Genomic DNA, 55,457 nt, shown 5'->3' with positions numbered 1-55,457 from the left:
GGCGGCCAGCCGCTCGCGCAGCGCTGCCGGGGCCAACACCTCGACATCGGCGCCGAGACGCAGCAGCTCACCGTGGGCATGGGTGAGCGACTCGATCGGCAGCACCGCGGTCACCCAACCCCGCGTGTCCGGTGGCCCGGCGCTGCTGTCCATCGCGGTGACCACCGGATCGCTGCCGACCTCGCGCAGCCGTTGCCGCCCGGCGGGGGAGAGCCGGACGTGGGCCTCGTCGCGGTGCAACCGGGCCCGGAACTGCACCACGTGCGCCCGCCACCAGGCCGGCAGGTCGAAGTCGGCGGGTCGGTCGAACTCCTGCGCGAGTGGGGTCAGCGCGAGGATCTGGTTGACCCGGTAGGTCGCCGGCGCGCCCCGGCCGGGCTGGTCGGCCACCACATACCAACGGCCGCCCTTGAGCACCAGGCCGTACGGCTCCAGGACCCGGGTCACCTCCCCGTTCCAGCCGCGGTAGCGCACCTCGACGCGGTGCTGCCGCCAGACCGCCTCGGCCGTGCGGGCCAGCTCGGGGGAGGCGTCGCCGTCGGCGTACCACCCGGGAGTGTCCAGGTGGAAGCGTTGTTGCAGTTGGGTCGCCCGGTCGCGCAGCGGCGCGGGGAGCGCGGCGTGCAGCTTGAGTTGCAGCGCCGCCACCACGTCGCCGTAGCCCAGCTCGTCGGCGGGGCCGGGCAGCCCGGCGAGGAACAGCCGGTCGGCCTCCTCGGCGGTCAGCCCGGTCAGCCGGGTCCGCCAGCCGTCGACGAGCTGGTAGCCGCCGGCGTGCCCGGCCTCGCCATAGAGCGGGATGCCGGCGGCGTGCAGCGACTCGACGTCCCGGTAGATGGTGCGAGGGGAGACGGCCAACCGCTCGGCGAGCTGCGCGGCGGTCAACCGCCCGTGCGACTGGAGCAGCAGCAGGACGGAGAGAAGTCGAGAGGCCCGCACTTCACTGACACTAGTTGTCAGGGGACCCGTCCTACCGTCCCGGCATGGCATTTCGCGACAAGGAACTACGAACGCCCGGACCAGTGCTGATTGACGGCCGGCACCTCAAGCGCTACCACATAGACCAGCCGGAGCGACCGATCGAACCCGAGGTGGAAAAGGCCGCGTACGACCTGCTGCCCGACCTGCTGGCCGACGTCGTCGACGACGGCACCCCGGCCTCCGGGTGGGTGGTGCTGCACCGGGGCGCGGACACCGGTGCCTACCTGCTGGCGTACACCTGGGTGTGGGACAACGCGGTGGAGGTCCGTGTCGCAGCGGCCGGGCAACCGGCGCTGGACTGTCCCGACGACGACCCGGCACACTTCGTCCACCTACGCCGCCCGGCAGTGGGCTGCGTCTGGGAGTTGGCGGTTCTGGAGTACGAGCGGGCCGCCTGGGTCCGGCACATGCTGCTGCCGGAGAGCCCGAATCTGATCGATTATCTGCGTGACACGCGAGCGGAAGGGCCGGTGGGCCGCTGATGGGCGACTTCGACTTCTTTGTGGGCACCTGGAACGTCGTCAACCGGCGGCTGCGCAAGCGGCTGGTCGGCTCCGACGAGTGGGAGGAGTTCCCCGGCGTGTCGGTGGCGCACGGCTTCTTCGCCGGCGGCGGTCACTTCGACGAGATCACCTTCCCGACCAAGGGCTCCGCCGGCGCCACGATCCGGATCTTCGACCCGGCCCGGCAGGAGTGGTCGATCTACTGGATGAGCAGTGACACCGGGGTGCTGGGGCAGCCGCCGATGGTGGGCCGCTTCGTCGACGGGGTCGGCCGCTTCTACGCCGACGACCAGCACGAGGGGCGCCCGGTGCGGTGCCGGTTCATCTGGTCGGACATCAGCGCGACCACCGCCCGCTGGGAGCAGGCGTTCTCGGTTGACGGCGAGCAGACCTGGGAGACCAACTGGATCATGACGTTCACGCGGGCGTCCTAGGGGCTCTCGCGACAACTTTCCGCCGTTCGGGTGCGGTGTTAGGGTCCGATCACCGCCCCGGATGGAGGAACGCGATGGCCTCCGACCACGTCGACGTGCTGATCATCGGCGCCGGCCTGTCCGGCATCGGCGCCGCCTGCCACCTGCGTCGTGACTGCCCCGACAAGACGTACGCGGTGCTGGAGGCGCGCGACGCCATCGGCGGCACCTGGGACCTGTTCCGCTACCCGGGCATCCGTTCCGACTCGGACATGTTCACCCTCGGCTACTCCTTCAAGCCGTGGACCGCGCCGAAGGCCATCGCCGACGGCGCGACCATCCGGGAGTACGTGCGGGAGACCGCCCGGGAGTACGACGTGCCGCGGCACATCCGCTTCCGCCACCGGGTGGTGCACGCCGAGTGGGACAGCGACACCGCCCGCTGGACGGTGCACGCCCAGCGCACCGACACCGCCGAGACCGTGGTGCTGACCTGCTCGTTCCTTTTCGCCTGCGCCGGCTACTACCGCTACGACGAGGGTTACACCCCACCCCTGCCCGGTGTCGACGCGTACGCCGGTCGGCTGGTGCACCCGCAGCACTGGCCCGCCGACCTCGACCACACCGGCAAGCGGGTGGTGGTGATCGGCAGCGGCGCCACAGCGGTCACGCTGGTGCCGGCGATGGCGCAGCGGGCCGCGCACGTGACCATGCTCCAGCGCTCACCGACGTACATTCTGCCGCTGCCCGCCCGCGACCGGCTGGCCGACGCGTTGCGGCGCCGGCTGCCGGCGAAGGCCGCGTATCCGGTGGTGCGCTGGAAGAACGTGCTGCTGTCCACAGTCAACTTCCAGCTCAGCCGGCGTGCGCCCGGCCTGGTGAAGCGGGTGCTGCGCCGGGCCGCGCGGGGCAGGCTCCCGGTGGGGTACGACGTCGACAGGCACTTCTCGCCCCGCTACGACCCCTGGGACCAGCGGCTCTGCGTGGCACCCGACGGCGACCTGTTCACGGCCGTGCGCGACGGCACCGCATCGGTGGTCACCGACACCATCGACACCTTCACCGCGACCGGTGTCCGGTTGGCCTCCGGCGCGGAGGTGCCCGCCGACATCGTGGTCACCGCGACCGGGCTCAACCTGCTCGCCCTCGGTGGCCTGACGCTGCGGGTGGACGGCGTCGATGTCGACCTGCCGAGCACCGTCGCCTACAAGGGCATGATGCTCTCCGCTGTGCCGAACTTCGCGCTGACCCTCGGCTACACCAACGCGTCATGGACGCTCAAGGCCGACCTGGTCGCCGGCTACGTCTGCCGACTGCTGCGGCACCTGGACCGCACCGGTCAGCAGGTCGTCACCCCCCTCCCTCCGCCCGACGCCGTGCGGGTGCCGCTGATCGACCTGCGCTCCGGTTACGTGCTGCGCGCCGTCGACACGCTGCCCAAGCAGGGCGCGACAGCGCCGTGGCGGCTGCACCAGAACTACGCCCGCGACGTGCTGCTGATGCGGCACGGCCGGCTCACCGACGAGGGTGTGCGGTTCTCGCGCGCCGGCAGGCTGACCGCGCCCGAGCGCACCCGACGTCCCGTCGCGTCCGGGCGTCGGTAACCGCCAGCAGAGGAGCAGGATCGTGCAGAGGTTCGACTTCGCCGGCGCGACCGCCGTGGTAACCGGGGCGGCCAGTGGCATCGGTGCCGCGCTGGCCCACGAGCTGGCCCGCCGAGGCAGCGATCTGGTCCTGCTGGACCGCGACGCCGAGCGGCTGGACGCGGTCACCGCCGCGATCCGCGCCGAGCACCCGGACCGTCAGCTCGCCACGTACCTGGTGGACCTCGCCGACCAGACCGCGACCGCCCAGGTGGCCGCGGAGATCGGCCAGCGGCACCCCCGGGTACGCCTGCTGATCAACAACGCAGGCGTGGGCCTCGGTGGTCGGTTCGACCAGGTGACGTTCGACGAGTTCAGCTGGGTGATCGACGTCAACTTCCGGGCCGTCGCGCAGCTGACCCACGCGCTGCTGCCCACCCTCCGGGCCGAGCCGGGCGCGCACCTGGTCAACATCTCCAGCCTGTTCGGGCTGATCGCGCCGGCCGGGCAGACCGCGTACGCGGCGAGCAAGTTCGCCGTACGCGGCTTCACCGAGGCGCTGCGCCACGAACTGGTCGACGACGGCATCGGGGTGACCTCGGTGCACCCCGGCGGCATCCGCACCCGGATCACCGAGAACGCCCGGATCGGCAGTGGCGTCTCCCACGACGAGTACGCGGCCGGCCGGGCGCAGTTCGAGAAGCTGCTGACCATCGCGCCGGAGCGGGCCGCCGAGGTGATCCTGCGCGGCGTGGAGCGGCGTCGGGGCCGGGTGTTGATCGGCTGGTCGGCGAAGCTGCCCGACCTGCTGGCCCGGGTCATGCCTGCCTCGTACAACCGGGTCCTGGTCACCGGCCTGAACCGGGGAGTGGCGCGTTCAGCGCCGTCGGTCCCCGGCGTGCCCGCGCAACGCCCCGCCGACACCGTCGTCGACCCGGCCCGCGAGGTGGCGTGACCGCGGTTCAGGTCGGGTCGACCACCGCCGCGCTCGGGCCCACGTCCCGGCCGCGGAACAGGATGGTCAACACCACGAGGGCGACCAGCAACGCCGCCACCGCGTACACCGGGGCCGGGCCGAGCGGCGCGAGCAGTGCCAGCAGCGCGACGGCCGGGAAGGCCACGACCACCGCGCCGTGCTGCTGCCGGCGTACGTGCAGCACCCAGACCGTGAGCAGGAAGACGGCGACCGGGACGGCCACCGCGTACCCGGCGACCCTTTCCGAAATGTGCGCGAGGTGCCGCTCGTGGTCCACCGACACGCTCAGACCCGCGCCGACCCCGGCGATCGCCGCGAAGACCAGGTAGTGGCCATAACCCCAGACCAGGGAGTACGGCAGCCGATCCGGTGCCTCGTTGCGCCGATCGAAGTAGAGCCACCACAGCGCGAACACGATGACCGCGCCCGCCGCCGCGAGCAACCAGAGGTCGTGTTCCCCGGCGTCGAGCCCGTCCTGGATCGCCAACGAGACGGCCGCCACCGCCTCACCGAGCACGATCAGGGTGAACAGCCCGTACCGCTCGGTGATGTGCGTCGGGTGCCAGGGGGTCATGCCGGGACGTTCGGCCACCGCCGGCACCAGCAGGTCGGCCAGGCCCAGCAGCACGAACGACGCGAGCCCCCACTCGACCGGCAGCAACAGGCGCAGCAGCCACCCGAGCTGCACGACCGTCACGCCGATCACGTAGCGGCGCGCCGCCGCACGGTGCGCGGGATCGCCGACCGCCGCTCGGCTCCAGTGCACGACGGCGGCCAGCCGCATCACCACGTACCCGTAGGTGATGACGGTGAAATCGTTGTCGGCGAAGGCGCGTGGCACCCCGGCCGCCAGGATCAACGCCCCGAGGATCTGCACCAGTGTGGTGATCCGGTAGACGTCGTCGTCGGTGTCGTAGGCCGAGGCGAACCAGGTGAAGTTCATCCACGACCACCAGATCGCGAAGAACACCATCACGTAGCCGGTGACCGCGTGGGCGAGGTGGCCCTCGGTCAGGAGATGGTGCAGGCTGGTCGCGGCCTGCGCCACGGCCACCACGAAGCAGAGGTCGAAGAACAACTCCAGCGGGGTGGCCGCGCGGTGCGGCTCGTCGCGACGACGTGGCCGCATCGGCCGGTAGAACGGCCGCACCGACCGAGGTTGAGTCAACGCAGTTCCTCAGGTCGCCTCAGCCGAGCCGACGGCCGTGGGTCAGCCCCTCCAGCACCAGAGTCAGCCCCGCGCCGACCAGCCAGACGTCCTTGGCCAGTCCCGCGCCCTGCTGGGTCGGGCGGATGCTGCCGGGTTCGCGCATCCCCGGCGTCTTCAGGTACAGCTGCACCAGGCCCGCGCCGAACGCGGTCAGGCCGAGCCCGACCAGGGGCGCCGGAACGAACGGCGTGATCAGCGCGGCCCCCAGGGCGATTTCCGAGTACGACAGCAGCTTGGCGAAGCGCGCCGGCTCCAGCTGACCGAGCTGGGGCATGGCGGCGACCGCCATCCCGTGCATGCCCTCCGCGGCGGCGCCCTCCAGGTTGCGCTTGCCCAGACCCGAGTTGAGGAAGTACGCGCCGATGCTGAGCCGTAGTGGCAGGTGCGCGAATTTCATGGTCACTCCCGTCGGCCGTGGTCGAATGCGGCCCGCGTACCCCGGACCGCCCGCGATAACCCGCCGGGCCGGCTGGGCTGGCCGTGGTGGTCGCGGTAGGTTCGCCGGGGGCCCAGCGCCGAGCCCGTGGCACACCCGCCCACCCCGGCACCCGGCCCTGCCGCAGACCACCAGCAGGAGGCGAAGTGAGCCAGGAAGTCCGGGGAGTCATCTCCCGCAGCAAGGGCGCGCCGGTCGAGGTCACCACCATCGTGGTGCCCGATCCCGGGCCCGGTGAGGCGATCGTCCGGATTCAGTCGTGCGGTGTCTGTCACACCGACCTGCACTACCGCGAGGGCGGCATCAACGACGACTACCCGTTCCTGCTCGGGCACGAGGCGGCGGGCATCGTGGAGCAGGTCGGCGAGGGCGTCACCGACGTCGCCCCGGGCGATTTCGTGGTGCTCAACTGGCGGGCGGTCTGCGGCGTGTGTCGCGCCTGCCGCCGTGGTCGGCCCTGGTACTGCTTCAACACTCACAACGCCACCCAGCGGATGACCCTCACCGACGGCACCGAGCTCGCCCCGGCACTGGGCATCGGGGCGTTCGCCGAGAAGACCCTGGTGCACGCCGGGCAGTGCACCAAGGTCGACCCGGCGGCCCGTCCCGCCGCCGTGGGTCTGCTCGGTTGCGGGGTGATGGCCGGGCTGGGTGCGGCCATGAACACCGGCAACGTCACCCGTGGCGACTCGGTCGCGGTGATCGGCTGCGGCGGCGTCGGGGACGCCGCGGTCGCCGGTGCGGCCCTCGCCGGCGCCACCACGATCGTCGCGGTGGACACCGACAGCCGCAAGCTCGACTGGGCCCGCAAGTTCGGCGCCACGCACACCGTGAACGCCTCCGAGACCGACCCGGTCGAGGCGATCCGCGCCGCCACCGGTGGCTTCGGCGCCGACGTGGTGATCGACGCGGTGGGCCGACCGGAGACGTGGAAGCAGGCGTTCTACGCCCGCGACCTGGCCGGCACGGTGGTGTTGGTCGGCGTACCGACCCCGCAGATGCAGGTCGAGCTGCCGTTGCTGGACGTGTTCGGGCGCGGTGGGGCCCTCAAGTCCAGTTGGTACGGCGACTGCCTGCCCAGCCGGGACTTCCCGATGCTCACCGAGCTGTACCTGCAGGGCCGACTCGACCTCGACGCGTTCGTCACCGAGGAGATCGCGCTCGACCAGGTGGAGAACGCCTTCGACCGGATGCACCACGGCGACGTGCTCCGCTCGGTGGTGGTGTTCCCGTGACCGCCCGCGTCGACCACACGGTCACCTCGGGCACGTTCTCCCTGGACGGGCAGACGTTCGACGTGGACAACAACGTCTGGGTGATCGGTGACGACCGCGAGTGCGTCGTCCTGGACGCACCGCACGACGTGGCGGCCATCCTCGCCCTGGTGGGCGACAGGCAGGTCCGGGCGATCCTGGCCACCCACGCCCACGACGATCACGTCCGGGTGGCGCCCGAGCTGGCCGAGGCCACCGGCGCGCCGGTGCTGCTGCACGCCGCCGACCGGGTCCTCTGGGACATGGTCCACCCGCACCTGCCCCCCAACGGCGAGCTGCACGACGGGCAGAGCATCGAGGTGGGCGGCACCACGCTGCGGGTGCTGCACACCCCCGGGCACAGCCCCGGCGCGTGCAGCTTCCACGCGCCGGATTTGGGCGCGGTGTTCACCGGCGACACGCTCTTCGCCGGTGGTCCGGGCGCGACGGGCCGCTCGTACAGCGACTTCGACACCATTGTCCGGTCGATCCGCACCCGCCTACTGACCCTTCCGGCGGAAACGGTCGTGCACACCGGTCACGGCGACGACACCACGATCGGCGCGGAGGCGCCGCACCTGCAGGAGTGGCTGGACCGCGGCCACTGACCCCTGCGTACGTCTTTGTTGGGCTGGCGGGTCGGCCTGCTGGTGTGTTGCGGCGTGGTCGACGGGCTCAGCGTTCGTCGGCCGCGCCCAGCACCGGTTTGACGTCCAGAATCGGGGTGCCGTCGAGGGCCTCCAGATCGGCCACCTCGACGCGTAACCCGTCCACCGCCAGGACGTCGCTCACTGCCTCGACCATCCTCGTTCCCCCCTGGACGGTCCCAACCCAGCCCGGCCGCGGCGTTAGGATCCCGCTCATGGCCGCCGACCCGCCCGCCTCGCCCGCCCCCGCCGCCTCGCCCGCCTCGCCGGTCCCCGTCGTCCGGCAGCTACGCCTGGTGGTGGAGGCCGCCGATTACGAGGCCGCCGTCGCGTTCTTCCGCGACGCGCTGGGCCTACCGGAGGAGGCGGCGTTCAGCGGTGAGGGCGATGCCCGGGTGGTGATCCTGGACGCCGGCCGCGCCACCCTGGAGATCGCCAACCCCGCGCAGAAACGCCTGATCGACGAGGTCGAGGTGGGTCGGCAGGTCGCGCCGCGCATCCGGGTGGCCTTCGAGGTGGACGACACGGAGGCGACGACCGCCCGTCTGGTGGCCGCCGGGGCGAGCGAGGTCGCGCCGCCGACGCGTACGGCGTGGCAGTCGCTCAACTCCCGCCTCGACGCCCCCGCCGGCCTACACATCACCGTCTTTGAGGAACTCCTCACGCCGGACAAAGGTGTCGGGACGGGGGATGCGGAGTCCGGACAAAACGGCGACAGCTGAGTCGGACCCCCTGGAACATCCGTTGTTCCCAGCCGTCCCGTGTCGGCGCTCTGCTTCCGGACATTGCCCTCCGGCTCTGAAAGCACCCTCCGTCACGGCCGTCCGGCCTGATGCGGGCAGAGCCGCCATGTCCGATTCTGTGCGGTGACCGGGGCCGCGCTCGACCGATCTTCGGGCGTTTCCGGAATGCCCGACACGTGAACCCGGTTGTGTCCCCCGTACCGCCGGAGCCCAAACCCTTTCCGCGGTCATCTCCCGAGGAGTGTTCACCCCGGAGCGCTTCGCACGATCGAAAGGGCAACCATCGTGAAGGTCGACTTCACTCGATGGCTCCCCGCCATCGCTAAGGACTCGTACCGCAAGACCGCGCTGAGCGTGGCGGGTGTGGCCGCCCTCGGCGGTCTGGCGCTCGCGCCGACCGCAGCCGCCGCCCCGGTCACCACCGGACCGCACCAGGGCGCCGTCGCCGCCATCGACCTCGCCACCGGCAAGGCCGCCACCTCGGCACACCAGGATGACCAGCCCGTCGAGTCGGGCCTGACCACCGGCTCCGCCACCGGCAAGCCGCCGGCCGGCAAGCCGAGCCGGGCCCAGCTGATCCCACACGGCATCGAGGGCGCGCAGTCGCGTGTACCGCTCGACGACGCGCAGCTGGCCAACGCCCGGGCCATCGTCGACGCCGCCAAGAAGACAGGCGTCGGTGACCGGGGCGCGGTGATCGGCGTCGCCACCTCGTTGCAGGAGTCGAAGCTGTACAACCTCGGCCACCTCGGCGCGTACAACGACCACGACTCGCAGGGGCTGTTCCAGCAGCGTCCGTCGTCCGGTTGGGGCACGCCCGACCAGATCACCGACCCGGAGTACGCCGCCACGGCGTTCTTCAGCGCACTCAAGAACGTCGGCGGCTGGCAGGACCTGCCGCTGACCGCCGCCGCGCAGACCGTGCAGGTCTCCGCCTTCCCGTACGCGTACGCGCAGTGGGAGGAGCAGGCGGCGGACATCGTCCAGCAGCTCTGGTGACACCCGCACACGAGGCCGGCCGGCTCCCTTCGACGGGAGCCGGCCGGTTCTTCGTGTTCGCGTACCTCAGCAGGCCGGGTAGAGGCGGCGGGTGCCGACACCGGCCGCGTACGCGTCCCGGTCGCTGAACCGGCAGCCGTAGTCGGGTCGGGCCACCACCGCCGGGTCGGTCACGGTGTCGCCGGCCGGGCGCTTGCCCGTGCGTACCCAGGACACCAGGTCGTCCCAGGCGGCGCCGGCCTCCGCCGGGGTGAACTCGCAGTGCTGCGTGGCCCGGATCGCCCGCTGGACCACCAGCTTGCTGCGACCGTGACGCGCCACGTCGGTGGCGTACGCCTGCTCCATGCTGAACGGTACGAACATGTCACCGAGACCGTGCAGGCTGAGCACCGGTGCGGTCGGGCGGCCGGCGATCCGCGGCACCTCGGTCAGCGTCGGCAGGAGCCGCTGCCACACGTTCTCCGGGGCGACCCGCTGGACGGTGGCGTTGACGTTCACCGGGCTGTTCGGGGTGTAGCGGGCGAGCAGGTTGGTGGAGAGCTGACCGGGCCGTTGGGCGGGGGAGTTGCCGCTCCCGGTGGGCACGCTGATCGAAAAGAGGAAGTCCTTCCAGACCGCGAACGCGGCGTCGGCTCCCGGGCGCGGCCCGCCGGAACGGTTCACCGTGATGGCCCGCAGCTGCTTGCCCCGGTCCGTGGTGGTGTCCGGCCCGGTGGGGGTCAACCCGGCCAGGCCGAGCGTCACCTGGATGCGGGGCACCGCGTTGGTCAGGTAATCAGCCGGCGTGGGATAGGCCGGCACCCCGGCGAGCGCCTGCGCGACCAGGTTGTAGTCCAGGTAGAAGTCGAGCAGCGTCTGATCGCCGAGCACCCCGCACATCGGCAACGCGCCGTCGTAGAAGCCGGGGTACTGCTCCAGCGAACGACCGATGACGTACCCACCCATCGACACCCCGGCGACGTAGGTGTGCTGCGGCCGGCGGACCGTCCGCCCGAAGTGGTCGGCGAGGTCCTTCGTGCCCAGCACCCCGGAGCGGATGTCGAAGCCGTTGCGGTCGTACGAGGACGACGCCCAGGCGTACCCCTGCTCCAGGAGGCGCTGGCGCAGCCCGAAGGCCGGCGGTTCCGGTGAGAGCACCGTGCCCTGGCCGCGGTAGCCGTGCGCCCACACCACCAGGTCGCCGTTCCACCGGGCGGGGACCTCGATGATGTACCCGGCGTGGCGGTGCACGCCCTGACGTACCGTCGTCGGCTTGTCGCCCACGACCAGCGGCGCCAACGGCGGGTTCTCGATGGTGTAGCCGGGCAGCGGCTCGCCGCCCTGCGCGTCACGACCGGTGGCGCCGGCCGGCGCGGCGCCGGCCAGGCCGACCGCGAGGGTCAGCGTCGCGGTTGCCGCGAGCAGCCGGCGGACGGTACGAACAGGTGTGGACAGCATCGATGCTCCCCATCGGACGGATGTCGCCCGGGGGCGACCAGCGGGACGGTTGCCTACCGGCCGGTAGCGTCCTGAACCTAGAACCGCCGTCGACCAGTGTCAATGGGTACGCTGATCGGCTGATCAGCACGGCTGTCCAGTTGTACCCGGTCGTTCCGCCAATGGGCCTATCGGGTTGACTGGTCGCCGTGGACGAGTCGATCTGGGAGGCGGCCCGTGCGTCGCGCAGCTGGCTGGACGCGGCGAACGGCACCGGGCAGACCGAACTGACCTGCCGCATCCTCAAGCTGACCGAGGAGGCGGGGGAGGCGTCGGCCGCCTGGATCGGTCTGCTCGGGCAGAATCCTCGCAAGGGCGTCACCCACACCCGAGAGGACGTCGCGGCGGAGTTGGCCGACGTCGCCTTCACCGCGCTGGTGGCCATCGAAAGCCTGGGGCTGGACGCGCGAACGGCCCTGGACGCCTGCGCCGCAAAGGTGCGCTCCCGCCTGACGGACCAGGAACGTCCCTAGCGTCCAGTCACGGCCGTCCACCCCTCCCGAGAAGTCGCCATGTCGACCGGGATGTGAACTCTGCCGGCAATGGGTGTGATGCGCGGGTCGCTTCATCCGTGATCGACTCGGTTTTCTTGGTCTTCTCGGTGTCGGGGTGTCGGGGTGTCCGGGCGTCCGGGATGCCCCGACTTCCCTGAACCCGAGTGGATCACCCCGAGTGAGGTTTGGTTCGGCGCCGTGGACCGGGCATGCGTGGGCGGTTTGTCCGATCCTGGGTGTTTGTGGGTGGTGACCGGGCCTACCGGTGGGCTGGAATCATGGCCGGGCCGGGGTCGTTACATACCCTGACGATCGCAGTACCACCGACCCGCCGCCCGGTCCTTGGGCTGGTCGCGCAGGTTGGAATGCCAGCCTCCGCCCGGTCGTTACAGTCCCCACGAACGACCGCAGGCACCGCCCCGGATGAGGGTGCCGTCAGGTGGGCCAAACCCGGAATGACCCCGGCTCCCGGGTCGTTGCAGTCCTGACGAACGACCGACGGGCACCGCCACGATGAGGGTGCCGATGGACGGGCCAACCCCGGAATGACCCCCGGCCCCCGGTCGTTACACATGGACCCGGCGCCACGAGCCCCCGCTCACCAGGTCGCCGACCCCGACGCCCGAGAGGCGTCACCCCCCAAACTTTCCCCCTTGTACGTGCAGCGCCGGACGAGGTGCTCACACCCCGCCGCCGTTCCCCCTTGGCGGTTGGGGTGTCCTACCCCCGAAGGAGCTACCCCCATGAACACGATCTTCCGTAAGAGCATGCTGTCTGTTGCTGGTCTCGCGTTCGCCGGTGGTGTCTTCGCCGGTCCGGTCGCCCACGTGGCCAACCCGGTCGACGCCAAGCCCGTCGCGGTTGCGGTGCAGGCTGACAAGCCCGACGCCAGCAAGCTGATCCCGCACGGCACCCAGGGCGACCAGTCCCGTATCACCCTGAACGACGAGCAGACCGCCAACGTCAAGGCGATCATCGCCGCGACGAAGAAGGCCGGTCTCCCGGAGCGGGCTGCGGTGATCTCGATCGCGACGAGCCTGCAGGAGTCGAAGCTGGAGAACCTGGGTCACCTCGGTGACATGAACGACCACGACTCGCTGGGCCTGTTCCAGCAGCGCCCGAGCTCGGGTTGGGGTACGCCGGAGCAGATCACCGACCCCGAGTACTCGACCACCGCGTTCCTGAAGGGTCTGAAGCAGGTTGACGGGTGGCAGGACATGCCGCTGACCGAGGCCGCGCAGACGGTGCAGGTGTCGGCGTACCCGGATGCCTACGCCCAGTGGGAGCAGCAGGCCGCCGACCTGGTCGGCCAGTACTGGAACAGCTGACCCGCACTGACCGGCACCACCGCACGGCAAGACCACAGCACGACACCGACCGCTGGCCGGCACCCGCAACTTGGGGTGCCGGCCAGCGGCCTTCTTGCCGTCGCCGGTCGCCGGTCGCCGTCGCCGGTCGCTGATCGCTGGCCCCTGGTGGCTGGTGGCTGATCGCCGGTCGCTGATCGCTGGCCCCTGGTGGCTGGTGGCTGATCGCCGGTCGCTGATCGCTGGCCCCTGGTGGCTGATTGCCGGCCGCTGATTGCCGGCCGCTGATTGCCGGCCGCTGATTGCCGGCCGCTGATCGCCGGCCGCTGATCGCCGGCCGCTGATCGCCGGCCGCTGGTGGCTGGCCGCTGGTGGCTGGTCGCTGGCTGAGGATGCCGCGCTGCGAAGGGTCCTTCGAAGGCGAATGACGTCGTTTGGTTGGCGGATGTCCGTAGATCTTGGACAGTTTCCGTTCGCAGCGAACGGAAACTGTCCAAGATTCACGTTGGCGACGCAGCGGAGTGACGTGATCGGCGTCGAGTGATCCGATCGGCTGGTGGGTACGTACCCCTGGACGGGGACCGGCGGAGGGATAGATGCATGGCCGCAGTGGGGTACGGCGCGGATCGCGAACCGGAGTCAGAGCCGGAACCCTCCGATGAGGCCGCAACACGACGGTGGTCCAGCGGCGCTCGCCTGTTGGTGGCAGCTGCTGCAGTCATGTTGCTCCTGGGTGCGGCCGCGGTGGCCGTGATCGTTGCCGATCCCGGCCGCCTCGGCATGACCTACTCCGGCCAACCCGTCGGCACCCGCCCCGACGGCACCCAACCCGACGGCACCCGCCCCGAGGGCACCCAACCCGACGGCACTCGCCCCGACGGCACTCGCCCCGATGACGCTCGGCACGGTGGTGGCGGCCGTCCGGGGGGCGTGGCCGACCCGGACGCGGCTGAGGATCGCCGCGGTGGTGCGGGTGCTGCTGCCGAGCAACTGTTGACAGCGCCACTCGCGGGTCGCCAGATGGGCACCTTCGTGCTCGCGGATGGCTTGTCCTCGTTCGAGCTGCGGGTGGCCGAGTTGGGCGACGACCTGTACCGGATCAGCACACCGGCCGGCTCGGGTGTGGCGGGCCGACCGGCGGTGCAGGGGGAGACCGTGCGGCTTGACCTCGTGGAGTCCGGGACGCGCGGGCCTCGGGCCGTACGGGTGTTGCTCAACGAGCGGGTCGCCTGGCGTCTCCACCTCGTTGGCGGGGTGAGCAGTCAGGTGTTGGACCTGACCCGGGCCCGGCTGCTGGGCGTGGAGCTCGCCGGCGGCTCCAGCCGCTCCGAGGTTCTCCTGCCACCGATCACCGCTGCCGTCCTGGGCACGCCCACCGGCTCGCGTTCGGACAACCCGGTAAGCAGCCTGACCGTACGACTCACCGGCGGAACCAGCCAGCTCGACGTCCGGGTCTCCGGGGAGACTCCGGTACGGGTTCGGGCGGGAGCCGGTGCCGGCTCGGTGGTGGTACGCGACGACCGCTGGGATGGGGTGGCCGCGGGCACGGTGCTGGGTACGCCCGGGTGGGACCGGTCGGCGGAGCGCCTGTACCTGGACCTGGTCGCCGGCGCCAACAGCGTGATCGTGTCCTCCAGCAACCGGTGAGCCCACGCCAGCCCAGCCCGCCAGCCCACGCCACACCACGCCAGGCCAGCCCACGCCAGCCCACCCCACGCCAGGCCAGCCCACGCCGGGCCAACCCACACCAGGCCAACCCCATAACCCGGGCTGGTGAACCCCGCCCGCCCTGGCTGGAAGCGCCGCGGTTGCGAAAGGGCGTGCGCGTACAGTCGGGCGGTGGAGCGTACTGAATCAATGCTGGCGCAGACCCGACCGCCTGGCGTGGCCGACGTCGATCCCGGCAGTGTGTTGTTGCCCGGCCACGACGTGCCGTTGGGTCGGTACACCACGGTGCGGCGGCTGCTTCCGCAGCGGGCCCGCCGGATGGTTGGCGCGTGGTGTTTCGTGGATCATTTCGGCCCGGACGATGTGGCGCAGCGGCCCGGTATGGAGGTGCCGCCGCACCCGCACACCGGGCTGCAGACGGTGACCTGGCTGCTCGACGGTGAGATCCTGCACCGGGACAGCCTCGGCAACGTGCAGCCGATCGTGCCCGGCCAGCTGAACGTGATGACCTCCGGGAACGGCATCGCCCACTCGGAGCGGTCGCCGGCCACCCACCCGCCGGTGATGCACGGCGTGCAGCTCTGGGTGGCGCTGCCGGACCCGGCGCGGGCCGGAGCGGCCGACTTCGCGCACCACGCCGACCTGCCGCGCTGGCGGGACGGCGATCTGGACGTCACCCTGCTGGTCGGTGAGTTCGGCGGGGAGCGGTCACCGGCGGTGGTGCACACCCCGCTGGTGGGGGTGCAGTTGGAGCTGCGCGGCGAGGCGCCGGCGACGATGTCGTTGCGGCCCGATTTCGAGTACGCCGTGCTGGCGATGTCCGGGTCCGCGGAGGCGGCCGGGGTCGGGTTCGAGCCGGGGGCGCTGCTGTACCTGGGCTCGGGCCGCCGGGAGTTGACCGTGCGTGGTGGGGCCGGGGCGCGGTTGCTGCTCCTGGGCGGTACGCCGTTCGAGGAGCCGTTGGTGATGTGGTGGAACTTCGTCGGCCGCTCACACGAGGAGATCGCCGCCGCCCGGGAGGACTGGATGGCCGGCGACGGGCGCTTCGGTGTGGTCGCCGACGATGCGGCGCCGCCGCTGCCGGCGCCCGCCCTGCCCACGACCCGCCTCAAGGCCCGCGACCGCACCGGCGGCCTGCACGGCTGACGGGCACGCGCGGCCGGTGTGACCCCCGGTGGCGCGGGTAGTCGCCGGCATGGCGACCAGTTTGATCACTCCCGTGGAGGACCGTAAACGTCTGGCGCGCCGGCTCGCCGGCACCGGACGGGGCTTCGCCGAGCAGTACGGGTTCCGGGTGACCAACAACCCGGCGAGCCTGTTCCAGGTGCTGTACCTGTCGGTGCTGCTGGCCCGTCGTGGTGACTTCCGGCGGGCGTTGGACGGGGCGCGGGCGTTGCGTGACGAGGGGTGGGACAGCGCGGCCCGGCTGGCTCGTTCGCTGCACGAGGACCGGGTACGGGTGCTGCGCGCCAGCGGCCAGCGTGGTGACGTGGGCGCGGTTGCCGATGTGCTGGGTGACCTGGCCCGGGTGGTGGTCGAGCGGTACCGGGGTGACCTGCGCCGGTTGCGGGCGGTGGCGCACCACGACCCGGTCCGGGAGCGGACGCTGCTGGCCGAGCTTCCGGGTGTGGACGATCAGGTCGTCGACCTGTTCCTCCGGGAGGCGCAGGCGTTGTGGCGGGAGGTCGCCCCGGTCGCCGACCGGCGGGCGTTGGCTGCCGCGCGTCGGCTCGGGCTGGGCAGGTCGGCGGACGACCTGGCCGGCCTGGCCAGTGGCGAGTCGGAGCAGCTGGCCTGGCTGGTGGGGGCGTTGGCCCGGATCGACCTGGAGCACCGGTACGCGGAGGTGACCGGTCGGCCGTGACGTGCCCTGGCCCACACTTCCCCAAATTCTGACCAAACGGGGGATGTTCTGCCGTATGGTTGGACCCGGCAGTGCTGGCCGCTCGGTTCGAGCAGACCTCCACCGCCTGGTGACCGCGACCGGTTCGGATGCGGTTCACCGCCTGGGCAGGCTTGCGTGGCGCCCTGGGTCGCGGTTCGTGACCAGGGGCGCCCGCCTGTCCCGGCCCTTCGACCGGCCCCGCCCCGTGTCACGCTCCGGGGTCCGCGCGGCCGAAAGGGCAGCCGGCGTCTTCACCGCGCCAGACCCGCCAGCAGGTTCACGGTCACGGCGATGATGAACGCGCCGAACAGGTACGACACCATCGAGTGCCGCAGCACCGTACGACGCATCTCGTTGCTGGTCAGGTTCGTGTCGGAGACCTGGAACGTCGTCCCGATGGTGAACGCGACGTACGCGAAGTCGGAGTAGCATGGCGGTTCGGGCTGGTTGAAGTGCACCCCGCCGTCCGGGCCGGTGTAGTAGATGCGGGCGTACCGGGCGGCGAACACGGTGTGCACCACGAACCAGGAGAGCACCACGCTGAGCACGCCCAGGCTGCTGTGCAGCTCCCGGGCCGGCCCGGGGGGCGCGCTCTGGGCGCTGGCCACCACCAATCCCACGGCCAGCAGGCTGGCCAGGCAGGCGACGAGCAGCAGGGCGTCCCGGATCGCCCGGTTCGGGTCCTCGTGCACGGCCAGCTGGGCGGTCCGCTCGGCGTCCATCGGCCAGATCTTGTGCCAGACCAGCACGAGCCAGCTCAGCGCGCCCACGTCCCAGCCGGCCAGCGCGGCGAGCGGCAGGGGCAGCAGCAACGCGAAGGCGCAGCCGGAGATGACGCCGACCACCGCCACCACGGCGAGCTGCTTCGCGGCAGCCGGGAAACGCACGTCCGCTGGCCGGTCGGGGCCGGTCCGGGTCATGCGGGCCGCTCCCGGGTCAGGGCGGTGGGCGCCACCGCCGGGTCAGATGCCGCGCAGGTGCTGCGAGACCCGGTTGTGCTTCTTGTCCCGGGCCTGCTCGGCCCGCTGGGCGGGACCCACCTCGGGCGCCGCCTCGATCCCGGCCGACCGGGCCACCTCGGTCCCGTTGGCGTAGTCGACCGGCGGCAGGGCGCGCAGCGCCTTCAGCACGTCCGGCGGGGCGCCTTCCCGTTCGGCCTCGCGGACCACGTCGTCCTTCTCGGCCGGGTAGTCCAGGCTCGACAGGTACTGCAGGACGTCGGCGTAGCTCGCCATGGCGTGGGCTCCCTCGGGCATCGATGTGGTGACGACCGGCGGCGGTTACCCGCCCGCCGGCCGGTCACGCCCACCCACCGGAGGAATCCCGGCGCCGTTTCTCCTCCGCCGCCGCGGGTACCCGCAGACGCCGACGCGAGCCCGAGGGAGTACGCGATGAACTACGACACCTTTATCGACCAGGTTTCCCAGCGCACCGCCACGTCGTCCGAGCGGGCGGTCGAGCTGACCCGGGCGGTGCTGGAGACGTTCGCCGAGCGGTTGACCGGCGGCGAGGTCCTGGACCTGGCCGCCCAGTTGCCCCAGCCGCTGCAACTCGTGCTCAAACCGAGCCCGAGCACGGAGCAGGCGGACCGGTTCGGCGCGGCGGAGTTCGTCGCCCGGGTCGCGTTGCGCGCCGGTGTGCCGGAGCCCGCCGCCGAGGATGCCAGTCGGGCGGTCTTCACCACCCTGCGCGAGGCGATCACCGGCGGTGAGTTCGATGACGTGGTGACCCAGCTGCCGCGTGACTACCGGGGTCTGGTCGAGCAGGCGATGGCCCCGGGCGCGACGCTGCGCCGCGGCTGACAGCGCTCGTTCCGGGCACGCACAGCGGTTTACCAGGGCAACCATCGATGTCCCGCTTGGCGTGGCGATTCCGCCTGGCCTAACCTTGTCGTGCGAGGGGAGTACTTCCCACGAACCATTCCGGTCAGTACGGCGCGCCCGGCGTGCCTCGGGTGGTTGCCCATCAGGTGGTGGGTGAAGGAGACCTCGAACATGACGGTGTTCGAGGAGACCCCACATGAGTCAAGTGTCGTATCTGTCCGCCGCCAGTGAGCTGTCGTCGGTGGGCACGCCCACGCTGTGGGTGGTCACCATCATCGGTGTCATCCTGCTGTTGGTGCTGGACTTCCTGGTCACGCGTCGCCCGCACGAGGTGTCCATGCGGGAGGCCATCGGCTGGTCGGCGTTCTACATAGCGCTGCCGCTGGCGTTCGGCGCCTGGATCTGGTCCCGCTTCGGCTCCCAACAGGGCGTCGAGTACCTGACCGGTTACCTGGTGGAAAAGTCGCTCTCGGTCGACAACCTCTTCGTCTTCATGCTGCTGTTGGCGGCCTTCGCGGTGCCTGCGGTGCTCGCCCAGCGGGTGCTGCTCTACGGCATCGCCGGCGCGCTGGTGCTGCGGGCCGTCTTCATCGCCCTCGGCGCGGCGGCGTTGCAGACCCTCGACTTCGCCTTCCTGCTCTTCGCGATCATCCTCATCGCCACCGCGGTGAAGCTGCTGCGCGACGCCATGTCCGGGCATGAGCAGGAAGTCGACATCAACAAGATGCGCTCGGTGAAGCTGCTGCGCAAGGTCATGCCGGTGGTCGACGACTACCACGGCACCAAGATGACGGTCCGGCAGGGCGCGAAGCGGGCACTCACGCCGTTCGCCCTGGTGGTGGTCGCGGTGCTGGCCACCGACATCGTCTTCGCGGTCGACTCGGTGCCGGCGGTCTACGGCATCACCGAGGACCCGTACCTGGTGTTCGCCACCAACGCGTTCGCCCTGCTCGGCCTGCGGGCGCTCTACTTCGTCCTGCACGCGGCGCTGAGCCGGCTGGTGCACCTCAGCTACGGCCTGGCCATCATCCTGGCGTTCATCGGTCTCAAGCTGGGTCTGCACTGGGCGCACGGCATCTGGGACAGCGTGCCGCAGATCCCCACCCTGGCCTCGCTCGGCGTGATCATCGGTGTGCTGGTGGTCGTCACGTTGACCAGCCTGCGCGCCACCCGGGGAGGCGACCTGCCCGAGGACCGCAAGGTCGTCGCGGACCGGCACTGACCGCGCCGCGCCGGCTGACGACGGGGTACGCGGGAAAGCTCCCGCCCCGCCCGGCGCGGGTGGTACGACTGTGCAATGGGAATCGTGTCACCGGGCTTTCAGGGTCGGCCCCGAACGCAGGAGCCGGCCCTGCCACCCGGTCAGTATCTGACCGAGGACTTTCCGGTGCTCTCGGCCGGCCCGACGCCCCGGGTGTCACTGGACACCTGGGAGTTCGTCATCTCCGCCGAGAACGGCAGTGAACACCGGTGGTCGTGGCAGGAGATGATGGCCCTGCCGCAGGAGACGCCGATGGTGGACATCCACTGCGTCACCCGCTGGTCCAAGCTCGGCACCAACTGGCAGGGCGTCTCACTGGACACGTTGCTCGCCGACGTCGACACGGGGGCGCACTTCGCGCTGGCGCACTCCTACGGCGGGTACACCACCAACCTGCCGCTCGACGACCTGCGCGGCGGCCAGGCCTGGGTGGTGCACACCTTCGACGGGGCGCCGCTGCCCGCCGAGCACGGCGGGCCGGCGCGGCTGCTCGTGCCGCACCTGTACTTCTGGAAGTCCGCCAAGTGGGTGCGCGGCCTTCGGCTCAAGACGATGGACGAGCCGGGGTTCTGGGAGACCGCCGGGTACCACGACTACGGCGACCCGTGGCGCGAACAGCGGTACCAGGGTGACTGAGCGCGCCGTGGCGACGAGCACCCAGCGTCGGACGCCGAACCGTTGGCAGGTTGGCCGGCTGGTGGAGCGCCGGGTGGAGACACCGACCGCGCAGACCCTGGTGCTGGAGGTGCCGGACTGGCCGGGGCACCTGCCCGGGCAGCACGTCGACCTGCGGCTCACCGCCCCGGACGGCTACCAGGCGGCCCGGTCGTACTCCCTCGCCGGGCCGGCCGTGGACGGGCCGGGAGGCCCGCGCATCGAGGTGACCGTGCAGCGGGTGCACGACGGCGAGGTGTCCCCGTACCTCATTGATGTCTTTGGTGCCGGCGACCCGGTGGAGGTCCGCGGACCTCTCGGTGGCTGGTTCATCTGGCGGCCCGAGGAGACCGCGCCCGTGCAGCTCGTCGCCGGTGGCTCCGGCGTCGTGCCGCTGATGGCGATGATCCGGGCGCGGCGGGCGGTGGGCAGCAAGGCGCCGTTCCGGCTGATCTACTCGGTGCGCACCCCGGGCGACGTGATCTACGCCGACGAGCTGCGCCGCCGGGTCCGCGACGATTTCGGGTTGGACGTCGCGTACGTCTACACCCGTGAGGCGCCCGAGGGCTGGCGCGGTGAGCCGCACCGGATCGGCCTGGCCGACGTCAACACGCACGGCTGGCCACCGGACCTGGAACCGCTCACCTACGTCTGTGGCCCGACCGCGTTCGTGGAGACCGTGGCCGACCTGCTGGTGGGCCTGGGCCACCCGTCACGTCGGGTCAAGACCGAACGCTTCGGCCCCACCGGCTGACCATCCGCTCGCCCACGCAGTGTCGAGGAGATCCGATGACCGAGATGTCGTACCTGGACGGCAACATGCTCGACGGCCCGATGCGTGAGCTGTTCACCGTCGACCTGAGCAGCGCGATGGGCCGCTGTGAGAACTGCGGGACGACCGGCTCGATGGCCAGCCTGCACGTCTACTCGCACGCCCCGGGTCTCGTCGCCCGCTGCCCCTCCTGCGAGGAGGTGATGGTGCGGCTGGTGCGCGGACCGGACCGGGCCTGGCTGGACATGCGTGGCACCACCTACCTCCAGGTGCCGATGCCGATGGAACAGCCGTTCCCCGGCCCGCTCTGACGGGTCGCGCGGAACGTCGCGAAACTCGGGTGCGGTCGACCTGGCACATCCCTAGGCTCCGGCTCGGACGGCTGGCACGGCGTCCGGTCCGATGGGAGATGAGCGCAGCGATGACCGCACACCTGTTCGCGATCAGCTTCGACGCGAGCGAGCCTCTGCGGCTCGCGCAGTTCTGGTCCGGGCTCCTGGGGCGGGAGATCGTCGACGATCCACACGACGGCGTCCTGCTCCTACCCACCAACGACAACGAGTTCCACCTCCGCTTCGCCCCGAACCAGCAGCCGAAGGTCGTCCAGAATCGGATGCACTTCGACCTGACCAGCAGTTCGTTGGAGGACCAGCGGCAGACGGTGGCCAGGGCACTGGAACTCGGCGCGCGGCACGCCGACATCGGGCAGGGCCCGGAGATCGATCATGTGGTGCTCGCCGACCCCGAGGGCAACGAGTTCGACGTCATCGCTCCGGGCAACAATTTCCTCGCGGGCTGTGGCTTCGTCGGTGCGTTGGCCTGCGACGGGTCGCAGAAGGTCGGGTATTTCTGGAGCCAGGCGCTGGGGTGGCCGCTGGTCTGGGACCAGGACGAGGAGACCGCGATCCAGTCGCCGCACGGCGGCACGAAGATCAGCTGGGGTGGCCCGCCGTTGATGCCGAACGGCGGCAGGGATCGGGTGCGTTTCGACCTCGCCCCGGCTGTCGACGTCGATTGGCAGGTCGAGGTCGACCGTCTGCTCTCACTCGGGGCGACGCGAGTCGACACCGACCAGGACGGGGCGGGCCGACTGGTGCTGGCCGACCCCGATGGTCAGGAGTTCAGCCTGCTGACGTCCCGCTAGTCCACCGTCAGTCGAAGATGGACACCCGGGTGCGGTGGTGCCGAGGGTCTTCGATCTCGTCGATCACCGCGACGGCGAGATCGGCGTACGACAGCGTCGTTGATCCGGACGCGGTCACGGTGTCGCCGCCGACTCGGTACCGGCCCCGTCGTGGGGCTGCCGGGTCCAGCATCGCCGGCGGGTGAGCATGAGCCAGTCGACAGCGGTGTTCGAGTACGAACTCACCCCGCTGGGGCGAACTCTGTTGACCCTCATCGAGGCGGCGCGCGCCTGGAGCAAAAGTCACCTCCCGGCGCTGCTCGCGACCCGGGGGGGCACGCGGCGGCCGGTTGGACAACGGCGGCACCGGTCGGTCAGAGTGATCCGCCGTGAGATACCTGCGTACCGGTGGTCCCGCCGCGATCCGGCGGCCCCGGCCCACCGACTCCGACGAGTTCATCGCCGCCGTGCGGCGCAGTCGGGACCTGCACCACCCCGGGTTGGCCGCGCCGGCCAACCCGGAGGAGTACGAGCTCTATCTGCGTCGGATCCGTCGCCGCGACAGCGCCGGTTACCTGATCTGCGACCGGGCCAGCGGCGAGATCGCCGGCTACGTGAACATCAGCGGGATCGTGCTCGGTGCGCTGCGCGGCGGCTACCTCGGGTACGCGGCGTTCCTGCCGTACAGCGGGACCGGGCACGCCTCGGCGGGCGTCGCCCTGGTGATCGACCACGCGTTCACCTCGGTCGGGTTGCACCGGCTGGAGGCGAACATCCAGCCGGGCAACGAGCCGTCCCGGCGGGTGGCCCGCAAGCTCGGCTTCCGGTTGGAGGGATTCTCCCCGGACTACCTGTTCATCGACGGGGCTTGGCGCGACCACGAGCGGTGGGCGATCACCGCGCCGACCCCCGCCTGAACTTTCACCCGGACCGGGTGATGACGCTCCGTACCCTTCTTCCTACGGTGAGTGTCATGGCTGCCGTGCGCGCGACCCCTGCCAACCCCATTCCCGGCCTGTCCGTCGCGGATACCGACAGCGCCGACCAGCGGGCCATCCCGCCCGAGCTGGGTCCGAACTCCCTGGCGGTGCTCAGCGGGCCCACGTTCCTGTACTCCAACGCGTGCGGGGAGGTGCCGACGGGCAGTATCGGTGGGCTCGTCCACCTGGACACCCGCCTGATCAGTGGTTGGAGCCTGACCGTCAACGGCGGCGAGCTGTTGCTGCTGCGCGCCGAGACCATCGACCACTACTCGGCGCAGTACGTGCTCACCAACCCGGAGTTGCCCGGGCTGCCGCCGAACACGCTGGGCCTGCGGCGGCTGCGCTACGTCGGCGACGGGTTTCACGAACGCGTCGAACTGGTCTCCTTCCGGCTGGAGCCGGTCCGGGTGAAGCTGCGGCTGGCCGTCGCCGCCGACTTCGCCGACCTGTTCGAGGTCAAGTCGAGGGTCCGGGACCGCTCCGCCGAGATCACCCGTCACCACGCCGCCGACGGGTCCGAGCTGTGCTTCTCCTACCAGCGCGGTGACTTCTCCGCGCAGACCCGGGTGTGCAGCGCGACGCCAGCCGACCGGATCGAGGGCGACGACCTGATCTGGGAGCTGGAGCTGGGCCCCCGCGAGGAGTGGAAGGTCGACCTGCACGTGCCCCTGCCGCCCGGCATGGGGGTGGTGGAGCCGGTCCGGGGCGACATCGCCGACGTCATCCACGGGCGGGCCGACGACCCGCTGCGCCGGTGGCTGGAGGACCGGGCGGTGCTGCGCAGCGACAACGCGGCGTTGGAGCGCACCATGCGGCAGTCCCGCAACGACCTGGCGGCACTGCGGCTCGACCTGGAGGTCAAGGGCCAGCGGATTCTGCTGCCCGGTGCCGGGTTGCCGTGGTTCCTCGCCGTCTTCGGCCGGGACACTCTGATCACCGCGTACCAGACGCTGGTCGCCGGGCCCGCGCTGGCGAAGGGCACGCTGCTCGCCCTGGCCCGGCTGCAGGGTGAGACGTGCGACGACTTCACCGACGAGGAACCCGGCAAGATCCTGCACGAGGTGCGCAGCGGCGAGCTGACCCGCAGTGGCGAGAAACCGTTCGGGCCGTACTACGGCAGCGCCGACGCCACCCAGCTCTGGTTGATCCTGCTCTCCGAGTACTGGCGCTGGACCGGCGACGACGAAACCGTCCGGCACCTGCGGGACAACGCGCTGGCCGCGTTGCGCTGGATCGACGATTACGGCGACCGGGACGGCGACGGCTACGTCGAGTACGGCACCCGCTCGCCCGAAGGGCTGGGCAACCAGTGCTGGCGGGACTCCCCGGACGGCGTGTGCTTCGCCGACGGCAGGATCCCCGTGCTCCCGCTGGCCACCTGTGACCTGCAGGGCTACACCTACGACGCCAAACTGCGACTCGCCGAGTTGTTCGACGGGCCGTTGGACAACCCCACGTTGGCGCGGCGGCTGCGCGACGAGGCCAACACCCTGTACGAGCGGTTCAACCACGACTTCTGGATCGAGGAACGGGGCGGCTACTACGCGGTTGGCCTGGACGGCGACAAGAATCGGGTCGACTCCAAGACCTCGAACATGGGTCACCTGCTGTGGAGCGGAATCGTCCCGCCGGAGCGGGCCGACGCGGTGGTGCGGCAACTCATGTCGCCGGACATGTTCTCCGGTTGGGGCATCCGCACGCTGTCCCGGGAGGAGCGGCTCTACAACGCCCTCGGCTACCACCTGGGCACGGTCTGGCCGCACGACAACTCGATTGCCGCGCTCGGCCTGGCCCGGTACGGCTACCGGGCCGAGTCGAACCGGATCAGCCTGGCGATGATCGAGGCGGCCGACCAGTTCGGTTACCGGCTGCCGGAGGCGCTCAGCGGTTTCGACCGGGAACGACTGCTCTTCGCCGTGCCGTTCCCGACCGCGTGCAGCCCGCAGGCGTGGGCGGCCGGCACCCCGCTGGCCCTGATCCGCGCCATGCTCGGCGTCAACCCGGTCAACGGCCGGCTGGTCCTCGACCCGGACGTCCCCGAGGAGTTGGGCCGGATCACCGCCGAGCGGGTCCGGGCGTTCGGCCAACATTGGGAGTTGGAGGCGGTGGGCCGCAGCGGCCACGTCCGGCTCCAGCCGAGCTGAGCGTGGGTGGCGCGTCGGACGTTTGTCCCGGCCTTCGACGGGAAACGGCGCGCAATGACGAAACCTCGTGTGGTGATCGTGGGGGCCGGGTTCGCCGGTTACCACGCGGCGAAGACGTTGAGCCGGATCGCCCGGGACCGGGCCGAGATCGTGGTGCTGAACTCCACCGACTACTTCCTGTACCTGCCGCTGCTGCCCGAGGTGGCGGCCGGGGTGGTCGAGCCCAAACGGATCGCCGTGCCGCTGACCGGGACGCTCAAGGGCGTCCGGGTGGTGGTCGGCGAGGCGGACCACGTCGACCTGCAGAACCGCTGGGTCGGCTTCACCCAGGCCGAGGGGGAGAAGAACCGGCTGGCGTACGACCGGCTGGTGCTCGCCGTGGGCAGCGTCAACAAGTTGCTGCCCATCCCGGGCGTGACCGAGTACGCGCACGGCTTCCGCGGCCTGCCCGAGGCCGTCTACCTGCATGATCACATCGTCCGGCAGATCGAGTTGGCCGAGCAGGCCGAGGACCCCGCCGAGCAGCGGGCCCGGTCCACGTTCGTGGTGGTCGGGGCGGGCTACACCGGCACCGAGGTCGCGGCGCACGGGCAGCTGTTCACCGACGCGCTGCACGCCCAGCGGCCCCGGCTGACCGTCCGGCCCCGCTGGATGCTGCTCGACGTGGCGCCCCGGGTGCTGCCGGAGTTGGACAAGCGGATGTCGGACACCTCGCAGAAGGTGCTCGACAAGCGTGGGGTGGACGTGCGGATGGGCACCTCGGTGGCCGAGGCGACCTGCGACGGGGTGAAGCTCACCGACGGCGAGTACATACCGACCTGCACCCTGGTGTGGTGCGTGGGGGTGCGCCCCGACCCGTTCGTCAACGAGCTGGGCCTGCGCACCGACCGGGGTCGACTGGTCACCGACGAGTTCCTCAACGTGCCCGGCTACCCGGAGGTGTTCGCGTGCGGCGACGCCGCAGCCGTGCCCGACCTGGTCAACCCGGGCAAGGTGTGCGGGATGACCGCCCAGCACGCGCAGCGGCAGGGCAAGCGCGCGGCGTACAACATCGCCGCGTCGTACGGTTTCGGCCGGCGTAAGCCGTACAAGCACCACGACCTGGGGTGGGTCGTCGACCTGGGTGGCAAGGACGCGGCGGCGAACCCGTTGCAGATCAACCTGGCCGGGTTGCCGGCCAAGGCGGTCACCCGGGCGTACCACCTGATGGCGATGCCGGGAAACCGCACGCGGGTCAGCGCCGACTGGGCGTTGGACGCCGCGTTGACACGGTCCGCGGTCCAGCTGGGGCTGGTGCCGGCGAACGCGGTGCCGTTGGAGAGCACCACACCCGAGGTCGCGAGCCGGTCCCGCTGAGCGGGCCCCCGGGCAGGTCGTCGGAAGACGGGCAGGCCGGTGGCGACACCGGCCGCCCGCGACGGTCAGTCGGTGGGGCCGGCGGGCCGCGCGGACCGCGCGGCCGGACCGGCCGGCGGGGCGGGTCGGAGCCGGCGCGGCCCGTACTCGCGCAGCAGGGTCTGGATGATGCCGGCGGCGGGGATGGCCAGCAGCGCGCCGAGCAGACCGGCCAGCTCCGCCGCGAGCAGCACGCTGATCAGCACGGTCAACGGGTTCAGCCGGACCGCGCGGGACAGGATGAGTGGCTGGAGCAGGTGGTTCTCCAGCTGTTGGTAGACGACGAAGAAGACCAGCACCACCACCCCGGCGGTGGGGGAGTGCAGGAAGCCGGCGCCGGCCGCGATGACCGCGCCGAGGGTCGCGCCGACCAGCGGTATCAGGTCGGCCACCGCCACCAGCAGGGCGATCACGGCCGCGAAGGGCACCCCGGTGAGGGTCAGCACCAGGTAGGTCAACGCCCCGCAGATCACGCTGATCAGCAGGTTCCCGGTGAGGTAGCCGGTGACGGTGCGCGACACCTCCCGGCCCACCCGGCGTAGCCGCTCACCCTGACCGTCCCCGCCCGCCGCGAGCAGGCCGCGGGTGATCCGCGGCGCCTCCAACACCATGAGGTACGCGAGCACGATGACCGTGACCAGCCCGGCGACGGACTCGACGACGCCGCGCAGCACACCGACTGCGGGTTGGCGCAGCCGGCCGCCGAGGTCGCGCAGCTGCTCGGAGTGCTCGCTGACGTAGCGTCGTGCCCCGGTGCGCTCCAGCGCCTGCCCCACCGGGCCCTGTCCGGCGCGGGCCTCCCGCAGCAGCTCGGGCGCCCGGTCGGCGAAGCGACCCAGCTCCCCGAACAACGGCACCAGGATGAGCGCGGCCAGGATCGTCAGCAGCACGAACGCGGCGAGGAACACCAGCAGCGTGGCCAGCGCCCGACGCCTGACGAAGCGGCGTTGCAGCCGGTCGACAAGGGGTTTGAGGGCGATGGCGAAGAAGGCGGCGACCACCGCCCAGACCAGCACCCGCCGGGTCGCGTACACGAAGCCCAGCGCGAGCGCGGTCGCCAGCACCAGACCGATCACGATCAGGGTTCGGCGGCCGGTCGCCCGATCGTCGGCGTTGCTCATCCGACGGGCCTTCCCCGCGCGGGCCGTCGGAAACCCGGCATTGCGGGCACAACGGTGATCAGTGGTGGGAGTCGGCGTCGGTGACGGGGTGGGCGCCGGCGACGAACGTGTCGAGCGCGCCGGCGTGCAGCAACCCGCCGGGCACCGGGTCGCGCAGGGCGGCCACCGCCAGCCGGGCCACCGGCAGGCCGCCGGGACGGGAGGTCGCGGCGAGCACCAGGTTGCCGTACCTGCGGCCGCGCAGCATCCGCCGGTCGCCGACCACGCACACGTCGGCGAAGACCGCCCGCAATGTGGCCACCTGCACCCGGGTGCCCACCAGTGGCGGCAGGTCCGTGACGTTGACCAGGTACAACCCGTCGGGGCGCAGGACGCGGGCCACCTCGGCGGCGAACTCGACGGTGCGGACGTGCCGGGGCATCCGGGCCGCGCGGTAGATGTCGGCGATCACCAGGTCGTACCGGCCGTCCGGGGTGGCGGTGAGGGCGTCCCGGGCGTCGGCGACCTCCACCCGCACCTCCGGCGGCAGCGGAGGCAACTCCCGGGCGACCAGCTCGACCACCGCCGCGTCCCGCTCGACGACCCGTTGCGGTGAGCCGGGCCGGGTGGCGGCCAGCCACCGGGGCAGCGTCAACGCGCCGCCACCCAGGTGCAGGACGCTCAGCGGGGCGCCGGCCGGCGCCGCCAGTTCCACCACCGAGGCGATCCGCCGGACGTACTCGAAGTGCAGGTGGCGCGGATCCTCGACGTCCACGTACGACTGCTCGACGCCGGCGGACAGCAGTGTCCGGCCGGTCCGGCGGACCGGGTCGGCGACCAGTTCCAGCCGGTCGGCGGCGCGGTTCATATCGGGCACGCTAGCCGAGCCCACGGTCCATCCGGTGGGTGGCCCGGCACGCCGGACGGGCCGGCGGAGCGGGGTCGCCCCCGGTCCGCCGGCCCGGCGCTGTCGCGGTGGCCGTCAGCCGCCGGCCATCCCGGCACCCACCTCGTCGATCGCGTCGTCGATCTGGCGGGCGAGGTCCACGTCGAGCGCGGTCACCCCGTTGGCCTGGCTGGTCCGCACGGTCAACACGGCGGCGGTGTCTCCCGGACGCCCGATGCTCGGGCCACGGCCGTTGTCCTGGCGCAGCCGGTCCAACCGGGCGAGCACCCGGTCCAGGTTGTCGGGCGGCAGCGCGACCACCCGGTAGAGCCCCTGGCTGTCGCCGGCCCAGTAGGGCAGGTCGTCCAGCGCCGCGCTGATCTCGTCGGCGTCCAGGGTGGGCGTGGTGGTGGAGGCGCCCACGAGGCCGCCGCCGGCCTCCGGCGGGTTCAGCAGGTCGCGCAACCCGTCGGGTACGTGCAACGACTCGATCAGGTCGCCGTCCTGCTCGGCGAGCGCGGCGATCGTCGCCTCCGCCTGGTACCGGGCCTGCTCCGGGGTGTTGCCGCTGATCCGGCCCACCTCGGCCAGGAAGCCGGGCAGGTCCTGGTGCCGCTCGATGCCGTCGACCGGTAGCACGTCGTGCAGCGACGACGGCACCGCGGTGAGCAGCCGCTGCCGCTCGGCGGCCTCCAGGGCGAACGCGAGCACCAGCACGGTTGCCTCGGTGCCCACCTTGGCCGTCTTGAAGTCGACCCCGGCGCGACGCCGGACCTCGTCGACCAGCTCGTGGTAGCCCACGCTGCTCACACCTGCCGCGCCGCTCGGCGGGGACGGCTGGGGCCGCGGATTGTCGGCGCTACCGACCGGCGGCGGCGCCGGCCCGCCCCGGGTGCTGTCCGGTTTGCGCATTCCGGCCGCTGGTGGGCCGGCACGCTTACCCGCGTCGAGGCTCGTGAGCTGCTTGGTGGCGCTCAGGCTGGCACCGATCTCGCTGGGCTGGCGATTCTGTTCGCGGGCCTGCCGGGCCAACGCCCGGCGCCTCTGGTTGTCGCCCTCCATCTGCTTGCGCATGCTGGCACCCCTTCCGCTGGGGATCGTGGCTGCGCCAGTCGCCTTCCCGCCGCCCCCGAGAAGGAAACGGAGGCCGCCGGCCGGGTCGGCCCGGTCTCCGCCACGCTTCATCCGGCGGGGGTGAGGGGCGCTCACCCGCACCGCCCGCACGATCGGGTCAGGACCGGAGTTCTTCCGAGGTACGCGGAAGGAAGGTCGTCATGAAGGAAGTCGTCGAGATCGTCCCCGCTCGACCCGGCTGGTACGCGCGCTGGCAGCTCACACCCGATGTCACCAGGTGTTACGCGGTGAGCCTGTGGGCGCTGCTGGAGGAGGCCGACGGGACGGGCCGCGAGGTGATCGGGATGGACTGCATCGGTCAGTGGCCCGGTGCGGACGACAACGAGGCGGGTGGGCAGTTCGTCCGCTACCTGTACCAGACGCCCGATTCGGGGAAGCCCGAGGACGTCGACCCGGCCCCGATCGGCGAGTTGCGTGAGGACGGCCCCCGGCTCCAGCCGATGACGGCACCCTAGACATTCCTCCGGCCCCCGACCCCAGGTCCCAGGGTCGGGGGCCATCCCCGTTTGCTGCCCGGGGTGGCCCTCGGATCAGCCGATGGCGCGCACGTCGTCGTCCGCGTACGCCACGGCCAGCAACTCACTCAGCCCCGTGCGGTCCAGCATTCGCTGGAGCTGGGGGCTGACCCCGGTCAGTCGGATCGCCCCGGCGGCGCGGTGCACCACCAGCAACGCGCTGAGCCCGGAGGAGTCGCAGAGAGTCACCCCGGTCAGGTCTACCAGGACCGGGGCGTCGCCGTCGCCGCCCAGCTCGGCGGCGGCGGCGATCAGCTCGGGCGCGCTGTCGTAGTCGAGCTCGCCGGTCAGCCGGAGTCGGACCTGCCCGGCGGCGAGCCGGGTCGTCTCGATGGTCAACAGCTGGTCGGGCATCCCACCATTTTCCTTGTCGAGCGACAAAACGCAAAGCGGAGGGCCTCGAACGGCTCCCGGTGTCCCTGGCCCGACGCCCCGTCCTGGCGGTGCCCCCCACCCGCCGTGAGATGCCGCTATCCGGGTTCGGGCGTAGGGTGGCTGGAGAGTTGTGACCGTGGACGCCGGTTCCGGCACGGGTTCGGTGAACGAGAAGGAGTGAGGCTCAGCTGGTGACTGCTTCCGACGTCAGGGACTGGGACCCGGGCGACGGACGGCTCTCCACGCCGAGCACGACACGACCCTCGGCGTGGTCCGCCGACGTTCGCCGTCCCACTTCGGCCCTGCCGCCACTGGCCCCCGACCGGGGTCAGGGCACGCCGGACTGGTTCGAGGTCGTCGAGCACTTCCGTGAGGGTCTGGTGGTCTGCGACGCCGACGGCGTGGTGCGGCATATCAGCCCGGTCGCCGAGCGGTTGCTGCCCGAGGTGACGCCCGGCGAGCTGCTCAGCGCGGCAGGTGTGCCCGGCCTGAGCGAGGGCGTCCCCGGCGGTTTCACCCATCGCGAGCGCAGGCTCACCGCCCGCCAGGTGCCGCTCTCCGGCGGGCGCTGCTGCTGGTACGTGGAGGACGTCACCGACAGCGTCAGCCGCGCCGACGCGCTGCTCGCCGAACGGGCGCGCTCGGCGTTCCTGGCCGTGGTCGGCGACAAGCTGGGCAACCCGCTGCACCCCGACCGGGCCGCCGCCGCGGTCGTTCGACTGGCGGTGCCGACCCTGGCCGAGGTGGCGGTGCTGGTGCTCGCCCCGCGGGGCGGTCGCGCCCGCTGGTGGCGGGCCTCGCGCACCGACGACGAGGCGCCGACGGTGGACAGCGGCGTGCTGGCCGGCGGCGAGTTGCCGACCGCGTTCGCCGACGGGCTGACCGGGGCCGAGCCCCACGCGGTGGACTGGCTGGTCGAGCAGGCGGTCGACGCCGGGTGGCTGCCGGGGCTCGCCGGCACCGAGAGCGCCGCCCGGGTCGTCCCGCTGCCGGGCCGCGACGCGCCGGTTGGTGTGCTGCTGGTGGCCCGTCGCGCCACCCGCTGGTACGACGAGGCCGACGTGGAGCTGGTCCGCGCGTTCGCGGCCCGCGCCGGCGCGGCGTTGACCACCGCGCTGCTCTACCGCGACCAGGCGGAGGTGGCCGACACCCTTCAGGCCAGCCTGCTGCCGGTCGAGCCGGTCGAGGCCGTCGGCGTGCAGTGGGGCACGGCGTACCGGCCCGCGCAGGCGGGGCTGCGCATCGGCGGGGACTTCTACGGTTCGCACCGGCTCACCGACGGTGGCTCGGTGTTCTTCCTCGGCGACGTGTCGGGCAAGGGCGTCGAAGCCGCCGTCTTCACCGGCCAACTCCGCCAGTGCCTTCAGGCGCTGCACCGGTTGGAGTCGAACCCTGCGCGGTTGCTGCGGCTGCTCAACGACGCGCTGCTGGAGACCACCCAGGCGCATGGTCAGGGCCGCTTCGCCACGATCGTGCTCGGCGTGGCCCGTCCGGAGCGCGACGGTGGCCTCACCCTCACCATGGCCGGCGGCGGGCACCTGCCACCACTGGTGCTGCGCGCCTCCGGCGAGGTGGAGACGGTGCCGTTGCGCGGCATGCTGATCGGGGTGGTGTCCGACCCCCGCGTCGGAGAGGTGACCGTGCGGCTGGCGCCGGGCGAGACCTGCCTGCTCTACAGCGACGGCGTGACCGAGGCCCGGGGCGGCCGGCGCGGCGACGAGCTGTTCGGCCCCGAGCGGCTGGTCACCGCGCTGACCGGCTGCCAGCGGATGCCCGCGCCGGCCCTGGCCGAACGGGTCGAGCAGGTGACCTGCGACTGGCTGGCACAGGGCGACCACGACGACATCGCCGTGCTGGCGCTGCGGGCGGCAGGCCTGAGCGGGCGCGGGGCGCGGCACCTGCACTCGGTGCCCGACCGCATCGACCAGACAGAGGGGACCGACGCGTGACCGCCGCCATGACCACCAGCCACCTCGGCGAGGCGTACGCCGGCTATCTGGACCACCTCGCCGACGCCGACGAGTACGCCGCGACCGACCTGGCGATCGGCCTGCTCGACGCGGGCGTCCCGGCGGAGCGGGTGCTGCTCGACCTGGTCGCGCCGGCCCAGGCCGAGGTGGGCGAGCGGTGGGCGCGCAACGAGTGGAGCGTCGCCCAGGAGCACGCGGCCACCCACATCAGCGAGCAGGTGGTGGCGGCGGTGTCCGCGCACGTCAGGCCGAGGCCCACCGGCGGCCGGGTGGTGGTCGCCTGCATGGACGGCGAGTGGCACGCGCTGCCGCCCCGGCTGGTGGCGGAGGTGCTGCGGTTACGCGGGTGGCAGGTGACCTTCCTGGGGGCCAGCGTGCCCGCGGCGCACCTGGTGTCGTATCTGCACCGCCACGACGCGCACGCGGTCGCGCTGGCGTGCGCGCTGCCGATGCGCCTGCCGTACGCCCACCGGATGATCGAGGCCTGCCGCCGCTCGGACGTGCCGGTGGTGGTCGGCGGACGCGGGTTCGGCACGGACGGCCGGTGGGCGCACCAGCTCGGGGTGGCCTGGGCGCCGGACGCGCCCTCGGCGGCCGAGCTGATCAGCGACGAGCGGGCCCTGCGCGGGGCGCCACCGGCACGGCTGGCCCACCTTGCCGACGACGAGTACGCCAGCCTGGTGCGCCGTCGCGGTGAGCTGATCGACAGCGCGTTGGCGGAGCTGCGGGAGCGGGTGCCGGCGACACGGGCGTACACCGCCGCCCAGCTCGACGCGACCGTGAGCGACCTGGGCCACATCGTGGACTTCCTGGCCGCGGCGGTCTACGTCGACGACGCCTCGTTGTTCACCGAGTTCGTGCAGTGGCTGGCGGGGATCCTGACCAGTCGTGGGGTGCCGGTCGGGGCGATCGCCCTGCCGCTGGAGCACTACGCCACCGCGCTGCGGGACTTTCCCCGGGCGGCGCGGGCACTGGCGCTGGGATGCGCGGCGCTGCCCGGCCCAGCCCGCTGACCGACCCGCCGGCGCCACCGGATCGATCACCGCGCGCGGCGGCGCGCCAGTCAGCTCTGCGTATACTTGCCGGACTGCAAACGTCCCACCCGAGGGTGGAGCGAGGGGGAGAAACGGTGACGTTCAGCGTCAGCTACGTCGAGCGCGACGGTGGTGGCGCCTGCCTGCGGCTCGCGGGCGAGCTGGACCTGAGCACCGCCCCCGAGCTGACCGCCGCGATCGACCGGCTCACCGCGGCGGGCGAGACCCGGGTGCTGCTCGACCTGACCGACCTCACGTTCTGCGACTCCACCGGGATGGCCGTGTTCGTCCGGGGTGACAACCAGGCGGCGGCCGACGGGGGTTGGCTCCGGCTCACCGGGGCCAACGGGCGGGTCGAGCGGGTGCTACGGGTGACCGGCCTCGCCGACGTGTTGCGCTACGAACCGGAGTCGGTCGACCCGGCGTCCCGCGCCGCCTCCTGATGGGCTAGATTTCCCCGCCAGCATTTCCCCGCCAACGCGGTGACCGTCAGGGTCCCGTCCCCGCCGACTCCGAGGCAGGTAGTGATGGGCGCAGACAGCCCGCAGCCGGTACGCATCCTGGTGGTCGACGACGACCCGGGCGACGTGCTGATGATCGAGGAGGCGCTGGCGGACTCCGACGTCGACAAGATCATCGACGTGGTGAGTGACGGCGAGGAGGCGATGGAGTTTCTCCGCGCCGAGGGCCGGCACGAGCAGGCCCGCCGCCCGGACGTGATCCTGCTGGATCTGAACATGCCGCGGATGGACGGTCGGCAGGTGCTCGGGGCGGTCAAGCAGGACGAGGATCTGCGGACCATCCCGATCGTGGTCCTGACCACCTCCAACGCCGACACCGACATCGTCGGCAGCTACACGTTGCAGGCCAACGCGTACGTCACCAAGCCGATCGACCTGGACGACTTCAACGACGTGGTCCGCCGCATCGACGAGTTCTTCGGCCGGGTCGTCGTGCTGCCCAAGCGCGGCTGACGCCTGCGCCACCTGCGCGCATGCTGAACATTTTTCCCGAACCCCCTCGGCGCGAGCGGTCCCGGCCGAGGATCCAGGTGGGGAAGTAACAGCAGCTGCCTGGGGGGCGACAGTATGAGGTTCTCCGTCGTTGAGACCGGTTACGACCAGCGGCAGGTGGACTACTGCCTGGACGAGTTGGGGATCCGGTTGTCCCGGCTCGCGACGCGGGCCGAGGGCGCGGCCGGGGCGACCCGCGAATGGGACGAGATCCGCCAGGAGGCGGCCTGGCTCAGCGGGCTCCTGCAACGACTGGACCTGGGCGACGCCACCGCCACCCGGCACGCCGGTGACGCGGTGCGGCGCGAGGCCGCCGAGATCCTGGCCCAGGCCCGCGTCGAACTCGACGAGGCCCGCGAGGAGGCCCGGCGGGTGCGGGAGCGGGCGTACGCGGAGGCCGTGCAGGCCCGACGTGACTTCGAGGCGGCGCTGGACGCCCGTCGACGGCGCGAGGCGCGAGTGGACGAGATCCTCAGCCAGGTGACGGTCGACCAGATACCCGCCGACACCCCCACCGCGGCTGCCGGCGTACCCGGCAGTCGGGTCGGTGTCGCCGGCCTGGACGCGGGCGCGGAGCCGCCGCCCGGCCGCCGCTGAGACGCGTGGGCCCGGAGTCCCGGCTCAGGCGGTGAGCGCCTCCGCGACGGTGGTCGCCCGGTCCTCGTGCTGGGCGTACGCGTCGGGGTAGGCGGAGATCTGCACGGCCTGGGCGGCGGCGGTGACGCTCATGTCCTGCCAGCCGGGGATCTCGTTGAGCGCCGTGTAGAACGCCCGCGCGGCGTACGACGGGCGCATCAGCTCGGCCACCGTGCCCCAGCCGCTGCTGGGCCGCTGCTGGAACAGCCCCACCGAGTCGTGGTCGGAGCCGCTGCCCTGGTTCGGGTACTCCGCCGACTCCGGGAGGACGTCGCTGGCCAGGTTGTAGAGGTTGCTCTCCTGCATGGCGGTCGCCAGTGCCACCACCAGGGCGCGGCGCGGCATCTTCATCTCCAGGCCGACGTCCACGATGGTTTTCGCGTTGTCCATCTGTGCCTGGTCGAGGCCGGCGACCGGCCGGGGGCGGCGGGGCTTGACCGGCTTCTTGGGCGCCTTGCGGACGACGGTGGGAGTGGGTGTGGGCTTCGCCGTCGGGCTGGGCGGCAGGATCCGCGCGGGGGCCGCGTCGCGGTCCAGCGACCGGGAGGCGCGCTCGTCGGCGATGGCGGCGCGGTCGGCCACCGCCTCGGCGAGCGGCTCGACGGTACGGGCGGTGTCGTCGTTGCCTCGCGCGGTGGCGACCGCGACGAGGCTGAGACAGCAGGTGACGCCGGTGGCCAGCGCCACCCGCACCGGGGTCGAGCCCAGCAGGGCCCGCCGCGGCGTTTCGGCAGCGCGGTGACGGCCGATCGTCCGTTCGGTTGATGCGGCGTCGTCCGAGAGGGTGCTCGGGTGCGCGTCGGTCAGCTTCTGGGCGGAGGGGTCGTCGGGATGCACCTGCCGAGGCTAAAGAGCCAAATGCCCGATGCCACCAGCCCGTAGAGTGGCATGCGCCACAATTTGCCCTGATCATGCCGACTTTAGTTCACAAAGCATAGGCGAAGCTGATCAACCTCGCGGATCACTCCAGACGGTTATTCCCGACTTGCCGGGTGAATACGGTCGCGCTGCCAGCCTGCCGGTCAAGCCCGCAGCCATACCAGGCGGTTCATCCGAACAACCGATGCACACCTCCACCAACCGGCCCCCCGCCGTCCCGCAAAGCGCCCGCAGCGCCAGCACCGCCCCACCATCCCCTCCCTGCTCCGCGATCTTGCACTTGCTGTCGCGACATCGGGGGCAATCCCCCTGATATCGACGACCGAAAGTGCAAGATCGGCGCGGTGGGAGGGTGGGGCGGTGGGGCGGTGGGGCGGGCGCGGGCGGGGTGGGGCGTTAGTGTCGGCCGTTTTCGGCTGGGGTGACGGTTAGGCGGTGTCTGCTGGTGTCGCTGCTGGAGAACGGCCAGAGCCGATCGGCGTACTCGACCAGGTCGGCCAGTTGATCTCTGCTCAGGCCGGCTGAGGAGATCTCCGCGTGCACGTCGGCCCGGTATCGGCCGTCGTTGTCCCGTCCCAGCTTCGCCTCGGCCCGGACCTGCACGGTGTGCGCCTCGTCGGTGATCTCCCCGGCCACCTCCACCGCGGCGTGGTGCAGGCAGGAGGCGAAGGCCGCGGCCAGCAACTGTTCCGGGGTCAGCCCGGTGCAGTGCGGCGCCAGCGGTGAGGCCAGCGCGGTGGAGAGCCCGCCATCGTCGGTGCGTACGTGACCGCCCTCGGCGGTCGCTGTGGCCTCACGCAGCCAGGAACTCTGATCCGGCATCGCGTTTCTCCCGTCGCTCACCAGGCCGGCTACCCCGCCGCCGGCCGGCGAAACGCTGTGCCGCCCGACGAACCCCGCCACCGCCAACCAAACGTCCGTGGGTCGCGCGGTCAGCGCCCGGAGGACAGGTTCGGCTCGTGGGCCACCGCCACCGCCTCGGTGGCCTCCGCGGCGGCCCGTTCGGTCCATGGCGACGTCGCGACCGACCGGCGGCTCGTCGGGATCGTCATCGGCACGTACACCCGGGCGTCCACGGCCTCGGCCAGCAGCAGCGCGGCGACCAGGCTGGTCGGACGCTGTTCGGGGTCGTCGGCGAGGCAGGAGTGGCACAGCTCGGCGACCTCCGGCGGGAGCCCGGTGATGTCGGGCAGCGGCTCCGGTGGCTGACGGCGGCGGACGAGCAGCAGTTCGCTGGCGGTCGCCGCGCGGTAGGGCAGGCGGGCGGTGAGGCTGTAGTAGAGCAGCACGCCGAGGGCGTACATGTCGGCGGCCGGGGTGGCCGGCGCCTCGTCCAGCTGTTCGGGCGCCAGGTACGCCGGCGTGCCCAGCACCATTCCGGTCGGCATCGGGTCCGGTGCTCCGGCGGCGATGGCGATGCCGAAGTCGAGCACCTTCACCCCGGCCGGGGTGAGCATGACGTTGGCGGGCTTGACGTCCCGGTGCACGATGCCCTCGGCGTGCGCGGCGGCCAGCGCGGCGGCGACCTCCGCGCAGACCCGCACCGCGATCTGCCAGTCCAGCGGGCCGGCGCGCAGGTGCACGGCGAGCGTCTCACCCTCGGCCAGCTCCATGACGATGTAGGGCACCGGTCGGCCGGGCCACGTCGAGGAGGTGCCGAAGTCGTGCACGCTCGCCACGTTGGGGTGCTCCAGGCGGGCCGCCGACCGGGCCTCCGCGCGGATCCGGTCCACCGGGCCGTCCCGGTCGTCGTGACCAGGCGAGATGAGCTTCACCGCGACCGGCCGGTCCAGCACCTGGTCGTACGCCCGCCACACCTCGGACATCCCACCCACGCCGATGCGCTGTTCGAGCCGGTACCGCCCGTCCAGCATGCGCATCGACCACTCCTCGTCCTGGCCCCGCCGACGGCGGGTGCTCAGATGGCGGTACCCGAGCGCCGAACTGGGCAAACCGGAGCCCGATTCGGGGGCGGGCGGCCCCGCGCACCTCGCTGCGCCAAGGCGGCGGGTGCGGTAGCTTGCGAGCCAGAGCCGGTGTCACCGATTGTGCCGGCACGGTCACCCGAGGGGACGCCGCGATGAGCGAGGTCACCGTACGCTTCGTCGGCGGGCCCGCGGACGGCCTGGTCCGGCTGCTGCCGGCCGGGTCGGACGGCGCCCCACCCCAGCGTTGGATCATGCGGCACCCGGACGGCACGGGCCCGGTGCAGCCCGGCCCCGACCACCTCTACGAGCGCGACCGGCCCGACGAGGCCGGCGGCTGGAGCATGCGCTTCGTGCGCACCGACGCGTACGGCGTATCCGAGTGACCACGAGGCGGGTCTGACCGGTGGCGTCGCGGCGGCCCGGTCGCACAGCTGGCGCACAGCTTCCGCAGGGGCGTGGCACAGGTGTCGCGGCCACGCTGGGGCCCATGGTCATGAACGGGCAGGCCGCGCCGAGCCGGATCGAGCTGCGTCGCCCCGACGGTGAACCCGTCCGGGTGCTGGTGGTCGACGACGAACCCACGCTCACCGACCTGCTGTCGATGGCCCTGCGCTACGAGGGTTGGCAGGTCCGTACCGCCGGCAACGGCATGGCGGCGTTGAGCACCGCCCGACAGTTCGAGCCGGACGCCGTGGTGCTCGACGTGATGCTGCCCGACCTGGACGGTTTCCAGGTGCTGCGTCGGCTGCGCGAGTACGCCCCCACCGTGCCGGTGCTCTTCCTGACCGCCCGCGACGCGGTCGAGGAACGCATCGCCGGGTTGACCGTCGGCGGCGACGACTACGTCACCAAGCCGTTCAGCCTGGAGGAGGTGATCGCCCGGCTGCGCGCGCTGCTGCGCCGCTCCGGGCTCGCGATCGCCGCCCGGGAGGAGGCGGTGCTGACCGTCGGTGACCTCAGCCTCGACGAGGACAGCCACGAGGTCCGCCGGGCCGGCCAGCTCGTCACCCTGACCGCTACCGAGTTCGAGCTGCTGCGCTACCTGATGCGCAACCCGCGCCGGGTGCTCAGCAAGGCGCAGATCCTCGACCGGGTGTGGAACTACGACTTCGGCGGCCAGGCCAACGTGGTGGAGCTGTACATCTCGTACCTGCGCAAGAAGATCGACGCCGGCCGGGCACCGATGATCCACACGTTGCGCGGCGCGGGCTATGTCCTCAAACCCGCCGAGTAGGCGCCGCCCGCTGCGGGCCGCCCGGGGGTGGCTGGCCGGGCGCTCCCTGCGTACCCGACTGGTGTTTGCCCTGCTCGCGCTGCTGGCGTTGGTCAGCGTCGCCATCGGGGGCCTGACCACGGTGGCGCTGCGGCACTTCCTGATCGACCGGTTGGACGCCCAGTTGGCCCCGGCGACGGGCATGCGGGGCGACCGTCCCGGTCGGCCGGCCTTCCCCGGCAACGGACTGGGCGGCATCCCGCCCGGGTTGCCGTCCGGCGCGGTGGTCGCCGAGATCGCCGACGGCCGGGTGACCGGCGCCCGGACCCTGACCAACAGCGCCTCCAACGCGTTCCCCGACCCGCAGGCGGTCCCGGTGGGGGAGGTCGCCGCGCTGGCGGACCTGCCGGTCGACGCCAGACCGCGCACCGTCGACCTCGGCGACCGTGGTGACTACCGGGCCGTGGCCCGGCAGTACTGGGACGGCCGGGTACGTGTCGTCGCGGTTCCTCTCTCCGGCGTCCAGGAGACCGTCTGGGCGCTGGTCGCCGCGCAGGCAGCCGTGGCCGCCGTCGGGCTGGTCATCGCCGGTGCCGCCGGAGCGCTGATCGTGCGGGCGACCCTGCGACCGCTCAACCGGGTGGCCGCCACCGCCACCCGCGTCACCGAGCTGCCCCTGGACCGTGGGGAGGTCGCGCTCGCCGTCCGGGTGCCGGCCGCCGACACCGACCCGCGCACCGAGGTCGGTCAGGTCGGCGCGGCGCTGAACCGGATGCTGGGCCACGTCGCCGACGCGCTCTCCGCCCGGCAGGCCAGCGAGACCCGGGTACGCCAGTTCGTCGCCGACGCCAGCCACGAGTTGCGGACGCCTCTCGCGGCGATCCGCGGCTACGCCGAGGTGGCCCGGCGCGGCCGCGACGAGGTTCCCGCCGACGTGGCGCACGCGTTGCGCCGGGTGGAGTCGGAGAGCACCCGGATGACCAGCCTCGTTGACGACCTGCTGCTGCTGGCCCGCCTCGACACCGGCCGTCCGCTCGCGGTCGAACCGGTGGACCTGACCGCGCTGGTGGTGGACGCGGTCAGCGACGCGCACGTCGCCGGCCCCGAACACCGCTGGCAACTCGAACTGCCCGAGGTGGCGATCCGGGTGCCCGGCGACGCCGCCCGACTGCACCAGGTGGTGGCGAACCTGCTCACCAACGCCCGGGTGCACACCCCGCCCGGCAGCACGGTCACCACCACGCTGGCCGTCGACGCCGCCAGCGCCGTTCTCACCGTCGCCGACGACGGGCCCGGGGTGCCGGTGGAGCTGCAACCGGAGGTGTTCGAGCGGTTCGCCCGCGGCGACAGCTCCCGGTCCCGTGCGCACGGCAGCACCGGCCTCGGCCTCGCCATCGTCGCGGCGGTGGTGGAGGCCCACCACGGCACGGTCGGGGTGCAGAGCCGTCCAGGTCGGACAGTGTTCACCGTCCGGCTGCCCAATCCCACAGCTGACGCATAGTCTGCGCACGGGGTCGCGCCAGCCCAGCCGCCGAGGCTGGCCGCATGGACAGAACAGAGACCCTGCCGACGGCACCCGCCGCACCCGAGCCGCCGCCTGCCACCCGCCCCGAGGAGCACTCGCCGCCGACGCGCCGGTCACCGGCCTGGGCCCGGCCCGCGCTGGCGATCCTGCTGCTCGCCACCGGCCTGCTCTACCTGTGGGGGCTGGGCGCGTCGGGCTGGGCGAACTCGTTCTACGCGGCGGCCGTGCAGGCCGGGTCGGTGAGCTGGAAGGCGTTCCTCTACGGCTCGTCGGACGCCGCCAACTCGATCACCGTCGACAAGACACCCGCCTCGCTGTGGCTGATGGCCCTGTCCGTCCGCGTCTTCGGGCTGAACAGCTGGGCGATGCTCGTGCCGCAGGCGCTCTGCGGGGTCGCCTCGGTCGGTGTGCTCTACGCGACAGTGAAGCGCTGGTACGGGCCGGCCGCCGGCCTGATCGCCGGCGCGGTCCTCGCGGTCACCCCGGTGGCGACGCTGATGTTCCGGTTCAACAACCCCGACGCGCTCCTGGTCCTGCTGCTTGTCGCCGGGGCGTACGCCACCGTGCGCGCGCTGGAGACGGCCAGCACCCGGTGGATCGTCCTGGTCGGTGTGCTGGTCGGCTTCGGCTTCCTCACCAAGATGTTGCAGGCGTTCCTGGTGGTGCCGGTCTTCGCCGGCGTCTACCTGCTGGCCGCGCCGACCGGGCTGTGGCGGCGGGTCCGGCAGTTGCTGTTGGCCGGGCTGGCGGTGGTGGTCTCCGCCGGCTGGTGGGTGGCGCTTGTCGAGCTGGTGCCGGCCAGCGCCCGCCCGTACGTCGGCGGTTCGCAGGGCAACAGCATCCTGGAGTTGACCCTCGGCTACAACGGCCTCGGCCGGATCACCGGCGAGGAGGTCGGCAGTGTCGGCGGCGGTGGCGCGCGGCCGGGTGGCGGCGGTGGCCCGTTCTCCGGGCAGAGCGGCGTGCTGCGGATGTTCGGCGGCGAGATCGGTGGTCAGGTCTCCTGGCTGCTGCCGGCCGCGCTGATCCTGCTGGTGGTCGGCCTGCTGCTCGCCGGGCGGGCGGCCCGCACCGACCGCACCCGGGCCGGGTTGCTGCTGTGGGGCGGCTGGCTGCTGGTCACCGGCCTGATCTTCAGCTTCATGTCCGGGATCTTCCACGCCTACTACACGGTGGCGCTCGCACCGGCGATCGGCGCGCTCGTCGGCATCGGCGTGACGCTGCTCTGGCGGCAACGCCGGCTACCCGCCGCGGCGACGCTCGGCGGCACGCTCGCGGTCACCGTCTGGTGGGCGTGGGTGCTGCTCGGGCGCAGCCCCGACTGGTACCCGTGGCTGCGGACCACGGTGCTCGTCGCCGGCCTGGTCGGCGCGGCGCTGCTGCTGCTGGTCACCCGACTGCCCCGCCGTTTGGTGCCGGTGGTGCTGGGCCTCGGGGCGGCGGTGGCCCTCGCCGGCCCGGTGGCGTACGCGGTGCAGACCGCCGCGACCCCGCACACCGGGTCGATCCCGAGCGCCGGCCCGTTCGTGGCGGGCGGGTTCGGCCGGGGCGGCTTCCCCGGTGGACGACCGCCCGGCATGGAACTGCCGACCGGCGGCCAGTTCCCGGGCGACGGCCAGTTCCGGGGCGGCTTCCCCAGCGGTGGTCAACTTCCCGGCGGCGGCCAGAACGGCAGCGGCCAGAACGGCAGCGGCCGCAACGGCGGCGGCCAGAACGGCGGCGGCCAGAACGGCGGTCAGGGGCCAGGCTTCCCCGGCGGTGGCCGCAACGGTGTGCCCGGTTTCCCGGGCGGCGGCCAGGCCCCCAGGGCCACCGGTGGCCAGGGGCGCTCGGCTGGTGGAGGCATGGGAGGGCTGCTCGACGCCCGCGAGCCCAGCGCCGCGCTGCGCGAGCTGTTGGAGCGCGACAGCGCCGACTACACCTGGGTGGCGGCGACCATCGGCTCGAACAACGCGTCCGGCTACCAGCTCGCCACCGGCGAACCGGTGATGCCGATCGGCGGTTTCAACGGCAGTGATCCGTCACCGACGCTCGCGCAGTTCCGGCGGTACGTGGCCGACGGGAAGATCCACTACTTTGTGGGTGGTGGTGGCTTCCGGGCCAACGGGGGCAGCTCGGCGTCCCAGGAGATCGCCGCCTGGGTCACGGAGACGTTCACGGCGCAGACCGTCGACGGGGTCACCGTCTACGACCTCAGCGCCGCTAGGCAGGCGTCGTGACCACGCTGGGTGGACCACGGGCCGCCATCCGGGCCCGACCCACCGCCGCCGTGCTGGACGTGGTGATCCCGGTCTACAACGAGGAGGTCGACCTCGGGCCGTGCGTACGGCGGCTGCACGCCCACCTGAGCGCACACTTCCCGTACCCGTTCCAGATCACCGTCGCCGACAACGCCAGCGTCGACGACACCCTGAAGGTGGCCGACGGCCTGGCCGGTGAGCTGCCCGGCGTCGAGGTGCTGCACCTGGACGCCAAGGGTCGGGGAAGGGCGCTCTCCGCCGCCTGGTCGGCGTCGTCCGCCCCGGTGCTGGCGTACATGGACGTGGACCTCTCCACCGACCTGGCGGCGTTGTTGCCGCTTGTCGCGCCGCTCATCTCCGGCCATTCCGACCTGGCGATCGGCACCCGGCTGGCGCGTACCTCACGGGTGGTGCGCGGCGCCAAGCGGGAGGTGATCTCACGGGCCTACAACCTGCTGCTGCGCGGCGCGTTGGCGGCGCGGTTCTCCGACGCGCAGTGCGGGTTCAAGGCGATCCGTTCCGACGTGGCCGCGGAGCTGCTGCCGTTGGTGCGGGACACCGGCTGGTTCTTCGACACCGAGCTGCTGGTGCTCGCCCAGAGGGCGGGGCTGCGCATCCACGAGGTGCCGGTGGACTGGGTCGACGACCCGGACAGCCGCGTCGACATCATCGCCACCGCCCTGGCCGACCTGCGTGGCGTGGGTCGGCTGGGTCGGGCGCTGCTGACCGGCGCGCTGCCCCTGGCCGACCTGCGCGCGCAGCTCGGCCGGGCGCCGCTGGCCGCGCCGGGTGCCCAGGCGGGCGGAACGCCGCTGACCGGGCCGCCTGCCGAGCCGGGCGGAACGCCGCTGACCGCGCCTCCTGTGCGGCCGGGGCCGGCGCTGCCGGGACAGGTGCCGGTCGGGTTGCCCCGGCAGCTGTCCCGGTTCGCGGCGGTCGGGGTGGCGAGCACGCTCGCGTACCTGCTGCTGTTCGTGGCCACCCGGGGCCTGCTCGGCGCGCAGCCGGCGAACCTGCTGGCGTTGTTGGTGACCGCGGTGGCGAACACGGCCGCGAACCGGCGGCTGACGTTCGGCATCAGCGGACGCCGCCACGCCGCCCGGCACCACGCGCAGGGGCTGCTGGCCTTCGCCCTCGGTCTGGCGTTGACAAGTGGCGCGTTGGCGGTGCTGCACGTCGTCTCGGCCGTGCCGGCTCGGCCGGTGGAGCTGGCCGTGCTGGTGGCCGCGAACCTGGCCGCCACCGTGCTGCGGTTCGTGCTGCTGCGCCTCGGCATGCACCACCGCCGTACCTGAGGCGCCGGCCGGTCAGCCGCTCAGCATCTCGGTGAGGACCTCGACGACGCGGCGGGTGTGCCGCCCGTCGGGGTCCTCGTCGGGGTTCAGGTCGGTCACGCTCATCCCGAGCAGCCGGTCGGCGCGGGCCAACGGCGTGACCAGCGCGATCAGGTCCGCCCAACGCGGCCCGTCCGGCTCGCGGTAGGTCACGGCGGGCAGGTCGCGCGGGTCCACCACGTCCAGGTCGAGGTGCAGCCAGGCCGGCCCGTCGCCGTCGGCGGCCAGGCCCGCGCCGACCGTCGCCGCGCCCCGGCGCCGCAGCTCGGCGGCGTTGACCTGGCGGATCGCCGGGTCGATCCGGGCCGCCTCGACCCGGCTGCTCTCGTCGGTGGCCGGGCGGTGCCCGAGCAGGTGGACGCGGCTCGGCTCGATCAGCGCGCCGGTCGGCCCGACGGCGGCGGCGGGGCCGTACCCGGTGACCACCGAGAGGTCCATGTCGGCGGCCTCACCGGTCGGCGAGGTCGTGCCGTCGAGGAAGTCCGGGTGGGCGTCGACGAACCACAGGTCGGTCGCCGGGGGCAGGGCTCGGCAGATGCCGGGCAGGATCGCGCAGTCTCCGCCGAGCACCAGTGGGCGGTGGCCGTCCGCGATGAGCGCGCCGATCCGTGCCGCGATGGCGCCGCCGGCCCGGACCAGGCCCGCCGCGCCGATCACCCCGCTCGCCGGGTCGCGGTTCGGGGCGCGCAACCGCGCCTCGTCGATCTGCCCGTCGTCGTCGGCGGTCAGGGCCTCGCGCAGGCCGGCCCGGCGCAGCGCGGTGGGGGCCCGCTCCTCGCCGCGGCCAGCGCCGGAGGAGTCCAGCGGCGCGTCCACCATCATCCAGCGCACGTCCGCAGCGTACCGGCGCGGTCCGCCGTCCCGGCCGCATTCTGTGGCGAGGCTGGGAGTACGCCGATGTGCCCTCGACGGCGACAGGGACCGGCGTACGGTGATGGACAAGTCCGGCTTTCTGGGTTAAAAGCCTCACCGGTGCATGCCCGGGACGCCGGTGTCGAGGCGGCGAGGGCAAGGAGCGATCGGTGGAACATCTGGCCTACCTGGACGCGGGGTCCGGCAGCCTGATCGTGCAGGCGGTCGTCGGCGGGGTGGCTGGCGCCGCGGTCGCCGCGAAGCTCTACTGGCGACGGCTGGTCGACCGGTTCCGCCGGCAACCCACCGACCAGCGCTGAGCGGGCCAGGCCCGACGATGGCGATCTCACCCACCGAGGTACGGCCCGAGCCGGCCTCCTTCCGGGACCCGGCCAACCGGGTCTTCCACGTCGGCGACGAGGTGCTGCGTGGGCTGGACCCCCAGGCCGCCGAGCACTGGCGGGCACTGACCGGCAGCACGTTCTTCCCGGCGCTCGTCGCCGCGCGCAAGGTCTGCGCCACCGAGGACGCCCCGCCGACCCTGGTGCCCGCCATGGCCGGCACGCCGTGGGCCGCCGTGCTGCGCCACGAGCGCATCCCGTTCGTCTCCCACCCGTACGAGTGGTCGTTCAGCATGCTGCGCGACGCCGCCCTGCTGCACATGGAGATCCTGAACGCCGCGCTGCGCGAGGGTTTCACCACCAAGGACGGCTCGGCGTACAACCTCCAGTGGCGGGGCGCCGCACCGGTCTTCATCGACATCGGCTCCTTCGAGCCGGTCCGCGACGGCGAACCGTGGGCCGGCTACCGGCAGTTCTGCCAGACCGTGCTCTACCCGCTGATGCTCACCGCCCACCTGGGCGTCGACTTCCAACCGTGGCTGCGCGCCCGGGTCGACGGCATCGAGGCCGACGAGCTGCGGCCGCTCTTCAACGGGGCCCGCCGGCTGCGCCCCGGCGTGCTGACCCACCTGCACCTGCACGGGGCCATGCAGCAGAGCAACGCCGCCGCCAGCACCGCCCAGGTCCGTGACCAACTGCGCGCCGCCGGCTTCTCCCGGGAGTTGCTGCTCGCCACCGTACGCGGCATCGAGAAACTGGTCCGCAAACTGGACCGCCGCCCGCCCGAGAGCCACTGGTCGGACTACCAACGCACCTGCGGCTACTCGGCCCGCGACCGGGTGGCGAAGGAGCAGTTCGTGGCCACCGCGGTGGCCGCCGGCACCCGCCCCCGCCTGGTCCTCGACCTCGGCGCCAACGACGGCCGGTACTCCCGGCTGGCGGCCGGCCACGCCGACTACGTGGTCGCCGTCGAGCAGGACCCGGCCGTCGTCGACGAGCTGTACCGACGGCTGCGCTCCGAGGGGCAGAGCCGCATCCTGCCGCTGGTGCTGGACCTGGCCGACCCGTCGCCGGGTGGCGGCTGGCGGGGCGTCGAGCGGGCCGGCTTCGCCGAGCGGGCGTCCGCCGACGTGGTGCTCGCCCTGGCCGTGGTGCACCACCTGGCGATCGGGCGCAACGTGCCGCTGCCGGAGGTCATCGACTGGCTGGCCGGGCTGACCGCGCCGGGCGGCGCGGTGGTGGTGGAGTTCGTCCACCCGGAGGACCCGATGGCGACCCGGCTGCTGGCCAACAAGCCCGCCGGTCTCTTTCCGGACTACCGACGCGACACCTTCGAGACGCTGCTCGCCGCCCGGGGACGGATCACCGACCGGCTGGAACTGCCCTCCGGCACCCGCACGCTCTACCGGACGGTGATGGGTGGTTGAACCGCGGTGGGAGCGGGGCTGGCGCGGGGAGCTGGGTCGGCTGCTGGAGATCGTCGCGCTGGTCGGTCTCGTGGTCACCCAGCCACTGCTGGACGTGCTCGGTCGCAGCCCCGACTTCTTCCTCTTCCACCGCGCCGACCCGGCCCAGATCCTGCTGCTGGTCGCCCTGGTGACGGTGCTTCCCACACTCGCGGTGGCGCTGCTCGGCACGCTCAGCCGACTCGCCGGCCGGACCGCCCGCGCCATCACCCACACCGGGCTGGTCGGGCTGCTGGTCGCCGCCCTCGCCGTGCAGGTGGGTCGACACGTGACGCCGCTTCGGGGCGTACCCCTGCTGCTGGTGGCGCTGCTGGCCGGAGCGGCCGGCGCGGCCGCACACCGGCGGTGGCGGGCGCCGGGCCGGGTGTTGCGACTGGCCGCCGCCGGCCCGGTGGCCTTCGTGGCGCTCTTCCTGCTCGTCTCACCCACCTCGGCGGTGGTCCTGCCGCGCAGCGACGGCGGCGCGCCCGGCACCGCGCAGGGCTCGGCCGTGCACCCGCCGGTGGTCATGCTGATCCTCGACGAGCTGCCCCTGGTCAGCCTGCTCGGCGCGGACGGGAAGATCGACGCCGGGCGGTACCCGCACTTCGCCGAGCTGGCCGGCGGATCCACCTGGTACCGCAACTCCACCGGGGTCAGCGGGTGGACGCCGAACGCGTTGCCGGCGATGCTCACCGGCCGCTACCCGGCCAAGCCGGTCGCCCCGCACTACTCGCAGTACCCGGACAACCTCTTCACCGCCTTCGGCGGCCTGTACGACATCCGCGCCGAGGAGAGCATCACCCGGCTCTGCCCACCCAGCCGGTGCGAACAGCCGGTCACCCCGGAGCAGGGGCTCGGCGTGCTGGTCCGGGAGACCGGCAAACTGCTCGGCCGGGTCGCCGGGCCCACCGAGAGCGCGGTCGACCCGGAGGACTCCTACCGCGAGCAGACCCGCGCCGAGGCCGGCCTGGACGCCGCCGAACCGGCGCCGGCCGACCCGAAGTTCCGCTGGGACAGCCTGGACGACAACCAACCGGCCCGGTTCACCAGCTTCCTGGCCGGGCTGACGCCGGCGAGCCGGCCCACCCTGCACTTCCTGCACCTGCTGATGCCGCACTCACCGTGGGCGTACCTGCCGTCCGGGGCGCGCTACGACGCCCCCGAGGACCTGCCCAACGACGGCGCCGGGTGGGTCGACCTGGCCCGGCAGCGGCACCTCGCCCAACTCGGCTACACCGACCGGCTGATCGGCGAGACGCTGCGGACGCTGCGCGCGAACGGCCTCTACGACCAGGCCCTCGTCGTGGTGACCGCCGACCACGGGGTCAGCTTCCGCCCCGGCGCCCAGGGCCGGGGCATGGACGCCATCAAGGCCGCCGCCGGTGAGGTCGCCTGGGTGCCGACGTTCGTCAAGGAACCCCGGCAGCAGACCGGCCGGGTCGACGACCGCAACTGGGAACACGTCGACCTGCTGCCGACCGTGGCCGACGAGGCCGGCATCCGGTTGCCGTGGCGGGTCGACGGTCGCTCCGCCCGGCAGGCCCCCCGCACCGACGGTACGAAGCACTTCTACGACCGCCCCGGCGAACCGGTCACCTTCCCCGGCGGCGTGCCCGCCCCGCCACCCCTGCCGACACCCCACCCCCTGGTCGGCACCGAGGTACGCGCCGGCCCGGCCGACGGCAGCGCCCGGGTCGCCGACCTGGCCGCGTTCACCGCCATGGACCCGGACACCGGCACCCTCCCGGCGCTGGTCTGGGGAGACGTACCGGACCGGATCCCGGACGGCACCCTCCTCGCCGTCGCCGTCAACGGCCGCATCGGGGCCGTCGTCCCCGTGGTGCCGGCCGACCCCGGCGGACGCCGGTTCGCCGCGCTGCTCGCCGACGACAAGCTGTTCCACGCCGGCACCAACAAGCTCGACGTCTTCCAGGTCGCGACGGACGGTACGCTGCGACGCCTTGCGCTGTCGTGATCTGGCTTCCGGGGTCGGTCCGGCCGGGCCTCCGGGGTCGGTCCGGCCCCGGCTTTCGGGGTTGGTCCGGTCTGGTCCCGTCTGGCGGGATGCGGGTTTCCCGGCCGCCCGGTCGGGAATCGGGTGACGCATACCTCACCGCCGAACCACGGCGGGCGTTGTCCCCCGAGCCGCAATTACGGTAGAAGCGAAGGCAATTCAACGTAGATCTGCCGGCGAAGCGAGGAACCACATGACGGAAGTCAAGCTCGATCACCCCGGTGGGCAGCTGTCGATGCCGGTACATCCCGCGGTCGAGGGCCCCGCCGGTATCGGGGTGAGCAAGCTGCTGAAGGAAACCGGGATGACCACGTACGACCCCGGTTTCGTCAACACCGCCGCTGCCTCATCCGCGATCACCTACATCGACGGCGACGCGGGGATCCTGCGTTACCGGGGGTACCCGATCGAGCAGCTGGCCGAGAAGTCCTCCTTCCTGGAGGTCTCCTACCTGCTCATCTACGGTGAGCTGCCGACCGAGCAGCAGCTGACCGAGTTCACCGAGTGGATTCGGCGACACTCGCTGCTGCACGAGGAGATGCGCCGCTTCTTCGACGGCTTCCCCCGGGACGCCCACCCGATGGCGGTGCTCTCGTCCGCGGTGAGCGCCCTGTCCACCTTCTACCAGGACAGCCTGGACCCGTTCGACTCCGAGCACGTGGAGATCTCCACGGTCCGGCTGATGGCGAAGGTCCCCACCATCGCCTCGTACGCGTACAAGAAGTCCATCGGTCAGCCGCTGCTGTACCCGGACAACTCGCTGGGGTACGTGGACAACCTGCTGCGGATGACGTTCGGCGTGCCGGCGGAGCCGTACGAGGTCGACCCGGTGATGTCGAAGGTGCTGGACATGCTTTTCGTCCTGCACGCCGACCACGAGCAGAACTGCTCCACCTCGACCGTCCGCCTGGTCGGCTCCAGCAACGCCAACCTGTTCGCCTCGGTCTCAGCCGGCGTGAACGCGCTCTTCGGCCCCCTGCACGGTGGCGCCAACCAGGCGGTGCTGGAGATGCTCCAGCAGATCCACGCCGGCGACGGCGACGTCCGGTCCTTCGTCCGCAAGGTCAAGGACAAGCAGGACGGCGTCAAGCTGATGGGCTTCGGCCACCGGGTCTACAAGAACTACGACCCGCGGGCGGCGATCGTCAAGAAGGCCGCGCAGGACGTGCTGGGCCGGATGGCCAAGCCGGACCCGCTGCTGGACATCGCCATGGAGCTGGAGGAGATCGCCCTCGCCGACGACTTCTTCGTCTCCCGTCGGCTCTACCCGAACGTGGACTTCTACACCGGCCTGATCTACAAGGCCATGGGTTTCCCGACCAAGATGTTCACCGTGCTCTTCGCGCTCGGCCGGCTCCCCGGCTGGATCGCCCAGTGGCGCGAGATGATCAGCGACCCGGAGACCAAGATCGGCCGTCCGCGGCAGGTCTACGTCGGCTCCGCCGAGCGGGACTACGTTCCCTTCGGCGAGCGCTGACCCGCTCCTCGCTTCACCGCAGGCCGTCGACCCCTCCGGGTCGGCGGCCTGCCGCGTTCGGTGCGTCTGAGCTGCCCTGCCCCGGCATGATCGACTCGGCTTTCAGGAAGTCGGGGGATTGGCAGCACCGGGACGCCCCGACTTCCGGGAAGTCGAGTCGATCAACCGGAAGTCGGGGGGTCCCCAGCCCTGGGACCCCCCGACTTCAAGGAAACCGAGTCGATCAAGCGCGAACGGGCCGGCCGGCGGGAGTCAGCGCAGGCCGGCGGCGGCGAGGAGGTTGCCCTCGGGGATCGCCGGGAGGGCGCGACCCTGCGACATCCGCTGCTCGGCGCGCTCGGCGGTGAACGCGGCGTCGTGGTGGATGGCGGCGGCGTAGCTGGCGGCGGTGCGCTGGGCGATGGCGGCCCAGCCGTACTGGTCGTGGACCATCCGGCGGGCGTGGCGGGCCATGACGCGGGCGTGGTCGGCGTCGGACAGCAGCGCGTCCACGGCGTCGGTCAGGCTGTCCGGGTCGTGCGGGCGGAAGGTCATCCCGGTGACGCCCGGTTCGACGATCTCGGCGAGGCCACCGGTGGCGGCGACGGCGATGGGAGCGCCGGCCGCGGCGCCTTCCAGGGCGACCATGCCGAACGGCTCGTAGATGCTGGGCACGGCGAAGCAGTCGGACGCGGCCATCAGCGCCGGCAGTTCGGTGCCGCCCAGGAAGCCCGGCATGGTGACCATGCCGCCCAGACCGCGGCGGTGCACCTCGGCCTCCAGTTCGGCGCGGTACGGGCCGTCACCGGCGATCACGGCGCGCAGCCCGGGGTGCCGCTCGCGCAGCCGGGGCAGTGCGGCGATCAGGTGCTGCACGCCCTTCTCGTACACCAGGCGGCCGGCGAAGGTGACCAGCGGGCCGTCCCCGGCGAAGCGGGCGCGGGCGGCGGCCACGGCACGCGCGGGCACCCGCCAGCGGTGCGGCTCCACGCCGTTGGCGACCACGTCGACCCGCGCGGCCGGTACGCCGAAGAGCGCGTTCACCTCGTCGCGCATGTAGCCGGAGCAGACGATCACCCGGTTGGACTCGCTGCTGAGCCACTGCTCGACGCCGTGGATGGTGCGGTTCATCTCCTCCGGCAGCCAGCCCTGGTGCCGCCCGGCCTCGGTGGCGTGGATCGTGCTGACCAGCGGGATGTCCAGGTGGTCGCGCAACGTCATCGCGGTGTGGGCGACGAGCCAGTCGTGGGCGTGGATGACGTCGTAGGAGCCGGCTTGGGTGGCGCGCAGGGCGGTGCGGGTGAGGGTGTGGTTGAAGGCCATGGTCCAGGCCAGTAGGGAGCCGGTGGCGAGGGGGAAGGTGACCGGGTCTTCGGGGGCGCGCAGGATGCGCACGCCGTCGGCGTACTCCTCCAGGGGTGCGCCTTCGCTGTGGCGGGTGACGACGGTGACCTCGTGGCCGGCGGCGGCGAGGGCGACGGAGAGGGCGTGCACGTGTCGGCCGAGACCGCCGACCAGCACCGGCGGGTACTCCCAGGACAGCATGAGGATGCGGCGGGTCTGCGGGGGCACCCCGGGGCCGGACTGCGCCGGCGCGGGAGTGCCGGGCTGCGCGGTGGGACCGGGCTGCGCGGGCGTCCGGGAGGTCAGGGTGGGCCGGTGGGCCCGGTCCTTGGTAGCAGCGAGCTGCTCGTCGACCCGCAGGGTCACATCAATCTCCGTCCATGCGTGGTGGTGCGCGCCGGCGTCAGTGGCGGCGGAGCGAGAGGTGTAAGGGGTGGCCGAGGGCCTGGCGGGCACGCGCGGACGCTTGTCCCCGGTCAAGGAAAGTGCATCGGACCCAAGAACGCACCTCGAAAAGGGTCATCGTGACGGAGGACACCCGATCGGTGTACGGCGCATCAGACAGGTGGTTTTTGGTCACCGCCTGAAAGGATGGATTGGCGCGCCCGGGCCGGGGGCACTACCCGCATGCGCGCGGGTGGAGTCGGCCGGCGCGCACATAACCATGGTCTAAGGAGCGACATGCAGGTCTGGCCGGGCGAGCGGTACCCCCTGGGCGCCACCTACGACGGGATGGGCACCAACTTCGCCATCTTCTCCGAGGTGGCCGAGCGGATCGAGCTGTGCCTCTTCGACGAGTGGGACACCGGCGCGGAGCGCCGCGTCGAGCTGCGCGAGGTGGACGCGTACGTGTGGCACGCGTACCTGCCGGGCATCGAGCCGGGCCAGCGCTACGGCTACCGGGTGTACGGCCCGTACGACCCGGCGAACGGGCTGCGCTGCAACCCGCACAAGCTGCTGATCGACCCGTACGCCAAGGCCATCGACGGTGACGTGGAGTGGGACCCGGCGGTCTACGACTACGACCTGGACGAGCCGGAGCGCATGTCGGAGACCGACTCGGCGCCGTTCATGCCGAAGTCGGTGGTGGTCAACCCGTACTTCGACTGGGGCAACGACAAGCCGCCGCGCACCCCTTACCACCACTCGGTGATCTACGAGGCGCACGTACGCGGGCTGACCATGCGCCACCCGGACATTCCGGAGGAGCTGCGCGGCACGTACGCGGGCATCGCCTCCCCGCCGATGATCGACTATCTGACCCGGCTCGGGGTGACGGCGATCGAGCTGATGCCGGTGCACCAGTTCATCCACGACAACCGCCTCGTCGACCTGGGTCTGCGCAACTACTGGGGCTACAACACCATCGGCTTCTTCGCCCCGCACCACGGCTACTCCGCGCTGGGCCGCACCGGCCAGCAGGTGCAGGAGTTCCGGGGCATGGTGAAGGCGCTGCACGCGGCCGGCATCGAGGTCATCCTCGACGTGGTCTACAACCACACCGCCGAGGGCAACCACCTCGGCCCGACGCTGAGCTTCAAGGGCGTGGACGCCCCGAGCTACTACCGGCTCAGCGAGGAGGACCGCCGCTACTTCGTCGACTACACCGGCACCGGCAACAGCCTCAACGTGCGCAGCCCCCACTCACTACAACTGATCATGGATTCGCTGCGCTACTGGGTGACCGAGATGCACGTCGACGGCTTCCGGTTCGACCTGGCGGCCACCCTGGCCCGCGAGTTCTACGAGGTGGACCGGCTCTCCACCTTCTTCGAGGTGGTGCAGCAGGACCCGGTGGTCAGCCAGGTGAAGCTGATCGCCGAACCGTGGGACGTCGGCCCCGGCGGCTACCAGGTGGGCAACTTCCCGCCGCTGTGGACGGAGTGGAACGGCAAGTACCGCGACACCGTGCGGGACTTCTGGCGCGGCGAGCCGGCCACCCTCGCCGAGTTCGCGTCCCGCATCTCCGGCTCCGCCGACCTCTACCAGGACGACGGCCGTCGACCGTTCCACAGCATCAATTTCGTCACCGTGCACGACGGGTTCACCCTCAACGACCTGGTGTCCTACAACGACAAACACAACGAGGCCAACGGCGAGGAAAATCGCGACGGCGAGAGCCACAACCGGTCCTGGAACTGCGGGGTCGAGGGCGACACCGACGACGAGGCGGTCCTCGCCCTGCGGGCCAAGCAGCGGCGCAACTTCCTGGCCACCCTGATGCTGTCGCAGGGCGTGCCGATGATCGGCCACGGTGACGAGCTGGGCCGCACCCAGCACGGCAACAACAACGTCTACTGCCAGGACAGCGAGCTGGCCTGGGTCGACTGGGACAACGTCGACGAGCAACTGCTGGAGTTCGTCCAGACGCTCACCGCGTTCCGCAAACGACACCAGGTGTTCCGGCGTCGCCGCTTCTTCACCGGCCTGCCGGTGAACGGGCGCGGCATCGACGAGCCGCTGCCCGACCTGGCCTGGCACACCCCGGACGGGCGGGAGATGACCGGCGAGGACTGGGGCAACGACTTCGGCCGCTCGGTGGCGCTCTTCGTCAACGGCGAGGGCATCCGCGAGCGCGGCCAGTACGGCCAGAAGCACCACGACGCGTCGTTCCTGCTCTGCTTCAACGCCCACGACGCGCCGCTTGACTTCACCCTGCCCGGCAGCGAGTACGGCCAGAAGTGGGAACGGGTGATCAGCACGGCGGAACCCGAGCCGGGCGACGCCACGGTGATCAGCGCGGGCGGCACCATCCGGGTGCCGGACCGGTCCCTCGTCGTGCTGGAGAGGACGATCTGACATGCCGGCCACCCCTCCCAAGGCCACCTACCGGGTCCAGGTCCGCCCCGGCTTCGACCTGGACGCCACCGCCGCGATCGTCGACTACCTGGACGACCTCGGCGTCAGCCACCTCTACAGCGCCCCGCTGCTGACCGCCACGCCCGGCTCCCAGCACGGCTACGACGTGGTCGACCACCGGGCCGTCAACCCGGAGCTGGGCGGGGAGGCCGCCCGGCAGCGGCTGGTGCGCGCACTGCGCGACAAGCACCTCGGCCTGGTCGTCGACATCGTGCCCAACCACGCCGGGGTCGCCGTCCCGGCCGCCAACCCGCCCTGGTGGGACGTGCTGCGCCGGGGGCGCGACTCGGCGTACGCCGACTGGTTCGACATCGACTGGGACCGGGGCCGGCTGCTGCTGCCGGTGCTGGCCGACGACCCGGCCGCCCTGGACGACCTCAAGCTTGTCGACGGGGAGTTGCGCTACCACGAGCACCGCTTCCCGGTCGCCGACGGCACCGGCGACGGCAGCGCCCGGGAGGTGCACGACCGGCAGCACTACGAGCTGGTCTCCTGGCGGCGCGGTGACGCCGAGCTGACGTACCGCCGGTTCTTTGCCATCGCGGGCCTGGCGGGTCTGCGCGTGGAGGACCCGGCGGTCTTCGCCGCCACCCACGAACTGGTGCTGCGCTGGGCTGTCGCCGGGGAGGTCG

Annotated in this window: 56 protein-coding genes (2 of these 56 cut by a window edge); 39 read left to right on the top strand and 17 right to left on the bottom strand. The window is 72.1% G+C overall.

Annotated features, from left to right (window positions below):
• Positions 1-939, bottom strand: partial view of a helix-turn-helix transcriptional regulator gene (locus ACFYL6_RS11070; protein WP_387170130.1) — the 5' portion only. The gene continues 39 nt to the left of window position 1, outside the view; only the first 939 of its 978 coding nucleotides appear in the window; its start codon is at positions 937-939; the stop codon falls past the left edge of the window.
• Positions 940-983: 44 nt separating this feature from the next.
• Here ACFYL6_RS11070 and ACFYL6_RS11065 point away from each other — a divergent pair, with 44 nt between their 5' ends.
• From ACFYL6_RS11065 to ACFYL6_RS11050, 4 genes are all read left to right on the top strand, one after another.
• On the top strand, positions 984-1,463 hold the full coding sequence (locus ACFYL6_RS11065; RefSeq protein ID WP_387170129.1) for a hypothetical protein: 480 nt from the start codon (positions 984-986) through the stop codon (positions 1,461-1,463).
• Entirely contained in the window at positions 1,463-1,918 is a 456-nt protein-coding gene (locus tag ACFYL6_RS11060; protein ID WP_238661980.1) for a hypothetical protein, read from the top strand. The genes ACFYL6_RS11065 and ACFYL6_RS11060 overlap by 1 nt, the downstream gene beginning before the upstream one ends.
• A 74-nt stretch (positions 1,919-1,992) precedes the next feature.
• Positions 1,993-3,501, top strand: coding sequence for a flavin-containing monooxygenase (locus ACFYL6_RS11055; protein ID WP_387170128.1), 1,509 nt, complete (start codon positions 1,993-1,995; stop codon positions 3,499-3,501).
• Positions 3,502-3,523: 22 nt separating this feature from the next.
• A complete protein-coding gene (locus ACFYL6_RS11050; protein WP_387170126.1) occupies positions 3,524-4,435 on the top strand; it encodes an SDR family NAD(P)-dependent oxidoreductase in 912 nt (303 codons plus the stop codon).
• A 7-nt stretch (positions 4,436-4,442) separates the two neighbouring features.
• Here the strand turns inward: ACFYL6_RS11050 and ACFYL6_RS11045 are convergent, their stop codons facing one another.
• Entirely contained in the window at positions 4,443-5,606 is a 1,164-nt protein-coding gene (locus tag ACFYL6_RS11045) for a low temperature requirement protein A (RefSeq protein WP_387170124.1), read from the bottom strand.
• Positions 5,607-5,643: 37 nt separating this feature from the next.
• Positions 5,644-6,063, bottom strand: coding sequence for a hypothetical protein (locus tag ACFYL6_RS11040; protein ID WP_387170123.1), 420 nt, complete (start codon positions 6,061-6,063; stop codon positions 5,644-5,646).
• Positions 6,064-6,248: 185 nt separating this feature from the next.
• On the opposite strand from ACFYL6_RS11040, the gene ACFYL6_RS11035 reads away from it, so the two are divergent.
• On the top strand, positions 6,249-7,337 hold the full coding sequence (locus ACFYL6_RS11035) for an S-(hydroxymethyl)mycothiol dehydrogenase (RefSeq protein WP_387170121.1): 1,089 nt from the start codon (positions 6,249-6,251) through the stop codon (positions 7,335-7,337).
• The gene (locus tag ACFYL6_RS11030; protein WP_387170119.1) at positions 7,334-7,963 is read left to right on the top strand and encodes an MBL fold metallo-hydrolase; all 630 of its coding nucleotides are present in this window, start codon (positions 7,334-7,336) and stop codon (positions 7,961-7,963) included. The genes ACFYL6_RS11035 and ACFYL6_RS11030 overlap by 4 nt, the downstream gene beginning before the upstream one ends.
• Before the next feature lie 67 nt (positions 7,964-8,030).
• Here ACFYL6_RS11030 and ACFYL6_RS11025 read toward each other — a convergent pair whose 3' ends face one another.
• Positions 8,031-8,147 carry a TrmO family methyltransferase gene (locus ACFYL6_RS11025; RefSeq protein ID WP_387170117.1) on the bottom strand — a complete coding sequence of 39 codons (117 nt, stop codon included), beginning with the start codon at positions 8,145-8,147 and terminating at the stop codon, positions 8,031-8,033.
• Between the two features lie 70 nt (positions 8,148-8,217).
• On the opposite strand from ACFYL6_RS11025, the gene ACFYL6_RS11020 reads away from it, so the two are divergent.
• Positions 8,218-8,724: a VOC family protein gene (locus ACFYL6_RS11020; protein WP_387170115.1), complete on the top strand. Its 507-nt coding sequence runs from the start codon at positions 8,218-8,220 to the stop codon at positions 8,722-8,724.
• 306 nt (positions 8,725-9,030) lie between these two features.
• Positions 9,031-9,744, top strand: coding sequence for a hypothetical protein (locus tag ACFYL6_RS11015; RefSeq protein ID WP_387170113.1), 714 nt, complete (start codon positions 9,031-9,033; stop codon positions 9,742-9,744).
• Between the two features lie 66 nt (positions 9,745-9,810).
• Here ACFYL6_RS11015 and ACFYL6_RS11010 read toward each other — a convergent pair whose 3' ends face one another.
• Positions 9,811-11,181 carry an alpha/beta hydrolase family protein gene (locus ACFYL6_RS11010; protein ID WP_387170111.1) on the bottom strand — a complete coding sequence of 457 codons (1,371 nt, stop codon included), beginning with the start codon at positions 11,179-11,181 and terminating at the stop codon, positions 9,811-9,813.
• A 188-nt stretch (positions 11,182-11,369) separates the two neighbouring features.
• On the opposite strand from ACFYL6_RS11010, the gene ACFYL6_RS11005 reads away from it, so the two are divergent.
• The 5 genes from ACFYL6_RS11005 to ACFYL6_RS10985 all read left to right on the top strand — a co-directional run bounded on the left by ACFYL6_RS11005 (position 11,370) and on the right by ACFYL6_RS10985 (position 16,553).
• Positions 11,370-11,693: a MazG-like family protein gene (locus ACFYL6_RS11005; protein ID WP_387170109.1), complete on the top strand. Its 324-nt coding sequence runs from the start codon at positions 11,370-11,372 to the stop codon at positions 11,691-11,693.
• A gap of 764 nt (positions 11,694-12,457) precedes the next feature.
• Positions 12,458-13,042, top strand: a complete 585-nt coding sequence (locus ACFYL6_RS11000; RefSeq protein WP_387170107.1) for a hypothetical protein — start codon at positions 12,458-12,460, stop codon at positions 13,040-13,042.
• A 699-nt stretch (positions 13,043-13,741) separates the two neighbouring features.
• Positions 13,742-14,668 (top strand): hypothetical protein, encoded by a 927-nt coding sequence (locus tag ACFYL6_RS10995; RefSeq protein ID WP_387170105.1) that lies wholly within the window; start codon positions 13,742-13,744, stop codon positions 14,666-14,668.
• Between the two features lie 192 nt (positions 14,669-14,860).
• Positions 14,861-15,835, top strand: coding sequence for a pirin family protein (locus ACFYL6_RS10990; RefSeq protein WP_387170103.1), 975 nt, complete (start codon positions 14,861-14,863; stop codon positions 15,833-15,835).
• A gap of 61 nt (positions 15,836-15,896) precedes the next feature.
• Positions 15,897-16,553: a hypothetical protein gene (locus ACFYL6_RS10985; protein WP_387170415.1), complete on the top strand. Its 657-nt coding sequence runs from the start codon at positions 15,897-15,899 to the stop codon at positions 16,551-16,553.
• Positions 16,554-16,825: 272 nt separating this feature from the next.
• Here ACFYL6_RS10985 and ACFYL6_RS10980 read toward each other — a convergent pair whose 3' ends face one another.
• Positions 16,826-17,494, bottom strand: coding sequence for a DUF1345 domain-containing protein (locus ACFYL6_RS10980; protein WP_387170101.1), 669 nt, complete (start codon positions 17,492-17,494; stop codon positions 16,826-16,828).
• 42 nt (positions 17,495-17,536) lie between these two features.
• Positions 17,537-17,809: a DUF2795 domain-containing protein gene (locus tag ACFYL6_RS10975; protein WP_030332551.1), complete on the bottom strand. Its 273-nt coding sequence runs from the start codon at positions 17,807-17,809 to the stop codon at positions 17,537-17,539.
• Positions 17,810-17,965: 156 nt separating this feature from the next.
• On the opposite strand from ACFYL6_RS10975, the gene ACFYL6_RS10970 reads away from it, so the two are divergent.
• From ACFYL6_RS10970 to ACFYL6_RS10945, 6 genes are all read left to right on the top strand, one after another.
• On the top strand, positions 17,966-18,376 hold the full coding sequence (locus tag ACFYL6_RS10970) for a DUF2267 domain-containing protein (protein WP_238660011.1): 411 nt from the start codon (positions 17,966-17,968) through the stop codon (positions 18,374-18,376).
• A 217-nt stretch (positions 18,377-18,593) separates the two neighbouring features.
• Positions 18,594-19,619, top strand: a complete 1,026-nt coding sequence (locus tag ACFYL6_RS10965) for a TerC/Alx family metal homeostasis membrane protein (protein ID WP_387170098.1) — start codon at positions 18,594-18,596, stop codon at positions 19,617-19,619.
• Positions 19,620-19,694: 75 nt separating this feature from the next.
• Positions 19,695-20,294, top strand: coding sequence for a sulfite oxidase-like oxidoreductase (locus ACFYL6_RS10960; RefSeq protein ID WP_387170096.1), 600 nt, complete (start codon positions 19,695-19,697; stop codon positions 20,292-20,294).
• Between the two features lie 7 nt (positions 20,295-20,301).
• Positions 20,302-21,066, top strand: coding sequence for a ferredoxin reductase (locus ACFYL6_RS10955; protein WP_238660031.1), 765 nt, complete (start codon positions 20,302-20,304; stop codon positions 21,064-21,066).
• A 35-nt stretch (positions 21,067-21,101) separates the two neighbouring features.
• Positions 21,102-21,395 carry a DUF6510 family protein gene (locus ACFYL6_RS10950; RefSeq protein ID WP_387170094.1) on the top strand — a complete coding sequence of 98 codons (294 nt, stop codon included), beginning with the start codon at positions 21,102-21,104 and terminating at the stop codon, positions 21,393-21,395.
• 110 nt (positions 21,396-21,505) lie between these two features.
• On the top strand, positions 21,506-22,228 hold the full coding sequence (locus ACFYL6_RS10945) for a VOC family protein (RefSeq protein ID WP_387170092.1): 723 nt from the start codon (positions 21,506-21,508) through the stop codon (positions 22,226-22,228).
• A gap of 7 nt (positions 22,229-22,235) precedes the next feature.
• On the opposite strand, the gene ACFYL6_RS10940 is transcribed toward ACFYL6_RS10945, so the two are convergent.
• Entirely contained in the window at positions 22,236-22,400 is a 165-nt protein-coding gene (locus tag ACFYL6_RS10940) for a hypothetical protein (RefSeq protein WP_387170090.1), read from the bottom strand.
• Positions 22,401-22,596: 196 nt separating this feature from the next.
• Between ACFYL6_RS10940 and ACFYL6_RS10935 the strand changes: the two genes are divergently transcribed.
• The 3 genes from ACFYL6_RS10935 to ACFYL6_RS10925 are packed head-to-tail and all read left to right on the top strand — an operon-like array spanning position 22,597 to position 26,690.
• Positions 22,597-23,124, top strand: a complete 528-nt coding sequence (locus ACFYL6_RS10935; RefSeq protein ID WP_387170088.1) for a GNAT family N-acetyltransferase — start codon at positions 22,597-22,599, stop codon at positions 23,122-23,124.
• Positions 23,125-23,180: 56 nt separating this feature from the next.
• Positions 23,181-25,334 carry a glycogen debranching N-terminal domain-containing protein gene (locus ACFYL6_RS10930; protein WP_387170086.1) on the top strand — a complete coding sequence of 718 codons (2,154 nt, stop codon included), beginning with the start codon at positions 23,181-23,183 and terminating at the stop codon, positions 25,332-25,334.
• 54 nt (positions 25,335-25,388) lie between these two features.
• On the top strand, positions 25,389-26,690 hold the full coding sequence (locus tag ACFYL6_RS10925; RefSeq protein ID WP_387170084.1) for an NAD(P)/FAD-dependent oxidoreductase: 1,302 nt from the start codon (positions 25,389-25,391) through the stop codon (positions 26,688-26,690).
• A 65-nt stretch (positions 26,691-26,755) separates the two neighbouring features.
• Here ACFYL6_RS10925 and ACFYL6_RS10920 read toward each other — a convergent pair whose 3' ends face one another.
• The 3 genes from ACFYL6_RS10920 to ACFYL6_RS10910 form a co-directional block, all read right to left on the bottom strand.
• Complete coding sequence (locus ACFYL6_RS10920) at positions 26,756-27,850, bottom strand: AI-2E family transporter (RefSeq protein ID WP_387170083.1); 1,095 nt, start codon at positions 27,848-27,850, stop codon at positions 26,756-26,758.
• Positions 27,851-27,908: 58 nt separating this feature from the next.
• Positions 27,909-28,697: a spermidine synthase gene (locus ACFYL6_RS10915; RefSeq protein ID WP_387170081.1), complete on the bottom strand. Its 789-nt coding sequence runs from the start codon at positions 28,695-28,697 to the stop codon at positions 27,909-27,911.
• 114 nt (positions 28,698-28,811) lie between these two features.
• Positions 28,812-29,789 (bottom strand): DUF2267 domain-containing protein, encoded by a 978-nt coding sequence (locus ACFYL6_RS10910; RefSeq protein WP_387170079.1) that lies wholly within the window; start codon positions 29,787-29,789, stop codon positions 28,812-28,814.
• 200 nt (positions 29,790-29,989) lie between these two features.
• Between ACFYL6_RS10910 and ACFYL6_RS10905 the strand changes: the two genes are divergently transcribed.
• Positions 29,990-30,304, top strand: coding sequence for a hypothetical protein (locus ACFYL6_RS10905; protein ID WP_387170077.1), 315 nt, complete (start codon positions 29,990-29,992; stop codon positions 30,302-30,304).
• Positions 30,305-30,379: 75 nt separating this feature from the next.
• Here the strand turns inward: ACFYL6_RS10905 and ACFYL6_RS10900 are convergent, their stop codons facing one another.
• Positions 30,380-30,718, bottom strand: a complete 339-nt coding sequence (locus tag ACFYL6_RS10900) for an STAS domain-containing protein (RefSeq protein ID WP_387170075.1) — start codon at positions 30,716-30,718, stop codon at positions 30,380-30,382.
• A gap of 212 nt (positions 30,719-30,930) precedes the next feature.
• On the opposite strand from ACFYL6_RS10900, the gene ACFYL6_RS10895 reads away from it, so the two are divergent.
• From ACFYL6_RS10895 to ACFYL6_RS10875, 5 genes are all read left to right on the top strand, one after another.
• Positions 30,931-32,688 (top strand): PP2C family protein-serine/threonine phosphatase, encoded by a 1,758-nt coding sequence (locus ACFYL6_RS10895; RefSeq protein ID WP_387170073.1) that lies wholly within the window; start codon positions 30,931-30,933, stop codon positions 32,686-32,688.
• A gap of 8 nt (positions 32,689-32,696) precedes the next feature.
• Positions 32,697-33,722 carry a B12-binding domain-containing protein gene (locus ACFYL6_RS10890; protein WP_387170413.1) on the top strand — a complete coding sequence of 342 codons (1,026 nt, stop codon included), beginning with the start codon at positions 32,697-32,699 and terminating at the stop codon, positions 33,720-33,722.
• 116 nt (positions 33,723-33,838) lie between these two features.
• Positions 33,839-34,186: an STAS domain-containing protein gene (locus ACFYL6_RS10885; RefSeq protein ID WP_387170071.1), complete on the top strand. Its 348-nt coding sequence runs from the start codon at positions 33,839-33,841 to the stop codon at positions 34,184-34,186.
• Between the two features lie 84 nt (positions 34,187-34,270).
• Complete coding sequence (locus ACFYL6_RS10880) at positions 34,271-34,717, top strand: response regulator (protein WP_210818485.1); 447 nt, start codon at positions 34,271-34,273, stop codon at positions 34,715-34,717.
• A gap of 114 nt (positions 34,718-34,831) precedes the next feature.
• A complete protein-coding gene (locus tag ACFYL6_RS10875; protein ID WP_387170069.1) occupies positions 34,832-35,353 on the top strand; it encodes an ATPase in 522 nt (173 codons plus the stop codon).
• A gap of 24 nt (positions 35,354-35,377) precedes the next feature.
• On the opposite strand, the gene ACFYL6_RS10870 is transcribed toward ACFYL6_RS10875, so the two are convergent.
• The 3 genes from ACFYL6_RS10870 to ACFYL6_RS10860 all read right to left on the bottom strand — a co-directional run bounded on the left by ACFYL6_RS10870 (position 35,378) and on the right by ACFYL6_RS10860 (position 38,151).
• The gene (locus ACFYL6_RS10870) at positions 35,378-36,229 is read right to left on the bottom strand and encodes a hypothetical protein (protein ID WP_387170067.1); all 852 of its coding nucleotides are present in this window, start codon (positions 36,227-36,229) and stop codon (positions 35,378-35,380) included.
• A 438-nt stretch (positions 36,230-36,667) separates the two neighbouring features.
• Positions 36,668-37,093, bottom strand: coding sequence for an OsmC family protein (locus ACFYL6_RS10865; protein WP_196922768.1), 426 nt, complete (start codon positions 37,091-37,093; stop codon positions 36,668-36,670).
• A 110-nt stretch (positions 37,094-37,203) separates the two neighbouring features.
• The gene (locus tag ACFYL6_RS10860; RefSeq protein WP_387170064.1) at positions 37,204-38,151 is read right to left on the bottom strand and encodes a serine/threonine-protein kinase; all 948 of its coding nucleotides are present in this window, start codon (positions 38,149-38,151) and stop codon (positions 37,204-37,206) included.
• A 200-nt stretch (positions 38,152-38,351) separates the two neighbouring features.
• Here ACFYL6_RS10860 and ACFYL6_RS10855 point away from each other — a divergent pair, with 200 nt between their 5' ends.
• From ACFYL6_RS10855 to ACFYL6_RS10835, 5 genes are all read left to right on the top strand, one after another.
• Positions 38,352-38,582: a hypothetical protein gene (locus tag ACFYL6_RS10855; protein ID WP_091408172.1), complete on the top strand. Its 231-nt coding sequence runs from the start codon at positions 38,352-38,354 to the stop codon at positions 38,580-38,582.
• A gap of 104 nt (positions 38,583-38,686) precedes the next feature.
• Positions 38,687-39,433, top strand: coding sequence for a response regulator transcription factor (locus ACFYL6_RS10850; RefSeq protein ID WP_387170062.1), 747 nt, complete (start codon positions 38,687-38,689; stop codon positions 39,431-39,433).
• A 31-nt stretch (positions 39,434-39,464) separates the two neighbouring features.
• Positions 39,465-40,913: a sensor histidine kinase gene (locus ACFYL6_RS10845; protein ID WP_387170411.1), complete on the top strand. Its 1,449-nt coding sequence runs from the start codon at positions 39,465-39,467 to the stop codon at positions 40,911-40,913.
• Positions 40,914-40,957: 44 nt separating this feature from the next.
• Positions 40,958-43,156 (top strand): ArnT family glycosyltransferase, encoded by a 2,199-nt coding sequence (locus tag ACFYL6_RS10840; protein WP_387170060.1) that lies wholly within the window; start codon positions 40,958-40,960, stop codon positions 43,154-43,156.
• Between the two features lie 5 nt (positions 43,157-43,161).
• Positions 43,162-44,472 carry a glycosyltransferase gene (locus ACFYL6_RS10835; RefSeq protein ID WP_387170409.1) on the top strand — a complete coding sequence of 437 codons (1,311 nt, stop codon included), beginning with the start codon at positions 43,162-43,164 and terminating at the stop codon, positions 44,470-44,472.
• Between the two features lie 12 nt (positions 44,473-44,484).
• Here the strand turns inward: ACFYL6_RS10835 and ACFYL6_RS10830 are convergent, their stop codons facing one another.
• On the bottom strand, positions 44,485-45,333 hold the full coding sequence (locus tag ACFYL6_RS10830; RefSeq protein WP_387170407.1) for an arginase family protein: 849 nt from the start codon (positions 45,331-45,333) through the stop codon (positions 44,485-44,487).
• A gap of 200 nt (positions 45,334-45,533) precedes the next feature.
• Between ACFYL6_RS10830 and ACFYL6_RS10825 the strand changes: the two genes are divergently transcribed.
• The 4 genes from ACFYL6_RS10825 to ACFYL6_RS10810 all read left to right on the top strand — a co-directional run bounded on the left by ACFYL6_RS10825 (position 45,534) and on the right by ACFYL6_RS10810 (position 50,643).
• Complete coding sequence (locus tag ACFYL6_RS10825) at positions 45,534-45,683, top strand: hypothetical protein (protein WP_165947858.1); 150 nt, start codon at positions 45,534-45,536, stop codon at positions 45,681-45,683.
• A gap of 17 nt (positions 45,684-45,700) precedes the next feature.
• Positions 45,701-47,131 carry a class I SAM-dependent methyltransferase gene (locus ACFYL6_RS10820; protein WP_387170058.1) on the top strand — a complete coding sequence of 477 codons (1,431 nt, stop codon included), beginning with the start codon at positions 45,701-45,703 and terminating at the stop codon, positions 47,129-47,131.
• The gene (locus ACFYL6_RS10815) at positions 47,124-49,127 is read left to right on the top strand and encodes a sulfatase-like hydrolase/transferase (RefSeq protein ID WP_387170056.1); all 2,004 of its coding nucleotides are present in this window, start codon (positions 47,124-47,126) and stop codon (positions 49,125-49,127) included. Before ACFYL6_RS10820 ends, ACFYL6_RS10815 begins: the two co-directional genes overlap by 8 nt.
• A 232-nt stretch (positions 49,128-49,359) precedes the next feature.
• Positions 49,360-50,643: a citrate synthase gene (locus ACFYL6_RS10810; RefSeq protein WP_091408199.1), complete on the top strand. Its 1,284-nt coding sequence runs from the start codon at positions 49,360-49,362 to the stop codon at positions 50,641-50,643.
• Positions 50,644-50,895: 252 nt separating this feature from the next.
• On the opposite strand, the gene ACFYL6_RS10805 is transcribed toward ACFYL6_RS10810, so the two are convergent.
• Entirely contained in the window at positions 50,896-52,167 is a 1,272-nt protein-coding gene (locus ACFYL6_RS10805; RefSeq protein ID WP_387170406.1) for a glycosyltransferase family 4 protein, read from the bottom strand.
• 480 nt (positions 52,168-52,647) lie between these two features.
• On the opposite strand from ACFYL6_RS10805, the gene glgX reads away from it, so the two are divergent.
• Together glgX and treY are read left to right on the top strand one after the other, a co-directional pair.
• On the top strand, positions 52,648-54,765 hold the full coding sequence (glgX, locus tag ACFYL6_RS10800; RefSeq protein ID WP_387170053.1) for a glycogen debranching protein GlgX: 2,118 nt from the start codon (positions 52,648-52,650) through the stop codon (positions 54,763-54,765).
• Between the two features lies 1 nt (position 54,766).
• Positions 54,767-55,457, top strand: partial view of a malto-oligosyltrehalose synthase gene (gene treY / locus ACFYL6_RS10795; RefSeq protein ID WP_387170051.1) — the 5' end (the start) only. 1,616 nt of this gene lie beyond the right edge of the window; only the first 691 of its 2,307 coding nucleotides appear in the window; the start codon lies at positions 54,767-54,769; the stop codon falls past the right edge of the window.

Origin of the sequence: Micromonospora sp. NPDC007208 (assembly GCF_042869175.1) — a bacterium.
GTDB lineage: Bacteria > Actinomycetota > Actinomycetes > Mycobacteriales > Micromonosporaceae > Micromonospora > Micromonospora foliorum.
Note: the sequence above shows the minus strand (reverse complement) of the source record. Positions and strands in the feature narration are given on the sequence as shown.

Excerpts from the sequence above, each read along its gene's own strand:
- ACFYL6_RS11065 (WP_387170129.1), top strand. The coding sequence starts at position 984 with ATGGCATTTCGCGACAAGGAACTACGAACGCCCGGACCAGTGCTGATT.
- ACFYL6_RS11060 (WP_238661980.1), top strand. The coding sequence starts at position 1,463 with ATGGGCGACTTCGACTTCTTTGTGGGCACCTGGAACGTCGTCAACCGG.
- ACFYL6_RS11055 (WP_387170128.1), top strand. The coding sequence starts at position 1,993 with ATGGCCTCCGACCACGTCGACGTGCTGATCATCGGCGCCGGCCTGTCC.
- ACFYL6_RS11040 (WP_387170123.1), bottom strand. The coding sequence starts at position 6,063 with ATGAAATTCGCGCACCTGCCACTACGGCTCAGCATCGGCGCGTACTTC.
- ACFYL6_RS11020 (WP_387170115.1), top strand. The coding sequence starts at position 8,218 with ATGGCCGCCGACCCGCCCGCCTCGCCCGCCCCCGCCGCCTCGCCCGCC.
- ACFYL6_RS11010 (WP_387170111.1), bottom strand. The coding sequence starts at position 11,181 with ATGCTGTCCACACCTGTTCGTACCGTCCGCCGGCTGCTCGCGGCAACC.
- ACFYL6_RS11000 (WP_387170107.1), top strand. The coding sequence starts at position 12,458 with ATGAACACGATCTTCCGTAAGAGCATGCTGTCTGTTGCTGGTCTCGCG.
- ACFYL6_RS10995 (WP_387170105.1), top strand. The coding sequence starts at position 13,742 with ATGTTGCTCCTGGGTGCGGCCGCGGTGGCCGTGATCGTTGCCGATCCC.
- ACFYL6_RS10980 (WP_387170101.1), bottom strand. The coding sequence starts at position 17,494 with ATGACCCGGACCGGCCCCGACCGGCCAGCGGACGTGCGTTTCCCGGCT.
- ACFYL6_RS10975 (WP_030332551.1), bottom strand. The coding sequence starts at position 17,809 with ATGGCGAGCTACGCCGACGTCCTGCAGTACCTGTCGAGCCTGGACTAC.
- ACFYL6_RS10970 (WP_238660011.1), top strand. The coding sequence starts at position 17,966 with ATGAACTACGACACCTTTATCGACCAGGTTTCCCAGCGCACCGCCACG.
- ACFYL6_RS10965 (WP_387170098.1), top strand. The coding sequence starts at position 18,594 with ATGAGTCAAGTGTCGTATCTGTCCGCCGCCAGTGAGCTGTCGTCGGTG.
- ACFYL6_RS10960 (WP_387170096.1), top strand. The coding sequence starts at position 19,695 with ATGGGAATCGTGTCACCGGGCTTTCAGGGTCGGCCCCGAACGCAGGAG.
- ACFYL6_RS10950 (WP_387170094.1), top strand. The coding sequence starts at position 21,102 with ATGACCGAGATGTCGTACCTGGACGGCAACATGCTCGACGGCCCGATG.
- ACFYL6_RS10945 (WP_387170092.1), top strand. The coding sequence starts at position 21,506 with ATGACCGCACACCTGTTCGCGATCAGCTTCGACGCGAGCGAGCCTCTG.
- ACFYL6_RS10940 (WP_387170090.1), bottom strand. The coding sequence starts at position 22,400 with ATGCTGGACCCGGCAGCCCCACGACGGGGCCGGTACCGAGTCGGCGGC.
- ACFYL6_RS10930 (WP_387170086.1), top strand. The coding sequence starts at position 23,181 with ATGGCTGCCGTGCGCGCGACCCCTGCCAACCCCATTCCCGGCCTGTCC.
- ACFYL6_RS10925 (WP_387170084.1), top strand. The coding sequence starts at position 25,389 with ATGACGAAACCTCGTGTGGTGATCGTGGGGGCCGGGTTCGCCGGTTAC.
- ACFYL6_RS10920 (WP_387170083.1), bottom strand. The coding sequence starts at position 27,850 with ATGAGCAACGCCGACGATCGGGCGACCGGCCGCCGAACCCTGATCGTG.
- ACFYL6_RS10915 (WP_387170081.1), bottom strand. The coding sequence starts at position 28,697 with ATGAACCGCGCCGCCGACCGGCTGGAACTGGTCGCCGACCCGGTCCGC.
- ACFYL6_RS10910 (WP_387170079.1), bottom strand. The coding sequence starts at position 29,789 with ATGCGCAAGCAGATGGAGGGCGACAACCAGAGGCGCCGGGCGTTGGCC.
- ACFYL6_RS10905 (WP_387170077.1), top strand. The coding sequence starts at position 29,990 with ATGAAGGAAGTCGTCGAGATCGTCCCCGCTCGACCCGGCTGGTACGCG.
- ACFYL6_RS10900 (WP_387170075.1), bottom strand. The coding sequence starts at position 30,718 with ATGCCCGACCAGCTGTTGACCATCGAGACGACCCGGCTCGCCGCCGGG.
- ACFYL6_RS10890 (WP_387170413.1), top strand. The coding sequence starts at position 32,697 with ATGACCACCAGCCACCTCGGCGAGGCGTACGCCGGCTATCTGGACCAC.
- ACFYL6_RS10880 (WP_210818485.1), top strand. The coding sequence starts at position 34,271 with ATGGGCGCAGACAGCCCGCAGCCGGTACGCATCCTGGTGGTCGACGAC.
- ACFYL6_RS10875 (WP_387170069.1), top strand. The coding sequence starts at position 34,832 with ATGAGGTTCTCCGTCGTTGAGACCGGTTACGACCAGCGGCAGGTGGAC.
- ACFYL6_RS10865 (WP_196922768.1), bottom strand. The coding sequence starts at position 37,093 with ATGCCGGATCAGAGTTCCTGGCTGCGTGAGGCCACAGCGACCGCCGAG.
- ACFYL6_RS10860 (WP_387170064.1), bottom strand. The coding sequence starts at position 38,151 with ATGCGCATGCTGGACGGGCGGTACCGGCTCGAACAGCGCATCGGCGTG.
- ACFYL6_RS10855 (WP_091408172.1), top strand. The coding sequence starts at position 38,352 with ATGAGCGAGGTCACCGTACGCTTCGTCGGCGGGCCCGCGGACGGCCTG.
- ACFYL6_RS10850 (WP_387170062.1), top strand. The coding sequence starts at position 38,687 with ATGGTCATGAACGGGCAGGCCGCGCCGAGCCGGATCGAGCTGCGTCGC.
- ACFYL6_RS10840 (WP_387170060.1), top strand. The coding sequence starts at position 40,958 with ATGGACAGAACAGAGACCCTGCCGACGGCACCCGCCGCACCCGAGCCG.
- ACFYL6_RS10830 (WP_387170407.1), bottom strand. The coding sequence starts at position 45,333 with ATGATGGTGGACGCGCCGCTGGACTCCTCCGGCGCTGGCCGCGGCGAG.
- ACFYL6_RS10820 (WP_387170058.1), top strand. The coding sequence starts at position 45,701 with ATGGCGATCTCACCCACCGAGGTACGGCCCGAGCCGGCCTCCTTCCGG.
- ACFYL6_RS10810 (WP_091408199.1), top strand. The coding sequence starts at position 49,360 with ATGACGGAAGTCAAGCTCGATCACCCCGGTGGGCAGCTGTCGATGCCG.
- ACFYL6_RS10805 (WP_387170406.1), bottom strand. The coding sequence starts at position 52,167 with ATGCTGTCCTGGGAGTACCCGCCGGTGCTGGTCGGCGGTCTCGGCCGA.
- glgX (WP_387170053.1), top strand. The coding sequence starts at position 52,648 with ATGCAGGTCTGGCCGGGCGAGCGGTACCCCCTGGGCGCCACCTACGAC.